The following is a 56,538-nucleotide window of genomic DNA, read 5'->3' as shown; positions in this document are numbered from 1 at the left end:
AGGCCGCCCGCGCCACCTTGGCCGCCAGCCCGGACTGCACCGGGAAGATCGGTCTGATCGGCTTCTGCATGGGTGGCACCTTCGCGCTGGTCGCCGCGGGCCGGGGCACCTTCGACGCGGCGTCGGCGAACTACGGCCAGTTGCCCAAGGACATCGACCGCGCGCTCGCCGACGCCTGCCCCGTGGTGGGCAGCTACGGTGGCCGCGACCGAATGCTCAAGGGCGCAGCGGCGAAGCTCGACGCGGCCCTGGAGCGAGCCGGAGTTCCGCACGACGTGAAGGAATACCCGGACGCGGGCCACTCGTTCCTCAACGACGCGGAGAGCGGCCCGGCGATCCTGCGCCCGCTGGCCCGGATCTCCGGCATGGGCCCGCACCCGGAATCCGCCGTCGACGCCTGGCAACGCATCGAGTCCTTCTTCGGCGAACACCTCAAATCGGACAGCTGAACACCTTCCGCGTGGCAGCGCGGGTGGTTCTCGGTTCGGGTTCTCAGCGGACCGCGATGGCGATGAGTTGGGTTTGTTGGCCGGGGGAGAAGTTGTTGTCGCTGACCACCAGGAGCACTCTTTCGCCCGTCGGTAGTCGCGGGCCCCAGCTGATGCCCTCGACGTTGTCGGTGTAGTCCACGCCGATCTCGTCCAGGTCGACCAGCAGTTGCTTGCGCACCGGGCGGAATCCGCCGTCGGCCAGCGAATGCCGGTCCATGACGTCGTCGGCGCCGGTGGTGCTGAACTCGAAGATGCGGCCCTTCGTCCCTACTCCGCTGGCGTAGCCGCGCTCCAGCGCGAGGAAGCGGTTCGGTTCGTCATCGGCCAGCAGCGAAGAGATTCCGTTGGTGTTCCAGTCGTTCGGCGGCTGCGGGTGCGCGAACAGCGGCTCCACCGGGTACGCGTACTGGGCGATCGGCAGACCCGCCCGGTCGTGCACCGTGATGCGGCTGACAGCGCCGTGGTCGGCGTTGGCCGACGGCCCGTCCTGCTCCAGCGGCCCTTCCAGCGCGGAGACCAGCTGAGTGCCGCCCGCGGTGTAGGTCAGGCCCTCGAAGGTTTCGTTGACGCGCGGACCCTCCTCGCCCATCGTCATCCGCTCGTTCGGTGCGGTCGGCAGGTCCCGGAGGTACCGGCCGTCGTGGTGCGAAATCCGCAGCGCCGGGTCGAGCAGCACGGTGTCCCGCACGGAACCGTTCTCGGGAACGTTGCGCTGTCCCTCGTTGGTCCAAGCGACGTCACCGGAGAGCGGGTCGACCCGCAATTCCTCGGGATCCACGGTGCCCAGGACGTTGCGCTCGGTTGTCGGAACCTGGTGCTGCTCGGTGCGCCAGGTGTCGATCGTCGGGTACGTGCTGCCGTCCGGGCGGCGGAACTCCCGCGCCCCGGTGAAGGTCACGTCCTCGATGCCGCGTTCGGTCACCGTCACGGTCGCGCGGTAGTAGCGGGCTGGCGCGTAGTCGGACCAGTCGTCGCTGACGAAGGCGAACTCCCCGCTGCGGCGGTCGTAGTCGATCGAGGACAGGCCGCCGACCGGGGTGCCGTCCACCCGCAGGTCGTGCGGCACGACATAGCTGCCGAGCAGTCGGGCGGAGTCGGATTCCGGTGCTGCGGCGGGGAATGCGGCCGGGGCCAAGAACAGCGCGGCGGCAGCGGCGAGGACCGCCGATCGGGTTGGAAGAGGCATGATCAGCAGCCAACCGCCAGTCGTTTGGCGCCGCCAGCTTGATCACTCTTCCGAGCGATGTTCGGCGCGCTGCGAGATCAACTCCGCGACCTGTTCGACCACGGCGCGGGTGGTCGGCTGCCACACCACCCAGCTGGTCAGCTCCAGCGGTGGGTCGGTCAGCGACAACCAGGGCCAGCCCGGCAGCAGGCGGTTGGCGGAGTGCTCGGTGAGCAGCACGGCATCGGCTTCGGTCGCCTCAGCGCAGGCCAGCGCGTGTTCGGAGAACTGCGCGAATCGCCACAACGGCACAGCGCCCGCGTCGTGCGCCGCCACGATCAGCCGGTCGTGCGCCACCGGTACCTGCTCCCGGCCGTGCGCCAGGATCCGCAGGTTGTCGAGATCCCGGACCCGGCAGGTGCCTCGGCCCGCCAGCGGATGCCCGGCGCGCACCGCGATGCCGAAGGGCTGGTCGAACAGCTTCTTCCCGCGCAGCATCGGCTGCGGCCGTTCGTGGATCAGTCCGACGTCGAGTCGGCCCTCCCGAACCATGCGCAGCTGGTCGGTGCTGCTCGCTTCGGTGAGCGTCACGGACGCGTGCGGGGTCTCGGTGCGCAGGTCGGCCAGCAGGTCGAGGATCCACTCGGCCGCCAGACCGGGCGGGATTCCGATGTCGACCGCCTCGCGGGTCCGTTCGGCGGCGGAATGCGCGGCATCGCGGCTCGCGTCGGCCAGCCGCAGCAGCAGGAGCGCGTGCCGGTGCAGGGCCACCCCGGCCGGGGTCAGCGTCGTGCCGGTCGGGGTGCGTTCGAACAGCGTGATGCCGACCTCGCGTTCCAGTTGCCGAAGCTGCCTGCTCAACGACGGTTGCGTCAGGCGCAGTCGCTCGGCGGCGCGGGACATCGAGCGCTCTCCCGCGACGGCGACGAAGTACCGCAAATGGCGCAGTTCCATATCCCCTCCACGGCGTAGCCATGCCTGCGAAGCATGGCCTATCTGATCAACTGGTATTGGACGCATCGCGACCAAGACGGTGTACTGCTCGGTGCCGGAAGGCCCATCTGAAATCCTCAGCACCGGAAGCGAGGCTAGAGGGCCCTGGCGCGATCGGCCCCCTGCCTCCTGAGCAGGACGTCGCAACCGCATCGCAGAAAGCGAGCACTCAACGATGAGCCCAACACCAACCAACGCCACCGGCGTGCGCCATCCGTACCGGTGGGTCGTGCTCCTGTTGTCCTGGGCTGCGTTCACCATGACGGCGGTGGACCGCTCCACCTGGGGTCCGGCATCGGTGTCGGTCGGCGAGCACCTGGGGGTCTCGCTGGCCGGGCTCGGCGTCTTCGCCACCGGCTACTACATCGGTTACGTCATCTCCAACGCCGCCGGCGGTGTTCTGACCGACTGGCTGGGCGGCCGGGTGGTGATCTCGTCGACGCTGTTCGTGGCGGGCGGATTCATGATCCTCTTCGGCGAGACGACCTCGGTGGCGGTGGGCATTGCGTTCCAGGCGTGCGTCGGGGTGTTCGCCGGGTGCGACTACTCCGCCGGGGTGAAGCTGATCAGCCAGTGGTTCCCGGAGCAGGACCGCGGTTTCGCGATGGGCATCTTCATGACCGCCACCTCGCTGGGCACCGTGATCGCGAACGCGATCGTGCCCAGCCTCATCGAGGTCTCCAGCTGGCGCACCTCCTACCACGTGTTCGGCATCGCCTCGATGGTGGTCGCGGTGCTGTGCTTCTTCTTGGTGCGCAACGGAACCGAGACCACCGCAGGCCCGGCGCGGGAACTGCCGAAGCTGGGTCCACTGGTGCGCAACCGGGACCTGTTCCTGCTGGGGCTGGCGGGTTTCGGCGGGCTCTGGGGGACCTACGGCTTCATCACGTGGTCCAACGCCTTGATGATCAAGGGCAACCACATCTCCCCGGTGCAGGCCGGGGCGGTGGTGGCCATCTTCGGCATCGCCGCCGTCGTGGCCAAGCCGTTGATCGGGGTGATCAGCGACGTCTTCGGCGGCAAGCGCAAGGTGCTCACGGTGGTCGTGCTCGGCGCGTTCGTGGCCACCCTGCTGCTGTTCGGGACCGCGAACAGCCTCACCGCGTTCCTGTGGATCGCACCCTTCCTCGGCATCGCGGCCTACGTCTACAGCCCGTTGATGGTGGCCCTCATCCCGAACCTCTCCGGGGTGCGGCTGGCCGGTTCGGCGGCTGGCGCCACAAACGCGTTCTGGCAGTTGGGCAGCACGATCGTGCCGGTGGTGCTCGGTGTCGTCTTCCAGGCGACCGGCTCGTTCTTCCTGGCCTTCGCGACGCTGGCCGCCGGACCGCTGCTCGGCATGCTGCTGATGCTCGCCGTGCGCGAGCACGGCGCCCCGCAGGCCGTCCCGAACGCCGGTGACACGGCGAAAGCCGTTGCCTGACAAGGAAGTGGGAACGAAGTGACGCAGCACTACGAGGTGATCGTGGCAGGCGGCGGATCCGCCGGGGTCGCCGCGGCGATCGGCGCGAGCCGAGCCGGAGCGCGCACCCTGCTGGTCGAACGCGGCCCGTGCTTGGGCGGCGCGGCGACCCTGCGGAACGTCGTGACCTACTGCGGTCTCTACACGCGCGACGAGAAGCGCCAAGCCGTCTTCGGAGTCGCCGAGGAGGTGCTCGGCGAGCTTCGTGCGATGGGCGCGATCAGCGAGCCGACCAGGTTCACCGCGGTGGCGGCGGTTTTCGACCCGGAGAGCGTGAAGCGGGTCTGCGACGAACTGTGCGCCCGCGCCGGGGTCGACGTCCTGCTGCACACCCACCTGCTGGGCGCTGACCGCGACGGCGACCGGGTCACCTCGGTGCGCGTCGCGGACCACTCCGGGATCCGCGAGTTCACCGCGCGGGCGTTCGTGGACGCCACCGGCGAGGCCGATCTCGGCCACCACGCGGGTGCGGAAGTCCGCTACGGCAACGACGGTTGGGTGCAGAACGGCACGCTCGGGGTGCGCTTCGGTGGCATCCCGGCCGACGTCGAGGTCACCAGGGATGCGATCGGCACCGCGGTGCGCGCGGCCAAGAAGGCCGGTGTCGCGAACCTGACGGCGGAAACCGGGCTCATCGCGCGGATGCCGATCTCCGGCGACCTGATCACCTACCTCGCCGACGAGGGTTACGACGCGCGCAACGCCGCGGACACCACCCGCGCCGAGATCGGCGCACGTCGGCAGGCGCAGGCATATCTGCAGGTCATCCGGTCGGTGTCCGGTTGCGCCGAGGCGTACATCGTCAGCACCGGGCCGGAGATGGGCACCCGCGAGTCCCGGCACCTCGTCGGTCGCTACCAGCTCACCGAGAAGGAAGTGGTCTGCCCCGGACCGGTCGACAACGCGGTGGCCATCGGCGCCTGGCCGATCGAGTACCACCCGGCTCCGGGCATCCCGTCGGAGTGGAAGTTCATCGGCGATCCCGGCTACTACGGCATTCCGCTGGACGTCCTGCACAGCCGGGACACCGCGAACCTCTTCGCCGCCGGTCGAACCGTGGACGGCGACCGCGGTGCGGGCGCGTCGTTGCGCGCGATGGGCACCGCGTTCGCCACCGGACACGCGGCCGGTGTCGGGGCGGCTCTCGCTGCCCGAGACGGCGACGTCGGGACCGCAGCGGTGCGCGCCGAACTCAACCGCCAGGGGGCGCGATTACCCGATTGATTCAGCGGTTGCGCTGGGCGCCGGGGGTGTGGCCGAAGGTCCGGCGGAACACCTCGATGAAGGCGCTGGTGGATGACCAGCCCGTCCGATGGGCGACGGTGGTGACCGCCGCGCCCTCGGCGAGCAGCCGAAGGCCGTGGTGCAGCCGCAACTGGGTGCGCCATTGCGGGAAGGTCATCCGCATCTCGGCCCGGAACAAGCGGCTCAGCGTGCGTTCGCTCGCGCTGACCTGCGCACCCAGCGCCGCCAGGCCACGGTGGTCGGCGGGATCGTCGGCGAGGATCGCGCAGACGGCCGCCAGCCTCGGGTCCTGTGCGGTGGGCAGGCGAATCGGCTGCTGCGGCGCCCGCCGCAACTGGTCCAGCAGCACCGCGTGCAGCCGGTCCCGCTCGGCTTCGTCGTAGGACTCGGCTCCGGTGCAGGCGAGGATCAATTCGCGCAGCAGCGGGCTGACGGCGAGGACCGCGGGCGAATCCACCCGCAGCGGGTTGTCGGTGGTGGGCAACCCGACGCTGTGCAGGTCGGTTTCGCCGTAGGCGCGGTGTTCGTGCACGGTGCCCGCCGGAATCCACAGCGCGAGGGTGCCCGGGGCGATCCAGCTCCCCGCGTCCGTGGTCACCGACAGGACTCCGCGCCCAGCGTAGACGATCTGGTGGTCGTCGTGCCGGTGGGCGTCGACCCCGGAACCCGGCGGCAGGTGCTGCAGCATGGTCGACGCCCGCGGGATGTGGCGGATTCGCGGCACAACATGGCAGTTTATCGAAAGCGGGACACACAGCGCCTGTTCGAGGATGGCAGGCGTGAAGCGAGCCGGAGCTCGGTCGATGGGACTGCTGTCCGTCGGGCACGCGAGCGTGGACATCTACCAAGGCGCGGTGCCCGCCGTGGTCCCGTTCCTGGTGCTGGAGCGGCAGTACGGCTACGTCGCGGTTTCCGGGATCGTGCTGGCGGCGACGTTGTTGTCGTCGATCGTGCAGCCGATGTTCGGCGCGCTGACCGACCGCGTCCGGATGCCGTGGCTGATCCCGGTGAGCATGACGACCGCCGGGCTCGGCGTGGCGTTGTGCGGAGTCGGCGACTCCTACGCGCTCACCTGGCTCGCGGTCGCGTTGTCCGGCCTCGGGGTGGCCGCCTACCACCCGGAGGCGGCCCGGCTCGCCCGCGCCGCATCCGGCGGCAGCCACGTGGCGATGAGCTGGTTCTCCCTCGGCGGCAACATCGGGTTCGCGCTGGCGCCGATCGTGGTGACCCCGATCCTGTCGGCGGGTGGCCTGGCCGCCTCGCCGTGGCTGCTCGTTCCGGCGTTGCTCGGCGGATTGTTGACCACTCGGGTGCGCCGTTCGCTGATCGGTGTCGCGGGCACTTCTGGCGGCTCCGATGCCGTTCGGGGACGGGACGACTGGCCGGTGTTCCTGCGCTTGGCGGCGATCGTCGTCTCGCGCTCGGTCGTCTACATCGGACTGAGCACGTTCGTCGCGCTGTGGGCCCAACAGCGGGTGCACGGCAGCGAAACCGCCGGAGCGGCAGCGTTGTTCGTGCTGTTCGCGGGCGGCGCGGCAGGCACTCTGCTCGGCGGCAGGCTCGCCGCGACCTGGGGGCGGATCCGAACCCTCCGGCTCGCGTACGCGGCGTCGGTCCCGGCAGTGGCCGGGGTGGTTCACGCGCCTGGGCCGACCGTGTACATCTTCGTGGCACTGGCCGCCGTCCTGCTGTACGTCCCGTTCTCCTTGCATGTCACGCTGGGCCAGGACTACCTGCCGAACCGGGTCGGCACGGCCAGCGGCGTAACGCTCGGCCTGGCGGTCAGCGTCGGCGGGGTGGCGGCGCCGCTGCTCGGCGCGATCGCGGAGGCGACTTCCCTGCGGACGGCGTTGACCATCCTGCTGGTGTTCCCGGTGCTGTCCTGGCTGCTCGGCTGGTCCCTGCACGAACCAACATCGCTGGAAGCCGCAGCGACCAGCCGGTGACGGTCGACCCGACCGCCGCCACAAGTCGGGGACGAGTTCTCACACCGGTGGAAGCTGTTGTTCGACGTCGAGGAGGGTTGCGAAGGGATCTCCCACTGTTGCCAGCCGGTCGAGGACGGTGCGGATCGTCCAGCGGTCCGGGGTCAGGTCGGGGTCGTCCAGTTCGTGCCATTCCAGCGGCACCGACACCGGGGCGCCGGGGCGGGGGCGGGCGCTGTAGGGCGCGACCAGGGTCTTGTTGATCACGTTCTGGGTGTAGTCCAGGCGTGCCAGACCGCGCCGCTCGGTTCGCGTCCACGCCCAGCTGACCAGCTCGGGAACAGTGCTGCCCACAGCCTTGGACACCTTCTCCACCCAGGCGCGCGTTTCGGCGTAGGTGTAGCGCGGTTCGACCGGGACCCAGATCTGGATGCCGCGCTGCCCGGTGACCTTCGGGCGGGCCTCGACGCCGAGGTGCTCCATCGCGGTCCGGTGCAGCCGGGCCAGGACGAGCACCTCCTCGAAGGTGGTCTTGCTGCCGGGATCGATGTCGAACAGCGCCCAGGTCGGGTGCTCGACGTCGGACGCGCGCGAGGTCCACGCGTGCAGCTCCAGCGCCGCGTAATTGGCCAGCCAAGCGAGCGCGGCGACGCTGTCCGGGATGAGGTACCACTGCGTGTCGCCGGACTCGGCGTTCTCGTAGCGCCACCGCCGCAGCCAGTCGGGGGCGTGGCTCGGGACTTCCTTGTGCCAGAAACCGGGCTCGTCCACCCCGTTGGGGAAGCGGTGCGAGTTCAGCGGCCGGTCTACGAGGTAGCGCAACATCACCGGGGCGACCAGCGCGTGGTAGCGGATGAGATCGCGCTTGGTCACCGGCTGTTCACCGTCGCGGGCCGGGAACAGGACCTTGTCGAGGTTGGTCAGCGCGAGATCCCGCCCGGCCAGCCGCCAGCGGCCCTTCTGCCCGAGCCGGTCGAGCGCGGCCAGCTCCTCCTCGGTGGGCGGATCCCACTGGCCGGACTTGTTGGCGCCCAGCGGGATTTCGGCTTCCGCAGGTGGGAGGTCGCTGCGCCACATCGCTTCTGGAGCGGCGGCGACCTCCTCGTTGGTGCGGCCGCTGCGCACCGACCGGGGGTGTTCCTCGGGATCCCAACCGGACACCGCGTGCTCGTCCTTCTTGTGCAGCAGCAGCCACTGCCGTTCGCCGCGTCGCACCAGCACGAACCGGCCCGCCAACTTCGTGCCGTGCAGGTCGAAGTGCAGCGTTCCGGCCTCGATCGCCGCGGCCGGGTCGTCGGTGTCCACCGGCTCCCAGCTGCCCCGGTCCCAGACGATGACGTCGCCGCCGCCGTACTCACCGGTCGGGATGGTGCCCTCGAAGTCGGCGTACTCCAAGGGGTGGTCCTCGACCTGCACGGCCATTCGGCGCACTGCGGGGTCGAGCGTCGGTCCCTTGGGGACCGCCCAGCTGACCAGCACGCCGTCCAGTTCCAGCCGCAGGTCGTAGTGGCGGCGGCGAGCCCGGTGGCGTTGCACGACGAATCGGTTGCCAGCCGCGCGCACCTCGCGGTCGCCGCTGGGCTCGGTGGTGCGGCTGAAGTCGCGCATCTCCCGGTACTTCGCCAGGCGGTCCTCGTTCACCTCTTCCACATACCCGATTCCGCCCAGCGGCAAAAATCGACGGCGTCATTCCAGGACGAGCAACTGCCGTTCGGCTGCGATCGCGGCACCGGCGGCCCGGACTTCGGCGTGTTCCGGCGCGTCGGGGTGGACCAGCGGGTTGGTGTTGTTGAGATGGGTGAACAGGAACCGGGATTTCGGGTGGCGGGCGATCTCCTGCAGGGCCGCGCGGATCGGCAGGTGGCCCATGCTGCTGGCCGGGCGATCGCTGCCGGAGCTGCGGGTGAGCTCGTCTTCGGTGTGGAACGTACCGTCCAGCAGGACGGTGTCGGCGCCGTCGATGATCCGCTCGAACGCCTCGTGCCAAGCGGGCAGGCATGGTGCGTACACCAGGCTGCGCCCGGAGCCGGTATCGGTGAACCGGTAGGCGACAACCCAATCGTGTCCGGCCAGACCGCTTGCGTAGCGGGGGCGTTTGTCGCCGACACCGATGACCTGGACCGCGATGCCGCCCGCGAGCACCAGGCCGTTGGAGATCTGCTCCGACCGCACCGCGGTGTAGTTCCCGATGATCTCCGTGATCGGGAACGCCTCGCGCAGTGCTCGGTGGACCCCCTCGGTCGCGTAGATCGTGAGTTGGCTGGCTTCCCGCAACGTCACCAGCCCCAGCGTGTGGTCCAGTTCGGCGCTGGTCAGCAGGACGCCCTCGACGGGGGTTCGGCGGGTGCCCGGCGGCGGCCGGAGTTCGGGTGCGGCCAGCAGTTGGGTGCGCAGGTCCGGCGAGGCGTTCACCAGGTACCACGTCGTCCCGTCACCGCTGATCGCCAGGCAGTCCTGGGTGCGCTGGGTGCCGAGTTCTTCGGCCCGGCAACAGCTTTCGCAGCCGCAGTTCCACTGCGGCAGGCCGCCACCTGCCGCGGTTCCCAGGACGCGTACGCGCATCACATCCGCCTCGGCACCGCGGGCTGCGGTGCGAACTCGGTCCTGACCAGGTCGTGGTGTTCGGACAGCGCGCAGGCGGGGTCCGTGACCGCCGCATCGCCGACCAGTTGGTAAGCCTGGCACCGGCAGCCGCCGAAGTCGAATTCGCGCAACGCGCAGCTGCGGCACGGGTCCGGCATCCACTCGGTGCCGCGGAAGCGGTTGAACGCCACCGAGTCGAACCAGATCTCCTCCAGCGACGCATCGTGCACCGATGGAACGTGCAGGTCGGGAAGTTGTCCGGCGGCTGGGCAGGGCAGCACGGCGCCATTGGGCGCCACGGTCAGCTGTCGGTTCCCCCATCCGTAATTGCACGGTTTGGGACGCGGGCTGAAGTAGTCCGCGGCCACGTACACGATCTCCAGCCGGTCGCCGTAGCGCTCGCGGGCCACCGCCGCGTCCTCGTCCGCTTGCCGCACCTGCGCGCGGCTGGGCATCAGCGCGGCGCGGTTGCGCAGGGCCCAACCGTAGAACTGGGTGTTGGCCAGCTCGACGCGTTCGGCGCCGAGTTCGACCGCGAGCTCGACGATGTCGAGCAGCGCGGCGATGTTCCCGCGGTGCAACACCGCGTTGACGGTCATCGGCAGTCCGGTTTCGGCGATGTCGCGCGCCACCGTCATCTTGCGGGCGTGCGCCCGTCGCCCGGCGATGGCATCGGCCGACATCGCGGCCGCGTCCTGCACCGACAGCTGGACGTGGTCCAAGCCCGCTGCGACGAGTTCGGCCAACCGCGTTCGCGGCAGGGAGAAACCGCTGGTGACCAGGTTCGTGTAGAGGCCGAGTCGGCGGGCCGCCGCGACCAGCGTGACGAGGTCCCGGCGCAGCGCCGGTTCGCCGCCGGACAGGTGCAGTTGCAGCACACCGATCGCGCGAGCCTGTTCGATGACCCGCAACCACGCCTCGGTGCTCAGTTCGTCCCGGTAGTCGGCCAGGTTCAACGGGTTCGAGCAGTACGTGCACTGCAACGGGCACCGGTAGGTCAGCTCGGCCAGCAGGCCCAGCGGCAGCCCGGACCGCGGATCTCGGGCGTTCGGGCCGGATTCGACGGCAACCGCCTCGCAACTGCCCAGCATCTGGCGAGCGGCCAGGTCCGAGAGCAGGCCGAGCACGGACTCGACGGTCACGCCCTGGTACGCCGCCGCCAGATCGCGGACGATTTCGGCGACCGTGCGCCTGGTGTCGCATCGCCGAACGACGTCCGCGGCTGTGTCGTTGAGCAGCAGGACACCTTCCGGGAACAGCAAGGCGTGCTTCGCGCGGACCCGGTCGTGAACCAGTCGAACCCCGCGCCGCAGCCCTGGGCGGCTGTCGGCCGTCACCCGCATGACTGTCCTTTGTAGTCGATGGCGTCCAGCATCGCCCACAGCACGTCGCATTTGAACGACAACGCCCGCACCGCCGCATCTTGCTGGTCGCGCGTCTCGCAGTGGTCGAGCACGACCTGCAGCGTCAGCGCGCTGTCGGCGCGGGCCGCCGGGATCCGATGTTCGAAGTAGGCCAGTCCGTCGGGCTTGATCCAGTCGTAGTGGCGTCGCCAGGCCGACACCCGGTCGGACATGTGATCGGGCGAGAACATCTCGGTAAGCGCGGCGGCCACGCTCTCGATCCACGGTTTGCGGCGGCAGAAATCCAAGTACGCGTCAACCGCGAACCGCACACCAGGCAGCACGTGACGTTCGTCCAGGACCTCGGCCCGCTGCAGGCCCACGGCTTCGGAGAGCACCAACCAGTCGTGCAGGCCACCGTCGGTGTCGCTGGTGCCGTCCTGGTAGCCGATGCGCCCGGCCCAGATCCGCCGCACCTCCGGCAATGGGCAGTTCGCCACGATCGAGGCGTTCTTCTGCGACAAATTCCGTTGGTAATACCACCGGTTGGCGACCCACAACCGCACTTCCGACGGAGTGCAGCCGCCGCCGTGCAATCGCTCGTGAAATGGGTGGTGCGCCCAGTAGCGCGGCGACAGCCGTTGTAGGGACTCCTGGAATTCCGGTTGGGTCAGCGGTTTTCTCACCGGCTGCCCTCGCCAGCGTAGGCGGTCACCTCCGGCCGCGTCTCGTAGTGCTCGACCTGCGGCGGAGTCCAGGTCGGCGGTGCCGGGGCGGGAGTGGCTTCCGTGGGAGCGGGCATCACACGACCTCCAGTTCGCGAACGGGGAAGACCGAGAACTCGAACGCTACTCGGCGCGCACCGCGCGGATCAAGAATTCGACCCGCGATCAACACGACCGACGCAATCGGTGCGTCCGATCAGTCATCGCGATTTTCCGTTCGGCAATTCGCCGATGAGCCGCTTGGCGGATTTCCCGGCAATTGCGGGAATTTCCCAGGCGGCGCGCCGCTGGTCACCGAGAGGTGTCGGTATGACCCGTGTCACAGCCTGTCACGCTTTTGCGGGCTGTCCCGTTCCACCTTCGAACACGTCCGCGTGGAGTTGGGAGGACGGGACGATGACGGTTCGGATCGTGGTTGTTGGCGGAGGTTATTCCGGACTCGCCGCGGCGAAGCTCGCCGCGAAGTGGACCGGTGCTCAGGTGACGTTGATCAACGCCGGTGATCGGTTCGTCGAGCGGGTTCGGCTGCACCAGCTCGCCGCTGGCCAGCGGCTGCGCGACCGGCCGCTGGTGGATCTGCTCGCGGGCAGCGGTGTTGAGCTGGTCGTCGACCGGGTGACCGAGATCGATGCCGCGCAGCGGGTGGTCCGGCTGGCGAACACGTCTCGGGTCGTGCGTTACGACCGGCTGGTCTACGCCCTGGGCAGTGTCGCCGACATGGAGTCGGTGCCCGGTGTCGCCGAGCACGCCTACACCGTGGCTACCGGCGAGCAGGCGTCGCGGCTGCGGGAGCGCATCGGTGACAGCGACGTGATCGCGGTGGTCGGTGGTGGGCTGACCGGCATCGAAGCCGCTGCCGAGCTGGCCGAGGCACACCCCGGTTTGAAGGTCCGGTTCGTGACCAGGGGAGCGCTCGGCGCGACGCTTTCCGAACGCGGTCGGAACTACCTGCGGCGCACCTTCGACCGGCTCGGTGTCGAGCTCCGGGAGCACGCCGGTGTTTCGGAGGTTCGCGCCGACGGGCTGCTGCTGGACGACGGTGAACACGTGGCCGCGGACACCGTGGTGTGGACGGCCGGTTTCAAGGTGTCGGAACTGGCCCGGAAGGCCGGTTTCGCGGTTGACGACAACGGCCGGTTGATCGTCGACGAGATGCTGCGGTCGGTCTCGCACCCGGAGATCACCGGAATCGGCGATGCGGCGGCGGTGCGCATGCGGACCGGGCAGGAACTGCGGATGGCGTGCGCGACGGGCCTGCCGTCCGCCCAGCACGGCATCCGAGCGCTCGCCAACGACCTCGCCGGGCGCCCCACTGCGCCGTTGCGGTTCCGGTACTTCAACCAGTGCATCAGCCTGGGCAGGCGGGACGCGTTGGTCCAGTTCGTGCACGCCGACGACAGCCCGCGCGAGGCGGTGCTGACCGGGCGGAAAGCGGCGCTCTACAAGGAGGCCATCGTGCGCGGCACGGTGCTGTTCGAAAGGCACCCTGTCATCCCGACCTCCTTCTGACCGCGTCAGGTTCCCTTGGTGGACAAGGAATTGGCGGTGTGGACCCGTTCGGTGAGCGGGTGGGCGCCGGGGCGGGCGTCGAAGTCGTAGGCGCGCTCGGAGTGTTCGGCTTCGTCGACGCCGGTCGACTCGGCTTCCGGGGCAACCCGGAAGCCGATCGTCTTCTGGATGACCCAGGCGATCACGAAGGTCAGCACCAGCGAGTACAGGAGGGTGGCACCGGCCGCCACCGACTGCCGCCCCAGCTGGTCCAGGCCGCCGCCGTAGAGCAGCCCGTCGGCGCCCGCCGAGTTCACGCTCTTGGTGGCGAACACGCCGATTAGCAGCATGCCGACCAAGCCGCCAACTCCGTGCACCGCGACCACGTCCAGCGTGTCGTCGTAGCCGAACCGGTGCTTCAGCGTGACCGCCAGGGCGCACAGCACACCGGCGGCCACGCCGATGGCCGCCGCACCGAGCGGCTCGACGTAACCGCACGCTGGCGTGATCGCGACCAGGCCAGCCACCGCGCCGGAAGCCGCGCCGAGGGTGGTGGGCACGCCGTCGCGGAACTGTTCGACCAACAGCCAACCCAGGACGGCGGTCGCGCCCGCGGTCATGGTGTTGATGAACGACGTCGCGGCCAGCGGGGTCGCGCCGAGCGCGGAACCGGCGTTGAAACCGAACCAGCCGAACCACAGCAATCCGGCGCCGAACAGCACGAACGGCAGGTTGTGCGGGCGTGCTTGGTGCTGGGGCCAACCCCGGCGGCGGCCGACGACCACCGCGAGCGCGAGCGCGGCGGCACCCGAGTTGATCTCGACCGCGGTGCCGCCCGCGAAGTCCAGGGCCTTCAGGTCGTTGACCAGCCAGCCGCCTACCGCGTCCGGTGCGGTGAACCCGTCCACGGCGAAGATCCAGTGCGCGATCGGGAAGTACACCAGGGTGACCCACACGGCGACGAACACGATCCACGGCCAGAACCGGATGCGTTCGGCGACCGCGCCGACCAGCAGCGCCACGGTGATCACCGCGAACATCAGCTGGAAGGCGGCGAACGCGAACAGCGGCACCTGCTGCCCGGCTGGCCCGACCGCCACGTCGTGCAGTCCGCGCAGGCCGCTGTGCCCGAGGCCGCCGATCAGGCCGCCGAAAGCGTCGTCGCCGAAGGCGAGCGAGTAGCCGTAGAGCACCCACAGCGTGCCGACCACGGCCAGGCAGGCGAAGGTCAGCATCATCACGTTGAGCACGCTCCGGGAGCGCACCATGCCCCCGTAGAACAAGGCCAGGCCCGGTGTCATGAACATGACGAGTGCGGCGCTGACCAGCAGCCAGGCGGTGCTTCCGGTATCGATGACAGCCTCCTCCACAGCACGGCGGATTCGGCTGGCCAGCATCACCTCGGCGCGTTACGGGAAACTGACTCGGGGTGTTTCGCAGGAGTAAAAAGTCGAGTGGTGGTGCGTCCCGCGTAACGTGGTTGACATTGTGCAGCAACGAAGTCACGCAGCGTCGCGCCCGGACGGCTGATCACGCGGTGCCGGGATCCCGGAATCCTGGCGGTGTCTGGGAACCTGTCTTCGAAGCGGTCCTGCGGTGCTCGACTGCGGGGCGATTTCGCACGAAATCGCCGTGCCCTGCGTGGGGCGCTCAACGACATGCTCTGGAGCTGGGAGGAGTTGGTCATGCCGCAGCCAGAAGGTGCCGAACTGGAGGCGATCCGGGCTCGTCGGGAGGAACTAAGGCAGAAGTACCTGCGGCCGGTCGGGCAGCGTCCGGCCACGCCGGTCGGCGGCTTCCACCACGTCGCGCTGATCTGCCGCAACGTCGAGGAAACCATCCGGTTCTACCAGGAATTCCTGGGATTTCCGCTGGTGGAGCTGGTGGAGAACCGCGATTACGCCGGGTCGAGCCACTTCTTCTTCGACGTCGGCAACCGGAACCTGCTGGGATTCTTCGACTTCCCGGGCCACGACCACCCGCCGTTCAGCGAGACGATCGGCGGTGTGCAGCACATCGCGCTGTCGACCACGCCGGAGAACTTCGCGGCGGCGCGGCAGCGGTTGGACGACGCCGGGGTCGAGTACCTAGGCCCGGACCGCGGTGTGGCGGACAGCCTCTACATCCGGGATCCCAACGGGATCGGCATCGAGTTCTACCGCGCGGAACTGGCCGTCTTCGACGGGCACCGACTGCTCGACAGCTGGCCACGAAGCGCTGGTCAGACGCTGGGGGAGCGGTAATCGCCCGCAACCCGCGCAACGGTGTCGCGCGAGCACGTCGCTCGATGGTCGCTCCGTAGAATCAGCCCGTGGAGCTCTTTCGCGGCGCGCTCGGCGCGGGTGCCGACCAGGCGCTGGAGGTCGCGGTCGCGCATGCGATGTTGCGCCGCGTCAGCCGTGGCGAGTCAGGTCCGGCGCTGCGGGTGTACCAGCCGAGCACGCGGGTCGTCGCCTTCGGCCGACGGGACTCGCTGCTGCCCGGCTTCCCGGCTGCGGTGCGTGCCGTGCGGGAGGCCGGGTTCACCCCGGTGTTGCGCGCACCGGGCGGTCGGGCGGTGGCCTACACCGAGCGGTCGCTCGTGGTGGACCACGTCGGCCCCGACCCCGGTTACCTGGCGGGCATGGACGAGCGGTTCGTCGGCTACGCCGAACTGTGGGCCGGGGTGCTCAAGGACCACGGAGTCGGGGCGCAGGTCGGCGCGGTGCCCGGTGAGTACTGTCCGGGCGCGCACAGCGTGAACGCGCGAGGCCGGGTGAAGCTGGTCGGCACCGCGCAGCGGTTGGTGCGCGGCGCCTGGCTTTTCAGCGCCGTGGCGATCTTCGACGACGCCGAAGTGCTGCGGCCGGTGCTCAGCGAGGTCTACCGGCACCTGGAACTGCCCTTCGACGACGATTCGGTGGGCTCGGTGCGCGCGGAAGCGCCAGGGCTTTGCCTCGACACCTTCGAAGCAGCGGTGATCGGGGCATACGACGAGCGGTTCGGTCTGGCCCCGGCTCCGCTGCACGAAGACCTGCTGGCCAAGGCCCAAGACCTGGCCGACGGCCACCGCATCGCGGACGCTTCGCCCACCGGCCGCTGACGGCGCGCCACGGTCAGACCAGGGCCGGGTCCAGCTCCGCGCTCACCGGTTCTCCCGCCGGTCGGGGCGGCCTGCGCAGCACGACCATGCCGACCACGGCGAACACCACGACGGCGATCGCACCAATCGCGGAGACCACGTGGAGTCCGCTGGTGAACGCCTCCCCCGCCGGTGCCAGCACGCTCAGCGGGTCGGCCAGCCGACCTGCCGCGTTCACCGCGCCGGGCATGCCATCGCGGATTTCGGCCGCCACGGGTGCGGGCAGTTCGGGCGGAGTCGTCACCACGTTGCGGTAGACGGCGGTGCCGATGCTGCCGAACAGGGCGATACCCATCGCGATGCCGAATTCGGCGCCGGTTTCCGAGATCGCCGAGGCGGCCCCGGCCTTCTGCGGCGGCACCGAGCTCACCACCATTTCGGTGCAGAGCACGCCTTGCGGCCCCATCCCGAAGCTGGCGACAGCCATGCCGATGATCACGAGCGCGACTCCGTTGGCGCCGTCGACCAGGGTGAACAGGGCGATGCCGACGGCCGCGAGCAGCATGCCGAAACCGAGCACGAACTCCGGCCGGAACCGCTTCGCCAGCCGCGGTGCGATCAACGATCCGACCACCACGGCCCCGGCCTGCGGCATCAGCAACAGCCCGGCCTCCAGCGCGGACAACCCCGCGACCAACTGCAGGTACTGGTTGACCAGCAGGAAAACCCCGCCCATGGTGATGGCGCCGACCAGCGTGATGCCCAGCGCGACGCTGAACGCGCGCACCCGGAACAGCCGCAGGTCCAGCATCGGATCGGCGATCCGCCGCTGGCGGCGGGCGAACGCGACGCCCAGCGCGACTCCGACCACCAGTGCCGCCAGGCTCGTCGACTGCGGGCCGTGCTTGGCGAATTCCTTGAGCGCGTAGACGATCGGCAGGATCGTGCCGAGCGACAAGGCCACGCTGACCAGGTCCAGTCGGCCCGCGTTCTCGTCGCGGTACTCCGGCAGCAGCGTCGGCGCGAGGGCCAGCAGCAACACCATGACCGGCACGGCCATCAGGAAGACCGAGCCCCACCAGAAGTTCGCCAGCAGCACGCCACCCACCACCGGGCCGATCACCATGCCGCCCATGAAGCACGTCATCCACACCGCGATCGCGGTGCTGCGCTGCCGCGGGTCCTGGAACATGTTGCTGATCAACGCCAGCGTCGAGGGCATCAGGGTGGCCCCGGTGACGCCCAGCAGCGACCGAGCGGCGATCAGCATGACCGGGTCGGTCGCGAAGGCCGCCGCGATCGAGGCGATGCCGAAGCCCGCGCCACCGATCATCAGCAGCTTCCGGCGTCCGATGCGGTCGCCGAGGGTGCCCATGGTGACCAGGAAACCCGCGATCATGAAGCCGTAGCTGTCGATGATCCACAGCAACTCGGTGCTGCTCGGCCGCAGCTCAGCGGCCAGATCCGGCACCGCGAGGTGCAACACGCTCATGTCCAGCGACAGCAGCAGCGTCGGCAGCGCGAGCACCGCGAGCCCGATCCACTCCCGCCGCCCCGCAATCGGGTTCGTCGCCACGCCCAACCCCTTCCGTCGGCACCGCGGCTGCTTCGGCGCCACGGGTGTTGTCACCGGTATTGACCGCGGTCACCCGCAGAACTAATCGGTCGGCTGGCACCGGATTGGCGATGTCCGGTTTGGACGGTCTCCCGCAGCGGCCCGGTACACCCGCCACTCGTCCGGATGGCGCAGGCAACCTCCGGCTCGCTGTCGACGTCTCCTGACCAGACGACGATGCGCCGCTCGTGGCGTCGAACCACTGGAGGGATCGCGATGACCCGGAAACTGTTGTTCGGGGCTGCCACGGCGGCCGTGCTGCTCTCCGGCGCCGCCCCGGCCGCCGCGCAGCCGACGCCCACCGCTGACGTCGACGGCGACGGACGACAGGATCCGGTTGCGTTGCAACAGGTTTCGGAAGACACGATGCTGCTCCGGGTCGGGTTGGCGGAGGAATTCGTGGACACCGTGGTGCCGGGCAACGCCGCTGGTCAGCCACCCGTCCCGGTGGACGTCAACGGCGACGGGTTCGACGAGGTGCTGGTGCCCGAGTCGGTCGGCGCGAACACGATCATCTACACGGTCTGGGCGTACTCCCGCGAAGCGGGCCTGTTCGGCGTGCCGCTGCGCGACGGTGCGCCGTGGCGGATCGCCGAGGGCGGCGGTGCCAGCGCGGTGTCCACCTACGGCTGCGGGCCCGGCAAGCCCGGTCGCGTGCTGGACAGCGTCAACGCCTACCAGGACGACACCGGCAGGTTCCAGGGCAGCCGGGTCACCTACCAGTACGCCTACGGAGTGGCCAACGCGGTGTACACCATCCCGATCAAGGACGCGGACCGCGACGACCCGGTGCTGCGGGCCGACCCGGCGACCTGCGCGCCGCTGTGACCTGGTCGGTCACTTGTTGACCGCGAGGCGCAGCAGCGTCGGTCCACCGGGAACCCGCAACTCCAACGACTGGATCTCGGCACGCCGCAGCGGTGTGGTCATGGCCAGTTCCGCGGTGTCCTTCGGCATCGCGTACCAGGTGGCCAGATCCGCGGTGCGCCCGTCGCGCTGGACCGCGACCAGCACGTAGTCGCCGCCCCTGCTGCCCTCGTAGCGGCACGACATGTCCACTCTGGTGCCGGTGGGCACGTCGCTGAGGTTGATGTTCGCGTGCACCGGATAGGCCCCCAGCGCGGTCATCTCCGCGCCCACCGGGTGTTCGGTCAGCGGGGTCGCGAGCACCAGCGCCAGGCAGATCAGCAGTCCGGCGGCGGCCGCGGCGGCGGTCGCCAGCAGTCGGCGCCGACGGGTGCGCTGGACCTCCGTCGCGAGCTTCGACAGTTGGTCCGACGGCGCGGGCTCGGCGCTGACCTGGTGCGCGTCGACCTGCGCGAGCAAACCGGGCACACCGGCCAGCAGGCGAACCGAGTCGGCGCAGGCATCGCAGGTGGTCATGTGCTCCTCGAACGCCGACCGGTCCTCCGGCGACAGCGCGCCGAGCACGTAAGCGGCGTCGAAATCGGCGAACGGGTCCGTTCCCGGTTCGAAACGCTGACTCACCGGGTCACGCCCCTTTCTTCGAGCGCCAGGCGCAGTGCGCGCAACGCGTAATGCGTCCGGGACTTGACGGTCCCCTCCGGCACTCCCAGCTGATTTGCCGCATCTGCCACCGACATGCCCTGGTAGAAGCACAGCGCCAGCACCTCGCGGTGCCGCGCCGACAGTTCGGCGAGTGCGTCCGCGACCAACCAGCCCTGCACGGCCCGGTCCGTCTCGTCGGCGGTCGGCGGTTCCGGCGGCGCGTCCGTCACGACCTCCGCGTGGGTGGCCGCCGAACGCCAGTCATCGATGGCGATCCGCCGCGCCACGGTGAACAGCCAAGCGCGGGCGGATCGCTGGGACTGGTCGAGCACCTTCGGGTGCCGCCAGGCCCGCAGCAGTGTTTCCTGCACGACGTCTTCGGCGCGGCTGCGGTCGCCGCCGGTCAATCGCAGGGCGTAGGACCACAACGCGGACGCGTGCTGGTCGTGCAGCAATTGCATCAACCGCGATTCCGGTCCGTCTGTCACGCCGCTACCCGTCTGCGGTCCCGGACCGCCAGCAGTGCGGCGCCGAAGACGATGCAGCCCGCTTCGGTGATCACGCCCCAGACCTCCTCCGAGGTCGCGAACTGTTCCTGGACGCCGAAGAATCCCACGGTTACCGAAAGCACGTAGGCCAACAGCGTTGCCGCACCGAATCCAATGGCGGCCAGCACGGGCAACCAGTGGTGCCACACCAGCACAGCAGCCGCGATCACAACGCCCGCGACGACGTTTACCAGGAACAGCGGCCCGACCACCGGTGTGGAGCTGGCCCAGTCCAGCCACACGACCAAGTGCACCCACGCCGATCCGAGCAATCCCAGGACTACGAGCAACCGCAGTATCCAGCCCGTCATCGCGTCACTCCTGCCTAAACCGGTCTGCTACGCCAGTGGACACGTGATGCCGCGCCCCCCGGTTCAATTCCGGGCGGAATTCGGCGCCGACACGCGGTCGGGCGGATGTCGGGTCGGGCAGCGGCGCCGGATTGGTCTAGGGCACTGTCCACTTTGTGGGCGCCTTGACCTGGCATAAGGGGCTCCTTATCGTCAACCGGGATGATGCGCGGTGCCTGGTCCACCGTGGACTTCGGGCAGGTTGCGGCGTGCGGCCGGAAATGTTGCCGCAACAGCCCCGAACAGCGGTCTGATGTCGCGTCGTCGAGCTCGGTTGGAAACTCGCTCGACGGCGCGCGGAAGAATGCCGGAAATGTCGGCATGGCTGATCGCGTCGTGGTGGATCCGACGCGTTCGCCTTGCCAGGTTCGGCAGGCACACCGTTGAGCCCTCTCGATCCTGCGGGGCCGGAGCACGCGTCTGAGTCGTTGGTCGGACGCGCCGAAGATCTCGCGTCGATCGTGTCGTTCTTCGACGAGGCCGCCGTTCAAGGCGGGGCGCTGTTGCTGTCCGGGGAAGCCGGAGTGGGCAAGACGGCGCTGTTGAACGCCGTAGCGGAGGCGGCGTCGCGGAAAGGCACCCGGATCCTGCGCGCCGCTGGCGTGGAGTTCGAGGTCAACGTCAGCTACTCGGGGCTCAACCAGCTGTTCTTCCCGCTGCACGACAGCATCGGCGCGCTCGGTGACGCGCACCGCGACGCACTTCGCGTCGCACTGGGTTTCGGCACCGGCCCACCGCCCGACCGGCTGCTGGTCTCCAACGCCGCGCTCCTGCTGGTCCGCATGGCGGCCAGCGAAATGCCGCTGCTGCTGATCGTCGACGATCTTCCCTGGCTCGACCGGGCCAGCGCTGCCGTGCTGGGATTCGTCGCCCGCCGACTCGTCGGCAGCCGGGTCGGGCTCCTCGCCGCGTCGCGGTCGCAGACCGGGAGTTACTTCGATCCGGGCGGCCTGCCGTACCACGAGGTGCGGCCGTTGGACGACGCGGCGGCAACGGAGCTGATCAACGACCGATTTCCGGACCTCGCCTCCCAAGTGCGCCGACGCCTGCTGATCGAGGCGCGGGGAAACCCGCTAGCACTGCTGGAGTTGCCCGCAGCGCTGAGCGAGTCGCAACTTTCCGCGTCAGCCGCATTGCCGCCGCTGCTGCCGCTCAGCCAGCGCCTCCAAACGCTTTTCGCGTCGAGGATGGCCAAGCTCCCGGCTTCGTCCCGGAAGTTGTTGCTGCTGGCCGCACTGGACGGTACTGGCGATCTCGACGTGCTGCGGGCGGCTGCGGCCGGTCAGTACGACCTCGACGATCTCGCCCCTGCGGAACGCGATCAGCTGGTGCGGGTCGAGGGGACCACCCGCAGGGTGTCCTTCCGCCACCCGCTGATCGGGTCCGCCGCTGTCGAGGTCTCCACCGATCAGGAGCGCCGCTGGGCGCACCGCTGCCTGGCCGACGCCCTGGTGGATCAGCCGGAGCGCCGGGCCTGGCACTTGGGCGAGGCGTGCGTCGGCCCCGATGAGCACGTGGCGGACCTGCTGGAACAAGCCGCGCGCGGGGTCCTGCGACGCGGCGATGCGGTGCGCGCGGTCGCGTCCTTGACCCGGGCCGCGGAGCTGAGCCCGCTGGCCACCGACCGGACGCGCCGCCGAGCCGAGGCGGCCTACATCGGCGCGGACGCGAGCGGCGAGTTGAGCAGTGCGTTGCAACTGCTCGACGGTGCTTGCGGCGTGGATCCGGGCAGCAGTGGATCGTTGCACGCCGCCGCGGCGGCGGTGTACCTGCTGATCAACCGCGACGGCGACGTCGACACCGCCCACCGGTTGTTGGTCGGTGCCATCGAGGCTGGCGACCACGGCTACGACGCCAGCAACAACGCCCTAAACGAAGCGCTGCACACCTTGCTCCTGGTGTGCTGGTTCGGCGGGCGTCCCGAACTGTGGGAGCCCTTCTACGCCGCGCTCGACCGGCTCACGCCCGAGGTTCCGCCGCTGTTGTCCGTTTGCAGCAAGACGTTCCCGGACCCGGCCCGGACCGGCGTCGCGGCGAAAGCCGAGCTCGACGCCGTGCTCAGCGGTCTGCACAACGAGGTCGACCCGACCCGCATCGTGCGGATGGGTACCGCGTCGGTCTACCTCGACCGGTTGGCCGATTGCCGCGAGGCGTCCTGGCGGGTCGTCCGGCAGGGCCGCGAGGGCGGTCCGGTCCGCAGGCGCATTGGCGCGTTGATGCACCTCTTCCTGGACGGTTTCCTCACCGGGAAATGGGACCAAGCGGCGACCTTCGCCGACGAAGGAATGCGGCTGTGCGAAGAGCACGAATATCGCTTCTTCAGCTGGTACTTCCGCTACGACCAAGCGCTGCTCGCAGCCGTGCGCGGCAACTTCGACACCAGCCGCGCGCTGACCGACGAGATCGTGCGATCGGCCGCGCCGCGCGGGGCGCACGGTGCGGAACTGTTCGCCAACCACGCCCGCGTACTCGCCGACCTCGGCCGGGGTGATTTCGAGGACGCGTATCAGCACGCGACCGCGCTCAGCCCGGCCGGAACCCTCGCTTCCCACGTCCCGCACGCCCTGTGGGCCACCATGGACCTCGTCGAAGCGGCGGTGCGCACCAACCGCGACGCCGAGGCGGCCGCGCACGTCAACGCCATGCGCGAAGCTGACATCGCGGCGCTGTCCCCGCGCCTAGCCCTGCTGGCAGGCGGCTCCGCCGCGATGGCCGCCGCCGATGGCGACATGCGGCTGTTCGAGGAAGCGTTGGCCATTCCCGGCGCCGACCGCTGGCCCTTCGAGGCGGCGCGGGTGCGACTGCTCTACGGGGAACGCCTCAGAAGGGCCCGTGCGACCGCGGAATCGCGGATCCAGCTTCGAGCGGCATTGGAGATCTTCGAGCGGCTGGGCGCTCGACCGTGGGCCGCTCGCGCCAACAACGAGTTGCGTGCCGCCGGGTTGGCCAATCCGAAGGCCGAGGACCCGGAGTCCGCTTCGCTGACCCCGCAGGAGCGGGAAATCGCGTTGCTGGCCGCGTCCGGACTGACGAACAAGCAGATCGGCGAGCGGCTGTTCCTCTCCCACCGGACGGTCGGCGCCCACCTGTACCGGATCTTCCCCAAACTCGGCATCGCCTCCCGCGCCGCCCTTCGCGACGCGCTGGCCGATCTGCCGGAACAACCCGATTAGCGGTTTCTTGCCGAAACGGGACCCTGGCGGTGTTCTCGCCGGTCGGTTCGGTGTTGTCGCACGTCACACTGCACGGCAGGGCGCACAGTCATTTGACGGATGTCGGGTGGGTCGGGGGCCGGGCACAGTTTGATTCAGCGGCAGGTATCAAGAATTCCATGCCGATTCCCAACGAGGTGCACCATGAATTCCTGGCAGGAACGTGTGCCCGGACCGAAGGAGACCTCGGTCCAAGGGAAGTCAACGCCGCCCGGAGACGGTCACCGATCCGGACATCGGAAGGCAAACCCGGACATCCACTGGCCGTCCGGGTTCACGCCGGACCGCGCGGACTTGTTCGTCCACAACGAAATGAGGATCGACGCGCAGCGGGCGCTGGTGTTTCGACATCTGGTGGAGGCGCCCCGGTGGCCGAATTGGTATCCGAACGCGCAGAACGTGCGGATCACCACGCCACCGGCCGATCGGCTGCAGTGGGGCACCAGGTTCGAGTTCGACACCTTCGGCATGCACGTCGATGCCACGGTGGGCGAATTCGTGCGGGACAGCCGATTGGGCTGGTTCGCCACCGGGCACGACTTCGACGCCTACCAGGCGTGGTTGCTGGTCGGAATCCCGCCGAACGCCACGTGCGCGGTGACGGAGAAGGTGGCGCGCGGATCGGTGGCCATCGCGATGCGCGAAGGCGACCCGGACCGGATGTTCAACGGGCACGAGCTGTGGCTGGAGGCGTTGAAGAAGTTGGTGCAGCAGTAGCTGTTGGCTGGTGCCGATGGACGTGGCAGCGCGGAATGCGGGATGCGGTCGATCCCGGGGGGCGCAGGTCCGCGTTGTCCGAAAAGGGGCGAGGAATGGGGCGCTTGTCGGGGGACCGCCCTATTCCTCCCCTGTTCGACCAGATCGTGCGTCGGCGTCATCGTGGTCGGTGGCTTCGCCGAGGTGCCGCCAGGCGGCCTGTTCGGCCGCGACCAGCGCGAGCTTGGCAGTGACCCGCGCGATGCTGTCCGGGCCCAATTGCAGTCTCAACGGCGGTTTGGCGGCGTGGGCGATGTCGACGATCGCCTCGGCCGCTTTGCGCGGATCTCCGCGCTGGGCCCCGTTCATCCGCACCAGGTCGACCCGGCGCTGACCGGCCGTCGCGGCGTAGTCGTCGAGGCGGGTGGCGGCCAGGCGCAGGCTCGTCGGGTCGAAGATGTCCGTTCGGAACATGCCGGGTTCGACCACGGTGGCCCGCACACCGAGTCCGTCGAGATCTGCGGCCAGCGCCTCGGTGATCCCCTCGACGGCGAACTTGCTGGCCCCGTAGATTCCGTAGCCCGTGCCCAGCGCGAAACCGCCCGCCGAACCGATGTTGATGACGTGGCCGGAACGCTGGCGGCGCAGGACGGGCAGCACGGCGCGGGTCACGTTGAGCAGTCCGAAGAAATTGACGTCGAACAACGCGCGGGCTTCCGCGTCGGAGGTTTCCTCGACGGCGCCGAGCAGGCCGTAGCCAGCGTTGTTGACGAGCACGTCGATGCGGCCGAACCGGTCCAGTGCGGCGTCCACCGCGTTCCAAGACTGGTCGGTGTTGGTCACGTCCAGCGGCAGGATTAGCAGATCCGGTCGGTCCGAGTCGATGGCGGCGGTGACAGCGGTGGTGTCCCGCGCGGTGGCCACCACTTGGTCACCGCGGGCGAGCGCGGCGACGGTGATCTCCCGGCCGAGACCGCGTGACGCGCCGGTGATGAACCAGACTGCTGCCATGCACGTGCACCTTTCGAGCGACTCCCTGCCGCACGAAAACCGGTGGGAGCCCACCAGCGAACAGGGCGCCACGAGGGAAGAGCGACCAGACCCGAGCGTCGCCGTCACCGATGCTAGTGCGGCTCCTCCCGCGCGGCTGGCCGTGGTACGCGGAGCCGGAATCCCGGTTTTGAACCGGATGCGGTCGCTGATCGTGTCCATTGGCATGACTGCCGAAAACCACACCCGCCGATCCGTCCTCCTCACCGGTGGCGCCGTCGCCGGTGCTGCCCTCGGAACTGTCGCGTTGACCGCCTGTGGTGGCGAAGCCGCACCACCCGCTCCGGCGAACGAACCTGGCGCGCCACCCGCCCCGGCTGGCCAGAGCCTCGGCGCGCTCAGCGCGGTGCCGGTCGGGGGCGCGGTGGCGGTCACCACGCCCGGCGGGCAGCAGGCGATCGTCTCCCGTCCGAACGACACCACGGTCGCCGGGTTCAGCGCGGCCTGCACGCACCGGGGTTGCCCGGTGGCGCCGCAGGGCACCGAGTTGCGCTGCCCCTGCCACGGCTCGGTGTTCGACGCGTTCACCGGAGCCGTCAAGCACGGTCCCGCCGAGACGCCGCTGACCGCCATCCCGGTGAAGGTCGACAACGGCCAGATCGTCACCGCCTGACGCGGGCGTCCCTTGATACCCTGCCGGGGTAGCTGACCTCGTCGAGTTCGTCATCGCGACCCGTCGCTGACAGCGCCGGATCCGGATTCGTCCGGATCCGGCGCTTTGTTTTTCGGTGTGCGTGCCGAGTTGACTAGGGTACCCCCCTAGGGTATAAATTGCGGTGTCGGCGCGTCGGACGGCGCGACCGGCGGGAAACCGGACGACTTCTGGAAAGGCGCAGTCGGATGAGCGAGGCGATCTACAACGTGACCGGTATGACCTGCGGGCACTGCGTGCTGTCGGTGACCGAGGAGGTCAGCGCGATCGACGGGGTGACCGATGTCCAGGTCGACCTGCCGACCGGTGCGGTCACCGTCACCAGCAGCAAGGAAATCGGTGTGGACCAGGTCCGCGCCGCCGTCGAAGAGGCCGGTTACCAGCTGGCCTCCTGACGGCCGACTGCCGATCACGAGGATGTGACATGAACACTGCGGGGAAGCTCTCCGCCTACGGTGCGGCGCTCGCCCTGGTCGCCGGTGGCGGCTGGGCGATCGGCACCGCTGTCGGTCCCTTCACCGGTCCAGCCGGTGCGCACGGCGCGGAGGACGCCGGGCACGGGGACAGCAACAGCGGCACCGTCGCGGAGACCGCACAACCCGACCAGCCCGCGGGGCTGGCGTCGTCCAGGGGCGGTTACACCCTCACGCCCACCAGCACGACGCTGCGAGCGGGAACCACCAATCCGTTCTCCTTCCGCATCATCGGCCCGGACGGCCAGCCGGTGACCGGCTTCGACGTCGAACACGAGAAGCGCATGCACCTGATCGTGGTGCGCCGGGACACCGCCCACTACGAGCACGTGCACCCCGAGATGAGCCAGGACGGCACCTGGTCGGTGCCGCTGCGGCTGCCGCAGGCGGGCAGCTACCGCGCCTTCGCCGATTTCGCCCCTACCGGCGGCGAGGCGATGACGCTGGGTGTCGACCTGGCCGCGCCGGGTGACTTCCAACCAGCCACGTATGCTCCGTCGCTGATGGCGACCACCGACGGGTACCAGGTGCGGCTCGACGGCGAGCTGATCCCGGGGCAGACCTCGAAGGTCGCCCTGTCGGTGTACAAGGACGGTCGAGAGGTCGCGGATCTGCAGCCCTACCTCGGTGCCTACGGACACCTCGTCGCGCTGCGGCAGGGCGACCTCGCCTACCTGCACGTGCACCCGGAGGGCGTGCCTGGTGACGGCCGGACCCCACCCGGCCCGACGGTGACCTTCGACGTCGTGGTCCCGTCGGCCGGTGCGTACCGGCTGTTCCTGGACTTCCAGCACGAAGGCCAGGTCCGCACCGCGGAGTTCACCGTGCCGACCACGGGCGGCGCCGCCCACGCACCGACGACACACAACGGCCACGGCGGCCACGGCTGACCGGCGACGCGAGGAAGGAGCACTGACGATGACATCCGATCTGCACGACTCGAACCCGGTCGCCGGGCAGCGGGTCGAACTGGCGATCAGCGGCATGACCTGCGCGTCGTGCGCGGCGCGCATCGAGCGCAAGCTGAACAAGCTCGACGGGGTCACCGCCACCGTCAACTACGCCACGGAGAAGGCGCAGGTCGTCTTCCCCGCCGACCTGGCCCCAGATCGCCTCGTGGCGGAGGTCGAGGCGGCCGGTTACTCGGCGGCCCTGCCGCGTCCCGCGGCGGAGCCGAGCACCCGGACGGCCGAGGACGAACCGGACGATCCGACCCGCGCGCTGCGGCAACGGCTGATCGGCTCGGTGGTGCTGTCCGTTCCGGTGATCCTGCTGGCGATGGTTCCGGCACTGCAGTTCACGTACTGGCAGTGGATCTCGCTGACCCTGGCCGCCCCGGTGGTGCTCTGGGGCGCGTGGCCGTTCCACCGGGCGGCGTGGACGAACCTGCGCCACGGCGCGGCCACGATGGACACGCTGATCTCGATGGGCACCCTGGCGGCGTTCCTGTGGTCGCTGTACGCGCTGCTGCTGGGCACGGCGGGAACTCCGGGCATGACACACCCCTTCGAGCTGACCGTCCAGCGCACCGACGGAGTGGGCTCGATCTACTTGGAAGTCGCGGCCGGGGTCACCACGTTCATCCTCACCGGACGTTACTTCGAGGCCCGGTCCAAGCGTCGTGCCGGAGCGGCGCTGCGGGCATTGCTGGAGCTCGGCGCCAAAGACGTGGCGGTGCTGCGCGGCGGGCGCGAGGAGCGCATCCCGGTCGAGCAACTGGCGGTCGGCGACCGCTTCGTGGTTCGGCCCGGCGAGAAGATCGCCACCGATGGCGTGGTCGAGGAGGGCAGCTCGGCGATCGACGCGAGCATGCTCACCGGCGAATCGGTGCCGGTGGAGGTCAGCTCCGGTGATCACGTCGTGGGCGCCACGGTCAACGCGGGCGGTCGACTGGTCGTGCGGGCCACCCGCGTCGGCGCCGACACGCAGTTGGCGCAGATGGCGCAGCTGGTGGCGGACGCGCAGACCGGCAAGGCCGAGATCCAGCGGTTGGCCGACCGGATCTCGGCGGTGTTCGTGCCGATCGTGATCGCCCTGTCGGTCGGGACGCTGGCCTTCTGGTTGGGCTCCGGTGTCGGTCCGGCAGCGGCGTTCACCGCGGCCGTGGCGGTGCTGATCATCGCCTGCCCGTGCGCCCTGGGACTGGCCACGCCGACCGCGCTGCTGGTCGGCACCGGGCGGGGTGCGCAGCTGGGCATCCTGATCAAGGGCCCGGAAGTGCTGGAGTCCACCCGGCGCATCGACACCGTCGTGCTGGACAAAACCGGCACCGTCACGACCGGTCAGATGACGCTGGCGGACGTGCACGTCGCCGACGGCGTGGACCGCGACGAGGTCCTGCGGCTGGCCGGAGCGCTGGAAGACGCCTCCGAACACCCGATCGCGCAAGCGATCGCACGCGCCGCGAAGGAACGGGTGGGCGAGCTGCCCGCGGTCGAGGACTTCGCCAACGTCGAAGGACTCGGTGTGCAGGGGGTCGTCGACGGGCGTGCGGTGCTGGTCGGGCGGACCGCCCTGCTCGCGGAGTGGAGCCAGCGGTTGAACCCGGAGTTGGCCAGCGCCAAGGCCGCGGCCGAAGAGCAGGGCAAGACCGCCGTAGCGGTCGGTTGGGACGGTGCTGCCCGCGCGGTCCTGGTCGTCGCCGACGCGATCAAGCCCACCTCGGCCGAGGCGATCGCGCAGCTGCGCGGCTTGGGGCTGACCCCGGTGCTGCTCACCGGCGACAACGAAGCCGTCGCGAAGTCGGTGGCCGCGGAGGTCGGCATCACCGAGGTCATCGCCGAGGTGCTGCCCGAGGAAAAGGTCGACGTGGTGCGGCGGCTGCAGGCCGAGGGCAAGGTCGTGGCGATGGTCGGGGACGGGATCAACGATGCGGCTGCGCTCGCGCAGGCCGATCTCGGCCTGGCGATGGGCACCGGAACCGACGTGGCGATCGAGGCCAGCGACCTCACGCTGGTCCGCGGCGATCTCCGGGTCGCGGCCGACGCCATCCGGCTGTCCCGCCGGACCCTGCGGACCATCCAGGGCAACCTGTTCTGGGCCTTCGCCTACAACGTGGCCGCCCTGCCGCTGGCCGCGGCGGGTCTGCTCAACCCGATGATCGCCGGTGCGGCGATGGCGTTCAGCTCGTCGTTCGTGGTCGGCAACAGCCTGCGATTGCGCGGCTTCCGCAGCGCGATCACCAACACCGCGCCGCTGCCGAGTCCCAGCGAGCCGGTGGTGCAAAACCCGATCACCGTCAAGTGATCTGACGACCAGTGCCCGCCGACCACCGCGGTCGGCGGGCACTGGCGCGTATGGAGACCGTAAAGAGCGCTTCCGCCCTCGGGGAACAAGTGTAGCGTCAGCAATGAACGAGAGAACAATTCGTTCATTGGTTCACTGACCGCAGGAGAGGCGTCATGCCCGCACCGTTCTCCGAGGACGAGCGCAACAGGATCACCGAGCTGCTGCTGGAAAGCGGCCGGGAACTGTTCGCCGTCCACGGACTGCGCAAGACCTCGCTGGAAGACCTCGTCCGCCCGACCGGGATCGCCAAAACCAGCTTCTACGCCTTCTTCGACTCGAAGGAGGCGCTGTACCTGGAGCTGCTGATCCGGCAGGCGCCCGAAGTCACCCAGGCGTTCCGCGAAACCCTCAGCGCCGCCGCCGATGCGCGCAGCGGCATCGAGGCGATGATCCGCGAGGGCATCAGAACTGCCACGACGGACCCGCTCTACCGGCGGCTGCTCGCGCACCCCGACGAGCTGGTCGCGGTGTCGCGCAAGGTGGGGCCGGAAGAGATGGCGCGCTCCCAGCCTTACGTGCTGGCCCCGATGCTCGAATTCATCGAGCAGGCCCAGCGCGGCGGTGCGCTCGTGGACACCGATCCGATGGTCGTGGTCGGCGTGATCCAGGCCGTGGCCTACACGGTCGTGCACTCCGACGAGATCGGTCCGCAGTACCCGGCGATCCTCGACCTGCTGATCAGGAGCGTCGCAATTGGACTCACTTCGGAGGACATCCGATGAACCCGGTCATCGAGGTCAGCGACCTCAACTTCAGCTATGCCCGCGGCAAGGAGCCAGCGGTGCGGGGCATGGACTTCTCGGTGGCGCGCGGTGAGATCTTCGGCTTCCTCGGCCCCAGCGGGGCGGGCAAGTCGACCACGCAGAAGATCCTCACCGGGCTGCTCGACGGTCACCGCGGCACGGTTTCGTTGTGGGGCAAGCAACCCAAGGACTGGGGCGGTGACTTCTACCAGCGGATCGGGGTGTCCTTCGAGTTGCCCAACCACTACCGGAAGCTCACCGCGCTGGAGAACCTCCGGTTCTTCGCCTCGCTCTACGACCGCCCGACGCGTGATCCGATGGAACTGCTCGACAGCGTGGGGCTTTCCGACGCGGCGAACACCAGGGTCGGGGAGTACTCCAAGGGCATGCAGATGCGCCTGGTCTTCGTCCGTGCGCTGCTGCACGACCCCGACCTGCTGTTCCTGGACGAGCCGACCACCGGTCTCGATCCGCGCAACGCCCGAGTGGTCAAGGACATCGTTCTCGACCTGAAGGCACGCGGCAAAACCATCTTCCTGACCACCCACGACATGGCCACCGCTGATGAGCTCTGCGACCGCGTCGCCTTCGTCGTGGACGGTCGGATCGCCGCGCTGGACACCCCGAAGGAGCTCAAGGTCGCCCGCAGCAAGCGGCAGATCCGGGTCGAGTACCGCGACGGAGCTGCCCTGACCGCGCGGGAATTCCACCTGGACCGGCTGGCCGACGACGAGGACTTCCAACGCATCCTGCGCGAGGAACGCGTGGAAACGCTGCACAGCCTGGAGGCCAGCCTCGACGACGTGTTCGTCGAAACCACCGGACGGAGCCTGCGATGACGCGTCTTCGGGTCGCCCTGCGCCTGGAGTTGCTGACGCAGGTGCGCTACAAGTTCCTGCACGCGGCGGTGTTCTCCGGTCTGCTGTGGATCGCCGTGCTGCTGCCAATACCGTCCGAGGCGCGGGTGGTGTTGGAGCCGTACATCGTGTTCGGCGACTTGGCGATCGTCGGGTTCTTCTTCATCGCCGCCTCGGTGTTCTTCGAGAAGGACGAGCGAACGCTGTCGGCCATCGCGATCACACCATTGCGCTTCTCGGAATACCTCGGTGCCAAGCTGCTCACGTTGACCGGGCTGACCGTGGTGCTGGCCGTCGGGGTCGCGACCGCGACACGCGGCCTGGCCTACGATCTACCGGTGCTGGTGCTCGGGGCGGCGCTCGGTGCGATTCCCATGCTGCTGGCTGGTTTCTTGTCTTCGCTGCCGTTCCACTCGGTCAGCGACTGGTTCATGCTTGGCATGTTGCCGCTGGCCCTGCTGACCGCGCCGGTCTTCCACTTCGCCGGGCTTTGGGAGTCGTCGCTGCTCTACCTGATTCCCACCCAGGGGCCGTTGTTGCTGATCGGTGCGGCGTTCGAGCAGAAGTCCCTGAGCGGCTGGGAGTTCGGCTACGCCATCGGCTATCCGCTGCTGGTCCTGGCAGTGTTGTGGAACGCCGCCGAGCGCATGTTCGTCCGGTACGCGCTGGCGGGGAAGGGGAGTGCGGCATGAGCGCGGTCGTGACCCAAGTCCCGAAAAGCCGTTCGGTGACGAGGACTTTCCTCGGCAAGGACCTCCGCGGCATCTATCGAGAGCCGTTGCTGATCGGCGTCCTGATCGCACCGGTGCTCTGGACGCTGATGGTGCGTCTACCGCTGCCAGCGGCGACTGCGCTGTTGCGGGAGCGCTACGGCATCGACCTGGTGCCGTACCACTCGCTGATCCTCACCGGCTTCCTCGTGCTGACCGCACCGATCGTCACCGGTGGGCTGGCTGGCCTGATGGTGCTGGACGAGCGAGACGAAGGCACGTTGCAGGCGTTGCGAGTCAGCCCGGTGCCGTTGCTCGCGTACGTGCGCTACCGCGCGAGCATCGCCGTGGTGCTCACCATCTGCTATACGGTCGCCACCACGGCAGGCACCGGACTGCTACCGGCTCGTGCTGTGCTGGGCACGGTTTTCGTCGGAATCCTCGGTGGACTGTCCGCGCTGGTGGTCGCCTTGCTGCTGCTCGCGTTCGCGGGGAACAAGGTCGAAGGCATCGCGGTGATTCGGGCCCTCGGCGTCCTGATCGCCGGAATTCCGCTGGTGCCGTTCTTCCTCGACGCCGGATGGCAATGGTTCTTCGGACTGCTGCCGACCTACTGGCCAGCGAAGATGTTCTGGGTCGTCTACGAAGGCGGCACGTGGTGGCCGTACTTCGCGATCGGCGTCGCCTACCACACAGCCCTCGCCTGGCTGCTCTACCGCTACTTCCAGCGCAGCACCGCGTGAACCCACCCCGGTCCTCTGACTGTCAGTGGTTGTCGGAGCACTTCCCGTAGCGGCGGCTGCGGGAAAGGTGGGTGGCGCAATGTCCGGCACCAACGGGTCGGGGACTGGGCCAGGCGGATTGATCGGTGTCGATGACCTGGAACCGCCCAAGTGGGTGGACGTGCATCGGAATGTGGCCGAGGCCGGGATGTGGCAGACCTTGCGGGAACTGCCGACCGCAGCGGCGCTGGTGACCAGGTTGGCCTGGTCGACCGCGCCACGGCTGACCTTGCTGGCGGTCGTCGTGCAGCTCGCGTCGGGTTGTGCGACGGCCTTCGGCCTGTTCGCCACGGCGAACGTGTTCAGCGAGTTGCTGGCGACCGGCCCGACACCGCAGCGGGTTCTGGCATCGCTTCCGGCGATCGCACTGGTCGTCGCCTCGTTCAGCATCAGGGGACTGCTCGACACCGCGGTCAGCGCGGTGCAGGGCGCGTTGACGCCGCGAGTTCGGTACGCGGCGCAAGACGAGATCAACACCGCGATCGCCGAGGTGGACCTGATGGCCTGGGAGGACGCCGACTTCCGCGAGCTGGCGCGGCAGGGTGGCCGCCACGGCGTCGTCGCGGTGGAGACCAGCTTTCGCGGCGTCGCCGAAATCACCTCCTCCCTGGCCGCACTGGTCACCGCTGGCCTGTTGAGCGCGTAGTTGGTCCCGGTGTTGTTGGTGTCGGCGATCGCGGACGCGTGGGCCGCGATGCGGGTGGCGAAGCTCGGAAATGTTGACCGGACTACGGGGCGACACGCCGGGCTGATCGGCGCGAGGGCTGTGGTTGATCGGTAGAAGGTCACGTGAACGACGGCGGAAGGAAATCACGTGACCTTGTGGGATGACGTTGATCGGGACGTTGCCCGGATCGTGCTGCCCCGCTGGGGCAAGGTCGTGAGGGTAGACGAGCCAGTGCCCTGGCAGGTCGTCGACGATGGCGGAGTACCGGTCGAGCCGATACACGGGTATTTCCGGTATTTCGTGGCCAGTGGCCACGCGACATCGAGCCTGCGCAGTTACGGCTACGACCTGCTGCGTTGGTGGCGGTGGCTGCAGGTGATCGAGATGGAGTAGGACAAGGTGACCTCCGCCGAGGTTCGGGACTATGTGTTGTGGTTGCGGCAGGCGAAGAAGCCCCTCCGACACGCACGAACCCGATCAGCGGCAACGGCTGGCCAGGTCAACCCGGTGACCCGTAAGCGGAACCTTAGCGATGTGTACGAAACCCGTACGGTGCGACATTCGAACGCGGTTTTGCGCAGCTTCTACGACTACTTCATCGAGCGGGGCGAGGGACCGCTGGTCAACCCGGTTGTTCTGGACCGGTCAGGGCGACGGGCCAATGCCCATCACAACCCGCTGGAGCCGTTCCGGCCGGAGGGCCGGATCCGCTACAACCCCAAGCTTCCCAAACAGCAGCCGAGGGCGATGTCGGACGAACGGTGGAACGACCTGTTCGCCGGGCTGCGATCCAACCGCGACCGGGCGCTCCTCGCGCTGGCTGTCGCCAACGGAGCCCGGGCCGCGGAGTTGCTGGGGTGTACGGTCGACGTCGACTGGGGCGAACAACTCATCCGCGTCTACCGCAAGGGGACCGGCGCCGCGCAGTGGTTGCCGACAAGCCCCGAGGCATTTGTCTGGTTGCGGCTCTACCTCGCCGATCTCGGTACACCGCTGGAACCCAACGATCCAGTGTGGTGGACCATGCGGCGCCGCGACCAGGGCAGCGGGCTGTAACGCCAGCAGTTGAACTACGAGGCCCTGCGGGCGGTATTTCGCCGAGTCAACACCCTGCTCGGCGCGAACTGGACCATGCACGACCTCCGGCACACCGCAGCGATCCGTATGCGCCGTGACGAAACGCTCTCGCTACGCGACGTCCAGGAAATCCTCGGACATGCCCATCTGGCCACCACCGCTGAGACATACCTTGCCGAAGACCAAGAGCAGATCATCCGCCGCGTCGCCCAGCATCTCGCGGCGCGCGAGAAACGGGTAGTACCTCCTTCACCTCCGGTCGGGGCCGGCTACGACGCGGATGATCTCAACGTCCTGTTCGGAGGCCAACTCTGATGGCCACAACGCATGAACTCAGTCGGCCGCAAGCACAGCAGCCCCTGCTCGTACCGCGTGAAGTGTCTTGCGAGCATCCAGTAAGCCCGCTGGACAAGCACTCGATCCGCTCCATTCTCGAACGCCTACCGCAGCTTCCAGTCTGGCCCGAAAACAAGAGAGCGAAAAGCTACACGGAGGGCGCAACACGCATCCTGGAATGGCTAGCGGAACACGGCGGCAAAGGATGGCAAGCTCGTTGGGGGACAGCCGACGGCGATGGTTCCACCTGGATGGATGATCTCAGCAAAGACGATCGTTACCAGCGGTCTATCATGGTTGGTGGGCTGCGGTTTCTGCTGCTAGCGCGTGTCTTCCGGCCTGGCTATGAGTTCTTCGGTCACTTTAAGGCTCACGTCCTGTATGACCAGGCTCAGCAAGTTATCGAGCCCGATCTGTTCACGCGCCTCAACGACCTCGGACTGGAGCTGGGCCTTCCGATCTACCCGCTCAATGAAGGCGAAAAGGTCTGTGCCAAGCTCGCGCTGCACACCGGAAAGAACGTCAGCGATCTCGTTGAAGAAGACCTTGAGTCGTAACGGCCATCCCGATTAACGCTCCCGTTCTGGATTCTCCCTCTGGTCGGGGCTAATGGGACAGCCGCTCACTCGCGAGCCGACGACCTGCTCAACCGTGCTTTGCAGCGGCAGGGCCGCCACGCTGCCACATTTCATGGTTCCCGCATTCTGCCGTGATCTTGGCCGCCGCCTGAGCTGCGGTGAAGAAGTCTTCGGCCACCGGCGAGAGGTGCGATGCCGCCATCGCGAGGCACACTTGTTCGGGCGCTAGATCCGGGACGGACACGTAAACGACGTCCGGGTGTGAGTAGAACACGGTCGCTGAACGGGCCAGGAACGAGATGCCCCGGCCGGCCGCGACATGCTCGAGTGTTTCGTCCACCCCGCGCACCAGGTATCCGGCGTTGGGGTGCGGGCGCCTGGTGGGCTGCGTGCTCGTGTCGGCAACCCAGACCAGCGGCTCGCCGGCCAGGTCGGCCTCGGTGACTTCTTCCTTGCCGGCCAACCGGTGGCTGACGGGCAGCACCGCCACCCGTGGCTCGGTGTAGAGCGGGGCGACGCGCAGGCCGGCCTCGTCGATGGGCAGTCGCACGTAGCCGATGTCGATGCGGCCGTCGAGCAGCATCGGGGCCTGCTCGTCGGCTTCGATGCGTTGCACGTCGACCAGAACGTCCGGGTGCTGGCTGGCGAACTGTTGTACCGCCGGGGCGACTGCAATGCCTGCCCGGAAGCCGACCATGAGCCGCTGGCTGCCCCGCGCGGCCACGCTCACCCGGCGGCGGGCCGCGTGCGCGGAGGCCAGCAGCGGGCCAGCGTCGCTCAGTAGCTGCCTGCCGGCGTTGGTCAGCGCCACTCCATGGCTGTCCCTGGTCAGCAGGGGGGTGCCGAGATCCTTTTCCAGCGCGCGGATCTGCCGGCTGAGTACCGGCTGCGCGATGTGCAGCTGCTCGGCGGCGCGGCCGAAGTGCAGCTTCTCGGCGACGGCGACGAAGTAGCGCAACTTGCGCAGGTCCAGATCCACGGTGCCTCCCGGTCCGGCGATGCCTCCAGGGTATCGCAACTGCTGAAAGAGGTCTTGGACAGCCACTCAGGCCGACGGCAACCATGGAATCGAGCGTCATCCAGGCGCCTCATTCGACGGCGTCGACGACACAGCCCGTCTCACACGGCGGGGTCGGCAAGGGCGTTCTATCCAACTCCAGAAAGCAGCACACCATGAGCAGCATCAGCATCATCGGCCTGGGGACCATGACCCGCGCCATAGCCACCCGCGCGGTCGAGGGCGGCAACGCCGTCGAGGTCATCGGCCGCGACGCGGCCAAGGCGAAAGACCTGGCCGCCGAGCTCGGCGGCGGCGCCACGGCCGGGACTTTCGGCACCACCCCGGCCGACGACCTCGTCATCCTCGCCGTGCCCTACGCCAGCGCCGTGCCGATCGTCGCCCAGTACGGAGACGCGCTCGCCGGCAAGGTCATCATCGACATCACCAACACCTCCAACCCCGACGCCACCGGGCTGGTCACCCCCGACGACACCTCCGGTGCACAGGAGATCGGCAAGGTCGCACCGGCGAGCGCGCACGTCGTGAAGGCGTTCAACACCGTCTTCGGCCACATCCTGGCCCAGGGCGGCCCGCTGGACGTGCTTCTCGCCGGCGACGACGCGCAGGCCAAGACGAGCGTCTCGACGTTGATCGAGACCCTCGGGCTGCGCCCACTGGATGCCGGCGGCCTGGAGGTAGCGCGCTGGCTGGAAGGGGCGGGCCTGGTGATGATCAGCCTGGCCCGCCATGGCGTGGGGAACTTCAACTTCTCCCTTGGCGTCAACCTCGCCGGCTGAGCACGCCCGCACCACCACTTCTCGCGTCACATCACGTCCGCCGATCTGCGACGCGAAAGCAGCCTTCCACCTACTCTCGCAAGGAAAAGTTGTGCGCGTTTTCGTTACTGGCGGGACCGGCCATACCGGTTCATACATCATCCCCGAGCTCATCGCCGCCGGGCACGAGGTCACCGGCCTGGCCCGCTCGGACACGGCCGCAGCGGCGGTGTCCGCGCTCGGCGCGACGGTGCGTCGCGGCGACCTCGAGGATCTCGACGGGCTCAAGGAGGCGGCCGCGGACTCCGACGGCGTCATCCACGTCGCGCACAGGCAAGACCTGCTTGCATCCGGCGGGATCGACGCCGTAGCCGCCGCCGAGGTCCCGATCATGCTCGCCTACGGCGAAGCGCTCGCGGGAACCGGAAAGCCGCTAGTCGCGGCGGGCAGCATCGGCTCGCCCGGCAACCTGGGCCGGCCGGCCACCGAAGAGGACCCGGCCCTACCCGGCGGCGATGAGCACACAGGCACCCTGCGGGTTCGCAACATCGTGGAAACCACCGTCATCGGCCTCGCCGAGCACGGAGTGCGGTCCTCAATCGTGCGGATCGCCAACATCGCGCACAGCACGACCGATCAAGCCGGCTTCCTCCAGCAGCTGATCGCGCTCGCCAAGGAGAAAGGCGTCGTCGGCTACCCCGGAGACGGCGCCAACCAGTGGAACGCCGTGCACGCCCGCGATGTCGCCTCCGTGTTCCGCTTGGCGCTGGAGAAGGGCCCGGCAGGCAGCTACTGGCACGCGGTTGCGGACGGGGCCATCCCGCTCCGCGACATTGCCGAGGCCATCGGCAGCCGACTGGGCCTGCCCGTCGTGAGCATCCCCGCCGACGTCCTGATGGTGCCCGGATACTTCGGGTTCCTCGCCAACATCGTCACGCAGAGCTACCCGGCGTCCAATCTCATCACCCGCCAGACCCTCGGCTGGGAACCCGCCCAGGCCGGCCTGCTCGCCGATCTGGACAACGGCCACTACTTCCCCGCCAGCTGACGACAGGAACCCAATGACGACTGTGGGACTCATCGGAAGCGGAAACATCGGCACCACCGTCGCGCAGCTCGCCGTCGAGGCCGGGCACCAGGTCGTGCTCAGCAACTCGCGCGGTCCCGAAACGCTCGCGGACACGGCCGCGACATTGGGGTCGCGAGCGTCCGCGGCGACGAGCGAACAGGCCGCGGCGGCCGTTGACATCGTCGTCATCACGGTGCCGGTCAAGGCGTTCCCCAACCTGCCCGCCGCGCCACTGGCCGGCAAAACGGTCATCGACACGTGCAACTACGGCCCCGAGCGTGACGGACACATCCCCGAACTCGACAGCAACGCGCTCACCTCAAGCGAACTGCTGCTGCGATACATCCCGGACGCCCTGCTCGTGAAAGCGTTCAACAACATCTTCTACAAACACCTGCTGTCACTCGCCCGCCCAGCAGTGGCGGCCGACCGCTCGTTCCTGCCAATCGCCGGGGACTCCACACAGGCAAAGGCGGCCGTGACCAAGTTCATCGACTCCATCGGGTACAGCGTCGTGGACGCGGGACCGCTGACCGACAGCTGGCGGCAGGCGACGGGCACGCCGGTGTGGGGCACCCCGTACGGGCCGTACTCGAACGAGAAGGGCCAGCCGGTCGGCGAGGACGCCATCCGCGCGGCACTGGCCGCCGCAACGCGGTAACCGCAGGTTGGCGCGGCTTGCGGTGTGGGTCCGATCGTGTACCAGCGATCGACCTGCACCGCGGAGTCGCTCGTGACCTGCTCTGGGAGGACCCCGAGCACATGGCCGACATTGACGAGGCCCTGGACGACGCGCTGGTCACGATCGTCATCGCAGCCGACCATGCCGGCGGCTCACGCTGAGACTCGGCAGGCGTTGATGTACTGACTGCAAATCACACCGCACGGCGGGCTACGTGTGACTCCCGGCGACGGGTGCGATCCGACGCGCGCACCGGAACCGTAGGACTTCCCTCAGGCGCTCGCGTCAGGGCGATGCGCTCGGATGATGAGGTCGGCGGTGTCTGTCATTGGCCTCCCACCGGAACGGGAGCAGACCCGGTGGCTCCGCGGTCATCGCTGCGCTGTCGAGGAGATGACGCGGGGATGGCGTTGTCGATGAGGACGGCGGCGATGGCGGCGGCGGTGGGGAAGCATTCGCTGTCGAGGACTCGGGTGCGGGCGGAGGCGCCATCGATGAGCAGCGCCAGCTGTTCGCCGAGTTGTTCGGGGTTGGTGGCGCCTGCTTCGCGGGCGGTTTCGGCGAGCCGCGCGGCGATGGCTTTCTTGTAGTCGCGTGCGCATTCGGATGCCGGGTGTTGAGGGTCGTGGAGTTCGACGGCCGCCCCGATGTAGGGGCACAGGGGGGTGGACGCTGGCACATCGAAGGCAGCGAGGAGTCGTTCGCGGGGTGTGAGGTCGGTGCGGTCGAACACCCCGGGCAAGACGTCGGGATCGAAGCGGCGCAGGTATTCGGCGACCAGTTCGTCCTTGCCGGCGAAGTGCTGGTAGGCCGTGTGCTTCGACACCTGGGCCACCGCGCAGAGCTGGTCCATACCGGTGCGATTGATGCCCTGTTCGCGGAACAGTTGTTGTGACGCGCTGAGGATCCGCTCGCGCGCGCCCCTGCCCCGGCGGCGGCCTTGGGGCCCCTTCTCCAACTCCGTCATGCATCCAGCATAGCCGAGTTGAGTACCGACCAGTGTACATAACTTGCGCTCCGACTGGTCGCCCGATACGTTAAGCACACAGGACGGTGTACATAACGTACCGGCTGGTTCCGAACACCCGGCAATTCGAAGGAGTGATCGTGGGAAAGCTCGACGGCAAGGTAGCGGTGATCACAGGTGGATCAACCGGCATGGCGCTGGCCGGCGCCAAACTGTTCGTGGACGAGGGAGCTCACGTCTTCATCCAGGCCCGGCGGCAGGACGCGCTGGACGACGCCGTCAAGCTGATCGGCCGGAACGTGACCGCCGTGCAGGGTGACGCGGCCGAACTGGCCGACCTGGACCGCTTGTACGACACCGTCAAGCGGGACAAGGGCTCGATCGACGTGCTGTGGGCCAGCGCCGGGATGGGCGAACCCGCCGTCCTCGGCGAGATCACCGAGGAACAGTTCCACCGCGCCTTCTGGCTCAACGCGCGCGGCACCCTGTTCACCGTGCAGAAGGCCCTGCCGCTGCTCAACGACGGAGCCTCGGTCTTCATGACCGGCTCCAACGCCTCACTCGGGGCCTTCCCCGGCTGGAGCCTGTACGCCGGTAGCAAGGCCGTGCAGCAGGCATGGGCCCGCGTGTGGCTCAACGAGCTGAAGGACCGCAAGATCCGGGTGAACGTCCTGACCCCCGGCCAGGTCGCCACCGCCAAGCAGGAAGAACTGTTCGACGACGCCACCAAGACCGCGTTCGAATCCCTGATCCCGCGGGGAAAGATGGGCCGCCCCGAGGAGATCGCCACCGTCGCGCTGTTCCTCGCCTCCGACGACTCCAGCTACGTCAACGGCCTGGAACTGGTCACCGACGGCGGCACCACCGCGATCTGAGCGGAAAACCCGGCATGTGCGGGCACGCCCGCAAGAACACAGCCACCACGGGCGAAGAAACCGTTCTCGGACGCGGACACCGCACCACGATGAAGTGTTGCGTGGCCGCGAGAAGAAGGAAGAGAGCACACCTCATCAGCAGCATCAGCTTCATCGGCACCGGGAACATGGCCCGCACCATCGGTGCCCGGGCGGTAGCGGGCGGCAACACCGTCGAGATCATCGGCCGCGATGAGTCCAAGGCCGCCGACCTGGCCCAGGCTCTTGGCGGCGGCACCACGACGGGAAAGTGGGGCGACGTCCCGGCCGGGGACATCGTCATCGCGGCCCTGTTGTACGACGCTGTCGTTCCGGCCATCGCCCAGTTCGGCGACGCCCTCGCAGGCAAGGTCATCGTCGAGATCAGCAACCCCTTCAATGCCACGTTCGACGGGCTGGCCCACAGCGAGGAGACCTCGATCGCGCAGGAGGTCGCCAAGGTGGCCCCGGCCAGCGTCAGCGTGGTGAAGGCATTCAACACCATCTTCCGTCAGGTCCTGGAGAAGGGCTGGCCCAACGTCTTCTTCGCCGGCGACAATGCGCAGGCCAAGGCGGCTGTGGCGGAGTTCATCAAGAGCATCGGGCTGCGCCCGCTTGACGTCGGCGGCCTGAAGATGGCGCACTGGCTGGAAGGCGCGGGCGTGGTGACCGTGGGCCTCGCCAGCAACGGGGTGGGGCACTTTGACTTCGCCCTCGGTGTCGACGAATTCTCCGGCTGAGCCGCACCGCCCCCGGTCCGGGCCGTCGGCGAAAAGGGGCGCCGCGCGCCCTGACAATGGTTGATGGATCACCGAAATGACTCGCTGACGTTAGTCGGACAACCAGACACCCCGGCGACCGAAGGCCCCGGAGCTGGTGCTGAATAGCCACAGGGTGGCAGACCGCGCGCTGAGATTTTGGCCTGAAAACACCGTCCCCAGCTCGGGGACGGTGTTTCCTCTTGCCGTTACTCGGGATTGCGCTTGAAAACGCCCTCGCCATCACCGCCGCCCAGCAGGAACCTGAACCGGCTAAGGTCCTCGCGGAGCTTGGCCGTGTCATAGCCAGGCCCTCCGACGAATCTTCTGAACGACTCAGCAAGCCGATCGCCGTCACTCTCAAGCCAGTCGCCCAGGAACTCCAGCAACTCAGCAAGCTCGGCAGCATCGACGATGTCCAGGGTCATAGAAGGCATAGGGTCGGCAGTCCTCGGCCAGCTCTCGCGACATCAGCGCCCCAAGCTTGGCAGCCGCTGCCGCAGTGCCAGCGGAACCCCTGCTTAGTCCGGAAAAGCTACGACAACTTCCTTTCGATGGTCTCGCGGCAGTTGCGGCTGCACGTGGTCGAAAACCTGCTCAGCGCCCGGGACGTGGCCCTGGAACGGCATGCCTTCACGCTCCAGGACACCCTGCTGGCCGAGCACCGCCGGGTGGCCGCTGAGGTGACCCGCGAGGCGATCCGGTTGGAACACCGCAAGAGTTTCGTGCGGTTGCTCGGCCGCGCCCTCGCCGGAATCGGCACCGGGCTGGCCTACGTCGTGCTCGGGCTCCTGCTCTATGCCGCTGGCCCTCGCGGGTGCGGCAGTGGTGGCGATGCGCACCGCCTCGGGTGCGCTGTCCCAGTCCATGGTTTCGATCAACCGGCTCTACGAGGACTCGTTCTTCCTGCGGTTCTACAACACCCTGCTCGCGGACGCCCGCTCCCGGCACCTGCGCCGGTCGGCGCTCACCGCACCGGCCGGTCCAAGTGTCATCCGGTTGGAGAACGTCTCGTTCACCTATCCAGGCAAGGACGAACCAGCGCTGCGGGACATCAGCCTGACCCTGCGCCGCGGCGAGGTCGTGGCGTTGGTGGGGGAGAACGGATCGGGAAGAGCACCCTGGGCAAGATCATCACCGGCCTGTACCCGACGTCGTCGGGCAGGGTGTGGTGGGACGACGTGGACCTGGCCACCGCCGACGGCCGCACGGTGCACGAGCAGGTCGCGATCATCGCGCAGGAACCCGCTCGTTGGCCCATGACGGCTGCGGTCAATGTCCGAGTCGGTCGACTGGACAGGCGCGATCCCAGCGACGAGGCGTGGCACACCGCGATCCGCGAATCCGGTGCCGACGAGGTGCTCAACGGTTTGCAGCGCAAGGGCGACACCGTGTTGTCCAAGTTGTTCCGCGAAGGCCAGGATCTCTCCGGCGGCCAGTGGCAGCGGCTCGGGGTTGCGCGCGGGATCTACCGGGACGCCGCGATCTTTGATGAACCCACTGCGGCCCTCGACGCGAAGGCCGAGGCGCGGGTGTTCGCCGGGTTGCAGCACGCCGCGGGGACACGAGGTGACCGTGCACAGCGGACGACCTTGCTGGTTACCCACCGGCTGGCCAACGTCCGGCACGCCGACCGGATCCTGGTCCTCGACGGTGGGCGGATCATCGAATCCGGCACCCACGATGAACTCATCCGCAATGGCGGCCTGTACCACGAACTGTTCACGATCCAAGCCAGCGCGTACGAGAACTGCCAGGTTGGCGCAGCGGATCAGGAACATTCGAAGGATCGCTAGATATCCCAATTGTCCCATGGATTTCGGTTTCGGAGGAGGTGGGCATGGCTTGCAGCGGCGGCTTCGTTCGAGGAGAGCAGCCCGCCGACCACTCGTGAAGAAAGCATCAGTTCCGCGGTGGAAACCCAGCGAACGCTGCACGGCGACGCACTGCTCTCCGATGATCGCGAGGCACGGCATCTCGTCGAGGTCTCCTACGACCGGACGCCGAACTCATCCTCGATCGCACTACCGCCTGAGGATCATTGCCCGAGATCTGGCAAGCCGGTGCCCGCGCAGTGCACGTCGTGACGTGGAACTACGCCCGTTCCGAGGTAGTCCGAGACCGCATCGTCGACGCAAGAATTCCGCTGGCTGGCGAAGACCCCGTGGGAGTAGCCGTCATCCAGCACGACCATTCGCGATCCCGGCAGCGCTGCCTGCATCGCCCGAGCCCGGCGTACGGCGTCGTCGGGTCGTGCGTGGCCTGAACCAGCAGCACCGGCGGCATGTCGGGATGGCCGAACCGCGCAGTCTCACGAGGTTCCGGCTAGTACCGACAGGCCGTTGCCTCAAGCCCGGCCAAGATGGGCGGCGGATCGGCACCTCGCAGCGACCGCACGGCTTCCAGCACCTCCGCGGTGCTCGGTCGACTGCTGTCGGCGCACTTCACAGTCCGCAGCGCGGCCCCGTAGTTGCCAGACTCCGCCTCTGGCAGCTCCGCACCCAATCCTTCGTGCTCTCCATTGTGGACATACGAGCTGAGCGCACGGGCGAAGGGCTCCCATCGCTCGGTGCGGGACAGCGTTCGGTAGACGAGGTAGTCGAACTCCGCAGCGCCGAACGTTCCGCGCCCCGGACGCGCGGCAAGTGCGGAGCGTGCTCGCAGGTACTCGGATCGAACGGCGTCCGGGGTCGATCCGAGCCCGAACGACGGATGCGACGCGATCCAGCCGAACAGCACATCTCGCTGCGACGACATGGCAAACCCCTGTCGCACATCGAAATCGAGCCAACGCTGCGGACTGACGACGTTGTCGAGCACCATCCGCCCAACCCGCGAGGGGAACTCGGCGGCGTAAGCGGCTGCGAGGTAACTTCCGTAGGACACGCCGAGGAAGTTCAGGGTCGGCTGGTTCAGTGCTTGCCGAATCCGGTCCATGTCCCGAGCGGTGTTCGCGGTGTTGATGTGTGGCAGCAACGATCCGCCGTGCTGACGGCAGTCGATGGCCATGGTGCGTAACCGTTCGAGGAACGCGCGTTCCTCGGTGGCGGTGGTCGGCACCGGCTCCGGACCGGGGTGCTGGAACAGGCCGCCCAGCGGTCCGCAGTCGACAGGGTCGCTCTGCCCGACGCCGCGTGGGTCGAAGCCGATGATGTCGTAGGCGCGCTGGACTGCTTCGGGCATCTTGGCCCGTTTGCTGGCGGCGTAGTCGAGTCCAGCACCACCGGGGCCGCCTGGGTTGACCAGCAGCGCGCCTCGGTACTCCTGCGGGGTTCCGGACGCCTTGATGCGGCTGATCGCGATCGACAGCTGTCGGCCGGTCGGCTCGGCGTAGTCGAGCGGTACGGCGATCTCCGCGCATTCCACCGCGGGATCGGCCGGGCAGGGGCTGAAACGCGGCGGCTCGGCCGCGCTGCCGGGTGCGGCGCTGATGAGTGGCGCGGTGAGGGCGAGGGCGAGGCCCAGTCGAAGAGATTTGATCACGGTCCGTCACTTCCGATGTCACGCGATCTGGCGATTTGCCAGGTTTGTTGAAAATGATTATCATCGCCGTCTGTCGGGCACAACCGTCGGAAGGGAGTTGGTGTGGGCCACCTGTTGTTGGTGGAGAGCTGGGTCGGCGCGATGAGCACGTTGTTGCCGCGTGGCATCAGGGAAGGGGGGCACCGGTTCAGCTTCGTCACCCGCGATCTCCAGCACTACCTGCGGGCGAAACCCGTTGTCGGCGTGCATCCGTTGCTGGGCGCGGAAAATCTGCTCACCACCGAGACCAACGACGTGCCGGGCCTGTTGACGCACCTGGAGCGGCTCCAGCCGGTTCTCGGCTTCGACGCGGTGCTGACCTCCTGCGACTACTACCTGGCGGCGGCCGCCCGAGTCGCGGAGCGGCTGGGGTTGCCAGGGGCGCCGCCGGAGGCCGTTGAGCGCGCGTGCGCCAAGGACCGCACCCGCCTGGCGTTGCGCGATGCCGGTGTGCCCGGCCCCGCTTTCGCCATTTCCGAGACCGCCTCCGGCCTGGTGGAAGCTGCCGAAGCGCTCGGATATCCGCTGGTCGTCAAGCCGGTTGACCTGTGCGCGGGCATGTTCGTGCGCAAAGTGGACGGTCCGGCCGAGTTGCGGGAAGCCCATGCCGCGCTGCAGGGCTTCCCGGTGAACGCACGTGGCCAGCAGCGCAACCCCGTGGTGCTGCTGGAAGAACTGCTCACCGGGCCAGAGGTGAGCGTGGAGACGGTGACTTTCCAAGGGCGCACCACGGTTGTGGGTGTGACGGACAAGAGCGTCGCCGGGGAACCGTGGTTCGTCGAAACCGGGCACATGTTCCCGGCAGCACTGGATGCCGACACCGAGAAGGCCGTAGCGGAGACAGCCGTCACCGCCATCGAAGCGCTCGGGTTGGACAACATCGTCGGGCACACCGAGATCAAGCTCACCCCGCAGGGGCCGCGCATCGTCGAGGTGAACCCGCGTCCGGCTGGCAATCAGATCACCGAACTCATCCGACGCGTGATGGGCATCGATCTCGCCGCGGTCTACGCGCAGCTGGCGCTGGGGGAGAAGCCAGACCTGCACTGGGTCGACACCGGTGCGGCCAGCGCGGCGATCTCGTTCCTGCTCCCGCCGGGGGAGGGAACGATCAGCGAGGTCCGCGGTACCGATGCGCTCGCCGCCGATCCGGCGGTGGTGGATTGGGCGTGCAAGGGCGTCGGGCATCGTGCCGGTGCCGCAACCAGCAACAACCACTACCTCGGGCACGTGATGGTCACCAGCGACCGCCCGGCCGCGGCGCGCGGCAAAGCGGAATCGCTGGTCGCCGGGTTGGACGTGCGCTACGCCGCGGAGGCCGACGCGTGACGCCGCACTCGGTCGCGGACCTCACCGATCAGATCCTCGACGGATGGTTCGGCGACCACGACGCCGAAATCAGCGTCGCATTCCTCACCCAGCAAGGCGTGCGGCATGCCAAGCGGGCGCGCTCGTACCGCAACCACGTGCTCAGCCTGCGCATCGAAGATGCAGTGGGGTCGTGCGCGGTGGAATCGGGTGCGCTGCCCGAGGACGTCGTCCTCGACTGCGTCGGGGCACCGGTCCGCGAGCTGTTGCACAGCCCGCTGCTACCGGTGCGGGTTGCCGCGCTCGACGCTTACTTGCAGTGGTTGCGCCCGCATCGGCAGCACGCCGAGGAAGTGGTCATCGGTCGTGGGAACTCGCTGCAGAAGTCATTGCACCGCGCCAAATCCGTGGTCGACTTGCTGCCCATGGCGGCTGGGCGGCGGGTGCTGGTCATCGGGGTCGTCAACTCCCTGCTGCACCACCTGCGCGAGCGCGGGAACACCTACGTCGCGTGCGACTACAAGGGCGGCGAGACCGAGTGGGGCGATCCGGTTACCACCGACGCCGCGTCGGCACTCGCGGACTGCGATGCCGTGCTGGCATCCGGCATGGTCGTCGGCAACGGCACGTTCCAGCCGCTGCTCGACCACGCCAGGGAAACCGGGAAGCCGCTGGTCATGTTCGCCCAGTCCGCCAGCGGAATCCTGCCGCACTTCCTCGGGAGCGGGGTCACGGCCATCTCAGCGGAGCCCTATCCGTTCTTCTGGCTCGACGGCGGACCCAGCGCCATCTACCGCTACGGCCCGGAGGTGCGCCGATGAGGGGGAATCGGGACCTGCTCGACCTGCTGCGCGACACGCCGCTGGCGCGGGTGAGCGCACCGCTGCCGCAACCACATCCGGGGTTCTGGGCGAAGCTGGAATGCCTGAGCGCGGGCGGGATGAAGGCCCGTGCGGCGGTGTCGATGCTCACCGGCGCCCGCCGCCGAGGCGAACTGCGGCCCGGCGCGGCAGTGGTCGAATCGACCAGCGGAACGCTCGGCGTCGGCCTGGCCTTCGCGGGGCAGGCGCTGGGACATCCGGTGGTCCTGGTCGTGGACCGCGAACTCGAACCAGGCATGCGGGCGCTGCTGCAAGCGCACGGAGCGCGCGTCGAGGTGGTCGACCAGCCGCACCCGGTCGGCGGGTGGCAGCAGGCCCGGCTGGATCGCGTGCAGCAGGTCCGCCGCGACTTGCCGGAGGCGTTCTGGCCCGATCAGTACAACAACCCGGACAACCCGGCGGGCTACGAGTCGTTGGGCGAGGAGATCACCCGGCAGATCGATCACGTGGACGTGCTGGTGTGCAGCGTCGGCTCCGGCGGGCACAGCGCGGGCGCGATCCGCGCCATCCGGCGCCGCTGGCCGCAGGTGCGGCTGATCGGGGTGGACACCGTCGGCTCGACGATCTTCGGGCAACCCGCCCGACCGCGGATCATGCGCGGGCTGGGCAGCAGCATCCACCCGCGCAACGTCGCGTATGGACAGTTCGACGAGGTGCACTGGATCGGACCGCGCGAAGCGGTCCAGGCGTGCCGCACCTTGGCCCGGCAGGCGTTCATCACCGGCGGCTGGAGCACCGGGGCGGTGGCGTTGGTGTCGGCGTGGGCTTCCCGCGTCCATTCCGGTGCGACGGTCGTGACGGTTTTCCCCGACGGACCGCACCGCTACCTGGGCACGATCTTCGACGACGACTACTGCCGGACGCGCGGCCTGCTGGACCAGCCGACGGCGACCCGTCCCGTCGAGATCGCCCACCCGGCGGTGGAGGTGGCGGGGTGGACGCGGTGCCGGATCGTCTCGGATCCGCTGCTGGCGGTGGAGATTCCGGCATGAGACTGCGCTGGCGGGTCGGCGGCCTCGCGTTGCGGGAGCCGTTGCGCATCTCCCGGTCGGTGATGTCCGAACGCGATGCGGTCACGGTCGAGATCGAGCACGACGGGGTGATCGGCCGAGGCGAGGTCGTCACCAGCAGCTACTACGGGCTCACGGTCGAGCGCATCGAGTCGGAGCTGTTATCGGCGCGCGAAGCGCTCGCAGGAGCCAACGATCCCGGCCGGATCGGCTTGCTGAGCGCGGTACCCGGAGTCTCGGCGGCGCTGGATGCGGCCCTGCACGACCTCATCGCGACACTCCGCGGCGTGCCGGTTTTCGAGTCGTTGGGCGCTGCTCACTGGCAACCGACTCCGACGGCTTTCACGATCGGCATCACGTCGACCGAGCGCGCCGCGCGGACCGCGCGGGAGCTCACCGGACGGGGCTTCACCGTGCTCAAGGTCAAGCTCGGCGCGGGGGAGGAGCGGCAGGAACTCGCTCGGCTGGCGGCCGTTCGCGAGGCCGCGCCGCACGCTCGGCTGCTGCTGGACCCCAACGGCGCGTGGCAGCCGGAGCAGGCGGTGCGGATGCTCCACGCCGTGCAGGACTACGACGTCGATGCGGTGGAGCAGCCGATCAAACCGGGCACCCCTGACCTGCTCGCCGAGGTCGCCGCCCGGTCACCGGTGCCGGTCATCGCCGATGAGGATGCGGCTACCGCGGAAGACGTCCGAGTCCTCGGCGGACGGGTGCACGGCGTCAACGTGAAATTGCCGAAGTGCGGTGGAATCCGAGCTGCGCGGGAGATCATCGGCATCGCTCGGGACAACGGTGTGGACATCATGCTGGGCTGCCTGGTGGCGAGTTCGCTGGGCATCGCCCCAGCCGTGCACCTCACCGGTTTCGCGCGTTGGGTGGACCTGGACGGCCACCTGCTGTTGGCGCACGACCCGTGGACCGGAATCGGCGGTGCGGACGGTGTGCTGCGCATCGTCGGCGATCGCGGGCTGGGGGTTCGACCGGCGGTGTCGCCGTGAGGACCTGGCGGCTGATCCGGAGTTTTCCGCTCGCAGTGCAGGTGCTGCTGGTCAACCAACTCGGCGTGAACACCGGCTTCTACCTGCTGATCCCGTACCTGGCCGGGTACCTGGGCCAGGACCTCGGGGTATCAACGGCGTTGGTCGGGGTGATCCTCGGCGTGCGCAACCTCAGCCAGCAGGGCCTGTTCCTGCTCGGCGGATCGGCGTCGGACCGGCTCGGCGCGCGGGGTGTCATCGTGGCCGGATGCGCGTTGCGCGCGCTGGGTTTCGGCCTGTTCGCCTTCGGCACCTCGGTGTCCGTGCTGCTGCTGGCATCGGTGCTCAGCGGGCTGGCCGGGGCGCTGTTCAACCCGGCGGTGCGCGCCTATCTCGCGCAGGAGGCAGGCGATCGGCGAGCCGAGGCATTCGCGCTGTTCAACGTCTTCGCCAACATCGGTGCGCTGTTGGGGCCGTTGCTGGGCAGCGCGCTGATCGCGGTCGGCTTCCAGCTCTCCGCCCTGGTGGCCGCGGTGATCTTCGCGCTGCTGACCGTCGCGCAGGTCGTCGTGCTGCCGGTCCGCCGGGTCGACCGCCCGACCACCTCGGTGCTCACCGACTGGCGGGCGGTGGTGACCGATCGCCGATTCCTGGCCTTCACCGGCGCGCTGACCGGCCTGTTCGCCTTGCAGAACCAGTTCTACCTGGTGCTGCCGATGCAGGCGGTCCGCCTCACCGGGTCGTCCGGCGCGGTGGCGGTGATCTTCCTGGTCGCCACGGTGGCGAGCCTGGCGTTGCAGGTCCGGATCACCGAACTGGTCCAGCACCGCTGGAGCCGCGGCAGATCCATCGCCACCGGACTAGCACTGATGGGCGGAGGATTCCTCGCCACCGCGCTGGCCGCGACCGCGGTCCCACCAACGCCCGCACCGGATGTCTGGGCGGCCACCGGGCGGCTCGCGCCCGTGCTGATCACGGCATTCGTGCTGGCGTTGGGCGTGATGCTCGCGCAGCCGTTCGTCTACGAGCTGATCCCGTCGTTCGGGCGGCGGGAGTTGTCCGGCACCTACTTCGGCGTCTTCTACGTGGTCTCCGGCGTGACGGCGGCAGCGGGCAACGCGCTGATCGGCTGGCTGACCGACCTGGCAGGTGACCAGTGGCCGTGGCTGCCCTCGGCGCTGTGCGTACTCATCGGAGGGTGCTCGGCGCTGGCAGTGTTCGCGCTGGACAGGCGCGGTGGCATCGGAGCAGAGAAAACGGGAGAATCCCTTTGCGCCCCAACATCATCAGTGCGAACTTCTTGACCGACAACCCGGCCATCTACGAACAGCGGTTCCCGGATCCCGAGCACGTCGCGGCCCGTTTCGTCGACGATCTCGTGAACCGCTTCGGCGCCGGGCGCGAGCTGCTCGACGTGGGCTGCGGCACCGGGCGCGATGCGCGCTACTGGGCCGGGCGCGGCTATCGGGTGACGGGCCTGGACTGCTCGCCGCAGATGGTGGCGTACGCCGAAGAACGCTGTCCGGCGGCGAACTTCGTGGTCGCCGACATGCGCTCCTTCCGGCTACCCGGCGCCTTCGACGTCGTCACCTGCCTGGACAGCGCGTTCCTGTACTGCCACACCAACGACGAACTCGACGCGTTCCTGCAACGCTGCCACGACCACCTGCGGACGGGCGGACTGCTGATCGCCGAGATGCGCAACGGGGCGTTCTTCCTGGGCAACACCGAACTGCTCGACGGAGTCCAAGATCAGGCGGTGGTGTGGGACGGGGTGGAGTACCGGTCGCGCACGAGGCTGTGGATCGACCACGCGAACCAACTGCTGCGCCGCGAACGCCGCTGGGACTGGCCCGGACGCGACGAACCGCTGCCCCAGCACTCCGCCTGGCGGTTGCTGTTCCCCCAGGAACTGCGCCATTTCGCCGACCGTCACGGGTTCGAGGTCGTCGCCATGTTCGACGAGCCGGGGCCACGCGCCGAAACCCCGTGGCACCGGGATGCGGCGCTGTCCACCCGGCTCAGCGGCGACCGGCTGCACCTGGTCCTGCGCCGCAACGGGTGACGCGCGCCGTGGACCGAACCTTATTGAGATGTCACGAAATTCGGCCGTGCCAACGGGAACGGAGAGATCTCCAAAATGCAACACGAATCCAGGCTTGCTCATGGGCTGAACCGGCGCGGCTTCCTGGGCCTGACCGCAGCAGTCGCGGCGTTATCCGGATGCGCTGGTGGGCCGCTCGACTCCGCAGCCGGACCGCCGCGCCCCGGCGGTCGACTCCGGGCGGCGTTCTCCGGCGGCGGTGCGGCCGAGGTGCTCGACCCGCACGAGACCGACCTCTACATCGAGATCGCTCGTGCCAAGGCGCTGTTCGACAAGCTCGCCGACTACGGGTCGGACATGTCCCCGCAGCCCCGGCTCGCGGCGCGTTGGGAGCCCAGCCAGGACCTGCTGACCTGGCGGATCACGTTGCGGCAGGCCGTTTTCCACGACGGCCGTCCAGTGCGTTCCCGCGATGTGCTGGCCAGCTTCGCGCGGATCGTGGAGCCGAGCAGCAGTCGCCGCGCCAAGGCCAGCCTGTCGGTCATCGACGTGCCCGGCAGCCGTGAGATCGACGACCGCACCATCGAGTTCCGCCTCAAGCAGCCCTACGCGGAATTCCCCAACGCACTGGCCACTTTGGGTGCTTACATCGTCCCCGAGGGCACGACCGACTTCGACCGGCCGGTGGGCTCCGGTCCGTTCCGGTTCGTCTCCTTCGCACCAGGCCGCAACTTCGTGGCGCAGCGCAACCCCGACTACTGGGAAGGTGCGCCCCAGCTGGACGAGTTGGAGATCGTCGTCACCAACGACGAGGCGGCGCGGGTGAACGCGTTGCTGGGCGGGCAGATCGAGTACGCCCACGACCTGACCCCGACCAGCGCCCGCACGCACGAGCGCAGCGGTCAGGTGCGGGTGCACCGGCTGCCGTTGAGCAACTTCCACGGGCTGGCGATGAAAACCGACCGGCCGCCGTTCGACCGACCCGAGCTGCGCCAGGCGATGTTCCACCTGGTCGACCGCGACGAGTTGGTCCGGTCGGTGTTGCAAGGCGCCGGACAGCTCGGCAACGACCTCTACGGCAAGGGCTACCGGTATTACGCCGACGCACTGCCGCAGCGCACCCAGGACCTCGACCGGGCGCGGGCGTTGGTCGAGCAGGCCGGTGCGAACGGGCTCACGATCGACCTGGACACCTCCGACACGTCCACCGGGCTCAAGGAAGCGGCGCTGGCCATCAGCGATCAGGCGAGACAGGTGGGGCTGAACCTGAACGTCCGGCTGGGCAACAAGGACACCTACTGGTCCGACATAGCCAAGAACGGGGTGATCGCCAGCTACCGATCCGGTGCGATGCCACTGGAGTCGCACGTCGCGCAGCGCCTGCTGACGACCTCGACGACGAACAACACGAAGTGGCAGCGCCCGGATTTCGACGCGCTCTACCAGGAAGCACAGTCCACAACGGACGAATCCCGGCGGGAGCAGCTGTACTTCCAGATGCAGGACCAGCTCCACCGCGAGGGCGGATTCCTGTGGTGGGGCGTGTCGGACTGGATCGTGGCCTCGGCGCCCAACGTGGGCGGCGTCGACGACCGGGCCCCGGCGAACACCCTTGACTGGGCCCGCTTCGACAAGGTGTGGTTGGCGTGATTCGCTACGTTTTCCGACGGGTGCTGCTGGGTGTCGCGCAGGTCCTCGTGGTGATGACGGCAGTGTTCTTCCTGACCGAGGCGTTGCCCGGTGATGCGGCGGTGACGATCGCGGGCGACAACCCGGACCCGGCGATCATCGCGCTGCTGCGGGACCGGCTCGGACTCAACGAGCCCGCCTGGCAACGCCTCGGCGAATGGCTGGTCGGTGCACTGCGCGGAGATTTCGGGCAATCCCTGGTAGGACCACGCGCGGTCGCCGACATCATCGCCTCGGCTGCGGCTCCAACCCTGTTGCTCGCAGCGCTGACGCTCGCGCTGCTCGTGCCGTTGTCGGTGGTGCTGGGCATGTTCGCCGCGCATCGCGAGGGCAGTCGGGTGGACCGGCTGATCACCAGCAGTGCGCTCGGTCTGTACTCCGCTCCGGAGTTCGCGATGGGGGTCCTGGTGGTGACCGTGTTCGCCGTGCAGCTGGGCTGGTTCCCACCCACCGCGGTCGGAACCAGCTCGTTGCTCAGCAATCCCGCAGTCCTCGTCCTGCCGGTGTTCGTGCTGTTGCTGCGGCCGGTCTGCTCGCTGAGCAGGCTCGTGCGAGCAGGCATGATCGACGCGCAACGGGCCGAATACGTCCGCCACGTCCGCCGACTGGGCCTCTCACCGGCCCGCGTCCGCTTCGCGCACGCGCTGCCCAACGCGATCGCTCCCGCGATCCAGCAGTTGGCGCGCACCACGGACTGGTTGATCGGGGGAGTGATCGTGATCGAAGCGATCTTCGTCATCCCCGGCCTGGGAACCACGCTCGTCGAGGCGGTCTCGGCGCGCGACCTGCCGGTGATCCAGGGCTTGGCGGTGGTGCTCGCGACCACCACGGTGCTGGTCAACCTCGCTGCGGACATCGCGGCTCGCGTACTGGCCCCTGCATCGGAGGTGGGCAGGTGAGGAAGTACGCGCTGCCCGCCGGATTGGTCGGCGTGCCGGTTCTGCTGGCTGCGCTGGGACCGTTGCTGGCCTCCGATGACACGACCAAGGACGTGGCCTTCGCGGTCGGCGGCGGGCACTGGTTCGGCACCGACTTCGTCGGCCGCGACGTGTGGAACGAGGTGCTGCTGGGCGGCCGGTCCCTGGTGCTCGCCGCCGGGACGGCGACGGCCTGCACCTACCTGCTGGCGGTACCGCTGGGCCTGGTGGCGGGGATGACGAAGAACCGCGTCCTCGACGAAGTGCTGATGCGACCGCTGGATCTCGTGCTGGCCATCCCATCGATGTTGATGCTGTTGCTGCTCGCCTCGATCGCGCCCGACGCCACGTGGGTGCTGATCGGGATAGTCACGCTGATCAACCTGCCGGACGTGGTCCGGGTCAGCCGCGCGTCCGCGCTCTCGCTGGCCAGCCGCCCCGCTGTGGAGGCGATGCGATTGCAAGGCGAAAGCCGCTGGCGGATCGGGGTGGGCTACGTGGCCCGCGCCATGCGGCGAACCCTGGCCGCGGACCTGGGCACCCGGTTCACCGGGGCGATCTACCTGGTCGCCTCGGCTAGTTTCCTGGGCGTGGGCATCTCCCCGCAGGCCAGCGATTGGGCCGCGATGGTGGACCGCAACCGCACCGGCCTGTTCATCCAGCCCTGGGCGGTGGTCCTGCCCGCGCTGCTGATCGTGGCGCTGTCGGTGGGCGTGAACCTCGCCTTCGACCGGTGGCTGCGCGAACGTTCGACCGCCCTGGAGGCCCGGTGACCGTGGTGCACGTCCGAAACCTAACCGTCGCCGTCGGCGACCACGAGATCGTGTCCGGGGTGTCGTTCACCCTGGCTGCCGGTGAGGTGACCGCGCTCGTCGGCGAGTCGGGCAGCGGCAAGACGACGACCGCGTTGGCGCTGCTCGGCGAGAAGCCGACTGGTGCGCGCGTCACCGGTCACGTCGAAGTCGCCGATGTCGCGGTGGATTCCGACCACCCGCCCGCTCCCGGTCTGGTCGGTTACATCCCGCAACACCCGTCCACGGCGCTGAATCCGGTCCGCCGCGTCGGGCCGGTGCTGCACGAGATCGCCCGCCTCCACGCCGACACCCGAGCGGACCGCAGGCGGCTGATCCGGGCGCGAGTGCTCGAAGCACTGCGGCAAGCGCAACTTCCGGATGGCGCGAAGCTGCTGCGCCGCTATCCGCACCAGCTCTCCGGCGGGCAGCAACAGCGCATCGTGCTGGCCCACGAACTCGTGGGCCACCCGCGCGTCCTGGTCGCTGACGAACCAACCACCGGCCAGGACGCGGTGACCCGAGGTCAACTCATCGAGGAGCTGACAGCGGTTGCGGCGCAAGGCATCGCGGTCCTGCTGCTGACCCACGACCTGGACCTGGTGCGTGCGCTGGCGCACCAGGTGCTGGTCATGAACGGCGGCGGTGTCGTGGAATCCGGCCCGTGCCGGGAAGTCCTCAGCTCGCCCCAGCACACCTACACGAAACGCCTGATCGACGCGCAGCCCGAACTGACCGCCTCGCGCGCGCCCGTTGGCACGGGGCGAGCGCTGGTGGCGGTGCGCGACATAACCGCAGGTCACGGCCGGATGGACACGCTGCACGGCGTTTCGGTTCAGGTCCATGCGGGCGACAGGTTGGCGATAGTGGGCCTTTCCGGTAGCGGCAAGACCACACTGGCTCGGTGCATCGCGGGTCTGCATCCGCACCGCGCAGGCGAAATCCGGTTGGCGGGCGCAGTGCTGCCGCCGCGCCTGCGCCGCCGCTCCCGCGATCAATTGGCTCGCGTCCAGTACGTGTTCCAGGACGCCCGAGCGTCCTTCAGCGAGTTCGTCCCGGTGCTCGACCAGATCGCAAGAACCGCCGAGCGACTGCGCGGTGCGAGCCGTCCAGACGCACGCATCCGCGCGGTCGAAGGTCTGGCGCGGCTGGGCGTCCCGGAATCCAACGCGCGCCGACTGCCCGGTTCGCTCTCCGGCGGTGAACTCCAGCGAGCCGCCCTGGTGCGCGCCCTGCTCAGCGAGCCGGATATGCTGCTCTGCGACGAGATCACCTCCGGCCTCGACGCGTTGACCCAAGCCGATCTGCTTGAAGTGCTGCACCGGCTGCACCAGGACACCGACTGCGCCCTGGCCGTGATCACCCACGACCTGGCGGTGGTCACGGGCCTGGCGAACCGAGTCCTGATCATGCACGAAGGCCGAGCGGTCGAACAAGGCCCAACAACGGAGGTCCTGACCAACCCGAAGCACCGAGCAACCCGAGAACTGGTCGAAGCCGCAACGAAAACCACCACCCGCTCCGCGGGGGGGGGGGGGGGGGCCCCCGGGGGGGGGGGGGCGGGCCCACCCCCCCCCCCCCCCCGCCGGGGGGGGGGGGGGGGGGGGGGGGGGGGGGGGGGGGGGGTTTT

The 56,538-nt window shown here is 68.8% G+C and carries 57 protein-coding genes and 1 pseudogene (1 of these 58 only partly in view); 39 read left to right on the top strand and 19 right to left on the bottom strand.

What is annotated here, in order from left to right; genetic code table 11:
• Positions 1-449, top strand: partial view of a dienelactone hydrolase family protein gene (locus tag MOQ72_RS33850; RefSeq protein WP_242189877.1) — the 3' portion only. Its footprint begins 295 nt before the window's first position; 449 of the gene's 744 nt are visible here — the last part of the coding sequence; its start codon lies beyond the left edge, outside the window; it ends in the stop codon at positions 447-449.
• A gap of 43 nt (positions 450-492) precedes the next feature.
• On the opposite strand, the gene MOQ72_RS33845 is transcribed toward MOQ72_RS33850, so the two are convergent.
• Entirely contained in the window at positions 493-1,677 is a 1,185-nt protein-coding gene (locus MOQ72_RS33845) for an esterase-like activity of phytase family protein (protein WP_242189875.1), read from the bottom strand.
• A 42-nt stretch (positions 1,678-1,719) separates the two neighbouring features.
• Positions 1,720-2,610: a LysR family transcriptional regulator gene (locus tag MOQ72_RS33840; RefSeq protein WP_242189874.1), complete on the bottom strand. Its 891-nt coding sequence runs from the start codon at positions 2,608-2,610 to the stop codon at positions 1,720-1,722.
• Positions 2,611-2,824: 214 nt separating this feature from the next.
• Here MOQ72_RS33840 and MOQ72_RS33835 point away from each other — a divergent pair, with 214 nt between their 5' ends.
• On the top strand, positions 2,825-4,072 hold the full coding sequence (locus MOQ72_RS33835; RefSeq protein WP_242189873.1) for an MFS transporter: 1,248 nt from the start codon (positions 2,825-2,827) through the stop codon (positions 4,070-4,072).
• An 18-nt stretch (positions 4,073-4,090) separates the two neighbouring features.
• Positions 4,091-5,335 (top strand): FAD-dependent oxidoreductase, encoded by a 1,245-nt coding sequence (locus MOQ72_RS33830; protein WP_242189872.1) that lies wholly within the window; start codon positions 4,091-4,093, stop codon positions 5,333-5,335.
• Position 5,336: 1 nt separating this feature from the next.
• Here the strand turns inward: MOQ72_RS33830 and MOQ72_RS33825 are convergent, their stop codons facing one another.
• Positions 5,337-6,080 (bottom strand): AraC family transcriptional regulator, encoded by a 744-nt coding sequence (locus tag MOQ72_RS33825; RefSeq protein ID WP_242189871.1) that lies wholly within the window; start codon positions 6,078-6,080, stop codon positions 5,337-5,339.
• A gap of 46 nt (positions 6,081-6,126) precedes the next feature.
• Here MOQ72_RS33825 and MOQ72_RS33820 point away from each other — a divergent pair, with 46 nt between their 5' ends.
• Entirely contained in the window at positions 6,127-7,302 is a 1,176-nt protein-coding gene (locus tag MOQ72_RS33820) for an MFS transporter (protein ID WP_372495606.1), read from the top strand.
• A 39-nt stretch (positions 7,303-7,341) separates the two neighbouring features.
• On the opposite strand, the gene ligD is transcribed toward MOQ72_RS33820, so the two are convergent.
• The 4 genes from ligD to pqqC are packed head-to-tail and all read right to left on the bottom strand — an operon-like array spanning position 7,342 to position 11,893.
• Positions 7,342-8,922, bottom strand: a complete 1,581-nt coding sequence (gene ligD, locus MOQ72_RS33815; RefSeq protein WP_308198029.1) for a non-homologous end-joining DNA ligase — start codon at positions 8,920-8,922, stop codon at positions 7,342-7,344.
• A gap of 45 nt (positions 8,923-8,967) precedes the next feature.
• Positions 8,968-9,843: a pyrroloquinoline quinone biosynthesis protein PqqB gene (pqqB, locus tag MOQ72_RS33810; RefSeq protein WP_242189870.1), complete on the bottom strand. Its 876-nt coding sequence runs from the start codon at positions 9,841-9,843 to the stop codon at positions 8,968-8,970.
• Positions 9,843-11,207: a pyrroloquinoline quinone biosynthesis protein PqqE gene (gene pqqE, locus MOQ72_RS33805; protein WP_242189869.1), complete on the bottom strand. Its 1,365-nt coding sequence runs from the start codon at positions 11,205-11,207 to the stop codon at positions 9,843-9,845. Before pqqE ends, pqqB begins: the two co-directional genes overlap by 1 nt.
• On the bottom strand, positions 11,198-11,893 hold the full coding sequence (gene pqqC, locus MOQ72_RS33800; protein WP_242189868.1) for a pyrroloquinoline-quinone synthase PqqC: 696 nt from the start codon (positions 11,891-11,893) through the stop codon (positions 11,198-11,200). Before pqqC ends, pqqE begins: the two co-directional genes overlap by 10 nt.
• A 270-nt stretch (positions 11,894-12,163) precedes the next feature.
• Between pqqC and MOQ72_RS33795 the strand changes: the two genes are divergently transcribed.
• Complete coding sequence (locus MOQ72_RS33795) at positions 12,164-13,441, top strand: NAD(P)/FAD-dependent oxidoreductase (RefSeq protein WP_372495605.1); 1,278 nt, start codon at positions 12,164-12,166, stop codon at positions 13,439-13,441.
• Positions 13,442-13,446: 5 nt separating this feature from the next.
• On the opposite strand, the gene MOQ72_RS33790 is transcribed toward MOQ72_RS33795, so the two are convergent.
• Positions 13,447-14,817: an ammonium transporter gene (locus MOQ72_RS33790; RefSeq protein WP_242189884.1), complete on the bottom strand. Its 1,371-nt coding sequence runs from the start codon at positions 14,815-14,817 to the stop codon at positions 13,447-13,449.
• Between the two features lie 288 nt (positions 14,818-15,105).
• On the opposite strand from MOQ72_RS33790, the gene MOQ72_RS33785 reads away from it, so the two are divergent.
• Both MOQ72_RS33785 and MOQ72_RS33780 read left to right on the top strand, forming a co-directional pair.
• Positions 15,106-15,663 (top strand): VOC family protein, encoded by a 558-nt coding sequence (locus MOQ72_RS33785; RefSeq protein ID WP_242189864.1) that lies wholly within the window; start codon positions 15,106-15,108, stop codon positions 15,661-15,663.
• Between the two features lie 68 nt (positions 15,664-15,731).
• Entirely contained in the window at positions 15,732-16,502 is a 771-nt protein-coding gene (locus MOQ72_RS33780) for a lipoyl protein ligase domain-containing protein (RefSeq protein WP_242189863.1), read from the top strand.
• Positions 16,503-16,515: 13 nt separating this feature from the next.
• On the opposite strand, the gene MOQ72_RS33775 is transcribed toward MOQ72_RS33780, so the two are convergent.
• Positions 16,516-18,063, bottom strand: coding sequence for an MFS transporter (locus tag MOQ72_RS33775; RefSeq protein ID WP_372495607.1), 1,548 nt, complete (start codon positions 18,061-18,063; stop codon positions 16,516-16,518).
• Positions 18,064-18,312: 249 nt separating this feature from the next.
• Between MOQ72_RS33775 and MOQ72_RS33770 the strand changes: the two genes are divergently transcribed.
• Complete coding sequence (locus MOQ72_RS33770; protein ID WP_242189860.1) at positions 18,313-18,924, top strand: hypothetical protein; 612 nt, start codon at positions 18,313-18,315, stop codon at positions 18,922-18,924.
• A gap of 9 nt (positions 18,925-18,933) precedes the next feature.
• On the opposite strand, the gene MOQ72_RS33765 is transcribed toward MOQ72_RS33770, so the two are convergent.
• Genes MOQ72_RS33765 through MOQ72_RS33755 form a run of 3 tightly spaced genes read right to left on the bottom strand, consistent with a single transcriptional unit; the run spans position 18,934 to position 20,464 of the window.
• Positions 18,934-19,584, bottom strand: a complete 651-nt coding sequence (locus MOQ72_RS33765) for an anti-sigma factor family protein (RefSeq protein WP_242189858.1) — start codon at positions 19,582-19,584, stop codon at positions 18,934-18,936.
• On the bottom strand, positions 19,581-20,066 hold the full coding sequence (locus MOQ72_RS33760) for a sigma-70 family RNA polymerase sigma factor (RefSeq protein WP_242189882.1): 486 nt from the start codon (positions 20,064-20,066) through the stop codon (positions 19,581-19,583). Before MOQ72_RS33760 ends, MOQ72_RS33765 begins: the two co-directional genes overlap by 4 nt.
• A gap of 23 nt (positions 20,067-20,089) precedes the next feature.
• Entirely contained in the window at positions 20,090-20,464 is a 375-nt protein-coding gene (locus MOQ72_RS33755; RefSeq protein ID WP_242189824.1) for a hypothetical protein, read from the bottom strand.
• A 422-nt stretch (positions 20,465-20,886) separates the two neighbouring features.
• Here MOQ72_RS33755 and MOQ72_RS33750 point away from each other — a divergent pair, with 422 nt between their 5' ends.
• Positions 20,887-23,676, top strand: a complete 2,790-nt coding sequence (locus MOQ72_RS33750) for a helix-turn-helix transcriptional regulator (protein WP_242189823.1) — start codon at positions 20,887-20,889, stop codon at positions 23,674-23,676.
• A gap of 183 nt (positions 23,677-23,859) precedes the next feature.
• Positions 23,860-24,432: an SRPBCC family protein gene (locus tag MOQ72_RS33745; protein WP_242189822.1), complete on the top strand. Its 573-nt coding sequence runs from the start codon at positions 23,860-23,862 to the stop codon at positions 24,430-24,432.
• A gap of 120 nt (positions 24,433-24,552) precedes the next feature.
• On the opposite strand, the gene MOQ72_RS33740 is transcribed toward MOQ72_RS33745, so the two are convergent.
• Positions 24,553-25,422: an oxidoreductase gene (locus tag MOQ72_RS33740; protein ID WP_242189821.1), complete on the bottom strand. Its 870-nt coding sequence runs from the start codon at positions 25,420-25,422 to the stop codon at positions 24,553-24,555.
• On the opposite strand from MOQ72_RS33740, the gene MOQ72_RS33735 reads away from it, so the two are divergent.
• From MOQ72_RS33735 to MOQ72_RS33675, 13 genes are all read left to right on the top strand, one after another.
• Positions 25,421-26,074, top strand: coding sequence for a Rieske (2Fe-2S) protein (locus tag MOQ72_RS33735; protein ID WP_308198028.1), 654 nt, complete (start codon positions 25,421-25,423; stop codon positions 26,072-26,074). The two genes, MOQ72_RS33740 and MOQ72_RS33735, sit on opposite strands and share 2 nt — an antisense overlap.
• Positions 26,075-26,301: 227 nt before the next feature.
• A complete protein-coding gene (locus MOQ72_RS33730) occupies positions 26,302-26,508 on the top strand; it encodes a heavy-metal-associated domain-containing protein (RefSeq protein WP_242189820.1) in 207 nt (68 codons plus the stop codon).
• Between the two features lie 29 nt (positions 26,509-26,537).
• Entirely contained in the window at positions 26,538-27,476 is a 939-nt protein-coding gene (locus MOQ72_RS33725; protein WP_242189819.1) for a DUF8832 domain-containing protein, read from the top strand.
• A 28-nt stretch (positions 27,477-27,504) separates the two neighbouring features.
• A complete protein-coding gene (locus MOQ72_RS33720; RefSeq protein ID WP_242189818.1) occupies positions 27,505-29,832 on the top strand; it encodes a heavy metal translocating P-type ATPase in 2,328 nt (775 codons plus the stop codon).
• A 155-nt stretch (positions 29,833-29,987) separates the two neighbouring features.
• Entirely contained in the window at positions 29,988-30,596 is a 609-nt protein-coding gene (locus MOQ72_RS33715) for a TetR/AcrR family transcriptional regulator (protein ID WP_242189817.1), read from the top strand.
• Positions 30,593-31,456, top strand: coding sequence for an ABC transporter ATP-binding protein (locus MOQ72_RS33710; RefSeq protein ID WP_242189816.1), 864 nt, complete (start codon positions 30,593-30,595; stop codon positions 31,454-31,456). Before MOQ72_RS33715 ends, MOQ72_RS33710 begins: the two co-directional genes overlap by 4 nt.
• Positions 31,453-32,166, top strand: a complete 714-nt coding sequence (locus MOQ72_RS33705) for a fluoroquinolone export ABC transporter permease subunit (RefSeq protein WP_242189815.1) — start codon at positions 31,453-31,455, stop codon at positions 32,164-32,166. The genes MOQ72_RS33710 and MOQ72_RS33705 overlap by 4 nt, the downstream gene beginning before the upstream one ends.
• On the top strand, positions 32,163-32,927 hold the full coding sequence (locus tag MOQ72_RS33700; RefSeq protein ID WP_242189814.1) for an Rv2686c family ABC transporter permease subunit: 765 nt from the start codon (positions 32,163-32,165) through the stop codon (positions 32,925-32,927). The genes MOQ72_RS33705 and MOQ72_RS33700 overlap by 4 nt, the downstream gene beginning before the upstream one ends.
• Before the next feature lie 79 nt (positions 32,928-33,006).
• Complete coding sequence (locus tag MOQ72_RS33695; protein WP_242189813.1) at positions 33,007-33,612, top strand: hypothetical protein; 606 nt, start codon at positions 33,007-33,009, stop codon at positions 33,610-33,612.
• Between the two features lie 168 nt (positions 33,613-33,780).
• Positions 33,781-34,026: a hypothetical protein gene (locus MOQ72_RS33690; RefSeq protein WP_242189812.1), complete on the top strand. Its 246-nt coding sequence runs from the start codon at positions 33,781-33,783 to the stop codon at positions 34,024-34,026.
• A gap of 159 nt (positions 34,027-34,185) precedes the next feature.
• The gene (locus MOQ72_RS33685; protein ID WP_242189811.1) at positions 34,186-34,689 is read left to right on the top strand and encodes a site-specific integrase; all 504 of its coding nucleotides are present in this window, start codon (positions 34,186-34,188) and stop codon (positions 34,687-34,689) included.
• Between the two features lie 9 nt (positions 34,690-34,698).
• On the top strand, positions 34,699-35,025 hold the full coding sequence (locus tag MOQ72_RS33680) for a tyrosine-type recombinase/integrase (RefSeq protein WP_242189810.1): 327 nt from the start codon (positions 34,699-34,701) through the stop codon (positions 35,023-35,025).
• On the top strand, positions 35,025-35,603 hold the full coding sequence (locus MOQ72_RS33675; RefSeq protein WP_242189809.1) for a hypothetical protein: 579 nt from the start codon (positions 35,025-35,027) through the stop codon (positions 35,601-35,603). The genes MOQ72_RS33680 and MOQ72_RS33675 overlap by 1 nt, the downstream gene beginning before the upstream one ends.
• A gap of 88 nt (positions 35,604-35,691) precedes the next feature.
• Here MOQ72_RS33675 and MOQ72_RS33670 read toward each other — a convergent pair whose 3' ends face one another.
• Positions 35,692-36,603 carry a LysR family transcriptional regulator gene (locus tag MOQ72_RS33670; RefSeq protein WP_242189808.1) on the bottom strand — a complete coding sequence of 304 codons (912 nt, stop codon included), beginning with the start codon at positions 36,601-36,603 and terminating at the stop codon, positions 35,692-35,694.
• Between the two features lie 194 nt (positions 36,604-36,797).
• On the opposite strand from MOQ72_RS33670, the gene MOQ72_RS33665 reads away from it, so the two are divergent.
• From MOQ72_RS33665 to MOQ72_RS33655, 3 genes are all read left to right on the top strand, one after another.
• On the top strand, positions 36,798-37,421 hold the full coding sequence (locus MOQ72_RS33665) for an NADPH-dependent F420 reductase (protein ID WP_242189807.1): 624 nt from the start codon (positions 36,798-36,800) through the stop codon (positions 37,419-37,421).
• 91 nt (positions 37,422-37,512) lie between these two features.
• Positions 37,513-38,448: an SDR family oxidoreductase gene (locus MOQ72_RS33660; RefSeq protein WP_242189806.1), complete on the top strand. Its 936-nt coding sequence runs from the start codon at positions 37,513-37,515 to the stop codon at positions 38,446-38,448.
• Positions 38,449-38,461: 13 nt separating this feature from the next.
• Entirely contained in the window at positions 38,462-39,130 is a 669-nt protein-coding gene (locus tag MOQ72_RS33655) for an NADPH-dependent F420 reductase (RefSeq protein ID WP_242189805.1), read from the top strand.
• Between the two features lie 346 nt (positions 39,131-39,476).
• On the opposite strand, the gene MOQ72_RS33650 is transcribed toward MOQ72_RS33655, so the two are convergent.
• Entirely contained in the window at positions 39,477-40,118 is a 642-nt protein-coding gene (locus tag MOQ72_RS33650) for a TetR/AcrR family transcriptional regulator (RefSeq protein WP_242189804.1), read from the bottom strand.
• 140 nt (positions 40,119-40,258) lie between these two features.
• Here MOQ72_RS33650 and MOQ72_RS33645 point away from each other — a divergent pair, with 140 nt between their 5' ends.
• Both MOQ72_RS33645 and MOQ72_RS33640 read left to right on the top strand, forming a co-directional pair.
• Positions 40,259-40,993, top strand: a complete 735-nt coding sequence (locus MOQ72_RS33645; protein WP_242189803.1) for an SDR family NAD(P)-dependent oxidoreductase — start codon at positions 40,259-40,261, stop codon at positions 40,991-40,993.
• Positions 40,994-41,094: 101 nt separating this feature from the next.
• Complete coding sequence (locus MOQ72_RS33640; RefSeq protein ID WP_242189802.1) at positions 41,095-41,751, top strand: NADPH-dependent F420 reductase; 657 nt, start codon at positions 41,095-41,097, stop codon at positions 41,749-41,751.
• Between the two features lie 227 nt (positions 41,752-41,978).
• Here the strand turns inward: MOQ72_RS33640 and MOQ72_RS33635 are convergent, their stop codons facing one another.
• Both MOQ72_RS33635 and MOQ72_RS33630 read right to left on the bottom strand, forming a co-directional pair.
• On the bottom strand, positions 41,979-42,197 hold the full coding sequence (locus MOQ72_RS33635; RefSeq protein WP_242189801.1) for a hypothetical protein: 219 nt from the start codon (positions 42,195-42,197) through the stop codon (positions 41,979-41,981).
• Between the two features lie 93 nt (positions 42,198-42,290).
• Positions 42,291-42,638, bottom strand: coding sequence for a hypothetical protein (locus MOQ72_RS33630; RefSeq protein WP_242189890.1), 348 nt, complete (start codon positions 42,636-42,638; stop codon positions 42,291-42,293).
• On the opposite strand from MOQ72_RS33630, the gene MOQ72_RS33625 reads away from it, so the two are divergent.
• Complete coding sequence (locus tag MOQ72_RS33625) at positions 42,549-43,565, top strand: ATP-binding cassette domain-containing protein (RefSeq protein ID WP_242189879.1); 1,017 nt, start codon at positions 42,549-42,551, stop codon at positions 43,563-43,565. The genes MOQ72_RS33630 and MOQ72_RS33625 overlap by 90 nt on opposite strands.
• Positions 43,566-43,807: 242 nt before the next feature.
• On the opposite strand, the pseudogene MOQ72_RS45385 reads toward MOQ72_RS33625, so the two are convergent.
• Both MOQ72_RS45385 and MOQ72_RS33615 read right to left on the bottom strand, forming a co-directional pair.
• Positions 43,808-44,055, bottom strand: a pseudogene (locus MOQ72_RS45385) (alpha/beta hydrolase).
• A 39-nt stretch (positions 44,056-44,094) separates the two neighbouring features.
• The gene (locus MOQ72_RS33615) at positions 44,095-45,252 is read right to left on the bottom strand and encodes an alpha/beta fold hydrolase (RefSeq protein WP_242189799.1); all 1,158 of its coding nucleotides are present in this window, start codon (positions 45,250-45,252) and stop codon (positions 44,095-44,097) included.
• A gap of 102 nt (positions 45,253-45,354) precedes the next feature.
• On the opposite strand from MOQ72_RS33615, the gene MOQ72_RS33610 reads away from it, so the two are divergent.
• The 10 genes from MOQ72_RS33610 to MOQ72_RS33565 form a co-directional block, all read left to right on the top strand.
• A complete protein-coding gene (locus MOQ72_RS33610; protein WP_242189798.1) occupies positions 45,355-46,620 on the top strand; it encodes an ATP-grasp domain-containing protein in 1,266 nt (421 codons plus the stop codon).
• Positions 46,617-47,420 (top strand): Rossmann-like domain-containing protein, encoded by an 804-nt coding sequence (locus MOQ72_RS33605; RefSeq protein WP_242189797.1) that lies wholly within the window; start codon positions 46,617-46,619, stop codon positions 47,418-47,420. The genes MOQ72_RS33610 and MOQ72_RS33605 overlap by 4 nt, the downstream gene beginning before the upstream one ends.
• Positions 47,417-48,472 carry a PLP-dependent cysteine synthase family protein gene (locus tag MOQ72_RS33600; RefSeq protein ID WP_242189796.1) on the top strand — a complete coding sequence of 352 codons (1,056 nt, stop codon included), beginning with the start codon at positions 47,417-47,419 and terminating at the stop codon, positions 48,470-48,472. The genes MOQ72_RS33605 and MOQ72_RS33600 overlap by 4 nt, the downstream gene beginning before the upstream one ends.
• A complete protein-coding gene (locus tag MOQ72_RS33595; protein WP_242189795.1) occupies positions 48,469-49,488 on the top strand; it encodes a dipeptide epimerase in 1,020 nt (339 codons plus the stop codon). The genes MOQ72_RS33600 and MOQ72_RS33595 overlap by 4 nt, the downstream gene beginning before the upstream one ends.
• Entirely contained in the window at positions 49,485-50,771 is a 1,287-nt protein-coding gene (locus MOQ72_RS33590; RefSeq protein ID WP_242189794.1) for an MFS transporter, read from the top strand. Before MOQ72_RS33595 ends, MOQ72_RS33590 begins: the two co-directional genes overlap by 4 nt.
• The gene (locus MOQ72_RS33585; RefSeq protein WP_242189793.1) at positions 50,738-51,532 is read left to right on the top strand and encodes a class I SAM-dependent methyltransferase; all 795 of its coding nucleotides are present in this window, start codon (positions 50,738-50,740) and stop codon (positions 51,530-51,532) included. The genes MOQ72_RS33590 and MOQ72_RS33585 overlap by 34 nt, the downstream gene beginning before the upstream one ends.
• Before the next feature lie 75 nt (positions 51,533-51,607).
• Positions 51,608-53,161: an ABC transporter substrate-binding protein gene (locus MOQ72_RS33580; RefSeq protein ID WP_242189792.1), complete on the top strand. Its 1,554-nt coding sequence runs from the start codon at positions 51,608-51,610 to the stop codon at positions 53,159-53,161.
• Complete coding sequence (locus MOQ72_RS33575) at positions 53,158-54,099, top strand: ABC transporter permease (protein WP_242189791.1); 942 nt, start codon at positions 53,158-53,160, stop codon at positions 54,097-54,099. The genes MOQ72_RS33580 and MOQ72_RS33575 overlap by 4 nt, the downstream gene beginning before the upstream one ends.
• On the top strand, positions 54,096-54,890 hold the full coding sequence (locus MOQ72_RS33570) for an ABC transporter permease (protein ID WP_242189790.1): 795 nt from the start codon (positions 54,096-54,098) through the stop codon (positions 54,888-54,890). Before MOQ72_RS33575 ends, MOQ72_RS33570 begins: the two co-directional genes overlap by 4 nt.
• Positions 54,887-56,538: ABC transporter ATP-binding protein (locus tag MOQ72_RS33565; protein WP_242189789.1), on the top strand; the 1,652-nt coding region annotated here is incomplete at its 3' end. The genes MOQ72_RS33570 and MOQ72_RS33565, both read left to right, overlap by 4 nt.

Source organism: Saccharopolyspora soli (assembly GCF_022678645.1).
Lineage (GTDB): Bacteria > Actinomycetota > Actinomycetes > Mycobacteriales > Pseudonocardiaceae > Saccharopolyspora > Saccharopolyspora soli.
The sequence above is the reverse complement of the archived record's forward strand: the minus strand, read 5'-3'. Positions and strand labels throughout refer to the sequence as shown.

Bases quoted from the DNA above. Each gene is read 5' to 3' on its own strand.
- MOQ72_RS33710 (WP_242189816.1), top strand. From the start codon at position 30,593: ATGAACCCGGTCATCGAGGTCAGCGACCTCAACTTCAGCTATGCCCGC.
- MOQ72_RS33760 (WP_242189882.1), bottom strand. From the start codon at position 20,066: ATGCAATTGCTGCACGACCAGCACGCGTCCGCGTTGTGGTCCTACGCC.
- MOQ72_RS33730 (WP_242189820.1), top strand. From the start codon at position 26,302: ATGAGCGAGGCGATCTACAACGTGACCGGTATGACCTGCGGGCACTGC.
- MOQ72_RS33600 (WP_242189796.1), top strand. From the start codon at position 47,417: ATGAGGGGGAATCGGGACCTGCTCGACCTGCTGCGCGACACGCCGCTG.
- MOQ72_RS33715 (WP_242189817.1), top strand. From the start codon at position 29,988: ATGCCCGCACCGTTCTCCGAGGACGAGCGCAACAGGATCACCGAGCTG.
- MOQ72_RS33755 (WP_242189824.1), bottom strand. From the start codon at position 20,464: ATGACGGGCTGGATACTGCGGTTGCTCGTAGTCCTGGGATTGCTCGGA.
- MOQ72_RS33790 (WP_242189884.1), bottom strand. From the start codon at position 14,817: ATGCTGGCCAGCCGAATCCGCCGTGCTGTGGAGGAGGCTGTCATCGAT.
- MOQ72_RS33705 (WP_242189815.1), top strand. From the start codon at position 31,453: ATGACGCGTCTTCGGGTCGCCCTGCGCCTGGAGTTGCTGACGCAGGTG.
- MOQ72_RS33785 (WP_242189864.1), top strand. From the start codon at position 15,106: ATGCCGCAGCCAGAAGGTGCCGAACTGGAGGCGATCCGGGCTCGTCGG.
- MOQ72_RS33595 (WP_242189795.1), top strand. From the start codon at position 48,469: ATGAGACTGCGCTGGCGGGTCGGCGGCCTCGCGTTGCGGGAGCCGTTG.
- MOQ72_RS33720 (WP_242189818.1), top strand. From the start codon at position 27,505: ATGACATCCGATCTGCACGACTCGAACCCGGTCGCCGGGCAGCGGGTC.
- MOQ72_RS33655 (WP_242189805.1), top strand. From the start codon at position 38,462: ATGACGACTGTGGGACTCATCGGAAGCGGAAACATCGGCACCACCGTC.
- MOQ72_RS33835 (WP_242189873.1), top strand. From the start codon at position 2,825: ATGAGCCCAACACCAACCAACGCCACCGGCGTGCGCCATCCGTACCGG.
- MOQ72_RS33695 (WP_242189813.1), top strand. From the start codon at position 33,007: ATGTCCGGCACCAACGGGTCGGGGACTGGGCCAGGCGGATTGATCGGT.
- MOQ72_RS33665 (WP_242189807.1), top strand. From the start codon at position 36,798: ATGAGCAGCATCAGCATCATCGGCCTGGGGACCATGACCCGCGCCATA.
- pqqB (WP_242189870.1), bottom strand. From the start codon at position 9,843: ATGCGCGTACGCGTCCTGGGAACCGCGGCAGGTGGCGGCCTGCCGCAG.
- MOQ72_RS33740 (WP_242189821.1), bottom strand. From the start codon at position 25,422: ATGGCAGCAGTCTGGTTCATCACCGGCGCGTCACGCGGTCTCGGCCGG.
- MOQ72_RS33630 (WP_242189890.1), bottom strand. From the start codon at position 42,638: ATGGACTGGGACAGCGCACCCGAGGCGGTGCGCATCGCCACCACTGCC.
- MOQ72_RS33675 (WP_242189809.1), top strand. From the start codon at position 35,025: ATGGCCACAACGCATGAACTCAGTCGGCCGCAAGCACAGCAGCCCCTG.
- MOQ72_RS33840 (WP_242189874.1), bottom strand. From the start codon at position 2,610: ATGGAACTGCGCCATTTGCGGTACTTCGTCGCCGTCGCGGGAGAGCGC.
- MOQ72_RS33795 (WP_372495605.1), top strand. From the start codon at position 12,164: ATGAGCCGCTTGGCGGATTTCCCGGCAATTGCGGGAATTTCCCAGGCG.
- MOQ72_RS33650 (WP_242189804.1), bottom strand. From the start codon at position 40,118: ATGACGGAGTTGGAGAAGGGGCCCCAAGGCCGCCGCCGGGGCAGGGGC.
- MOQ72_RS33635 (WP_242189801.1), bottom strand. From the start codon at position 42,197: ATGACCCTGGACATCGTCGATGCTGCCGAGCTTGCTGAGTTGCTGGAG.
- MOQ72_RS33770 (WP_242189860.1), top strand. From the start codon at position 18,313: ATGACCCGGAAACTGTTGTTCGGGGCTGCCACGGCGGCCGTGCTGCTC.
- MOQ72_RS33820 (WP_372495606.1), top strand. From the start codon at position 6,127: ATGGCAGGCGTGAAGCGAGCCGGAGCTCGGTCGATGGGACTGCTGTCC.
- MOQ72_RS33735 (WP_308198028.1), top strand. From the start codon at position 25,421: ATGCACGTGCACCTTTCGAGCGACTCCCTGCCGCACGAAAACCGGTGG.
- MOQ72_RS33845 (WP_242189875.1), bottom strand. From the start codon at position 1,677: ATGCCTCTTCCAACCCGATCGGCGGTCCTCGCCGCTGCCGCCGCGCTG.
- MOQ72_RS33725 (WP_242189819.1), top strand. From the start codon at position 26,538: ATGAACACTGCGGGGAAGCTCTCCGCCTACGGTGCGGCGCTCGCCCTG.
- MOQ72_RS33580 (WP_242189792.1), top strand. From the start codon at position 51,608: ATGCAACACGAATCCAGGCTTGCTCATGGGCTGAACCGGCGCGGCTTC.
- pqqE (WP_242189869.1), bottom strand. From the start codon at position 11,207: ATGCGGGTGACGGCCGACAGCCGCCCAGGGCTGCGGCGCGGGGTTCGA.
- MOQ72_RS33700 (WP_242189814.1), top strand. From the start codon at position 32,163: ATGAGCGCGGTCGTGACCCAAGTCCCGAAAAGCCGTTCGGTGACGAGG.
- MOQ72_RS33745 (WP_242189822.1), top strand. From the start codon at position 23,860: ATGAATTCCTGGCAGGAACGTGTGCCCGGACCGAAGGAGACCTCGGTC.